Origin of the sequence: Dysgonomonas sp. Marseille-P4677 (assembly GCF_016652235.1) — a bacterium.
Classification (GTDB): domain Bacteria; phylum Bacteroidota; class Bacteroidia; order Bacteroidales; family Dysgonomonadaceae; genus Dysgonomonas.
This window is the reverse complement of the sequence record NZ_JAEPKU010000005.1, coordinates 1-57,671: the sequence shown is the minus strand read 5'-3', so window position 1 is coordinate 57,671 and position 57,671 is coordinate 1. Positions and strand designations below refer to the sequence as shown.

General features: G+C 35.5%; 46 protein-coding genes and 1 pseudogene (1 of these 47 running past the window's edge). 16 read left to right on the top strand and 31 right to left on the bottom strand.

Annotated elements, in window-relative coordinates:
* The 8 genes from JGH11_RS02415 to JGH11_RS02380 all read right to left on the bottom strand — a co-directional run.
* Positions 1-703, bottom strand: partial view of a fimbrial protein gene (locus JGH11_RS02415; RefSeq protein WP_201109972.1) — the 5' portion only. Its footprint begins 674 nt before the window's first position; the window shows 703 of its 1,377 coding nt (coding positions 1-703); its start codon is at positions 701-703; its stop codon lies beyond the left edge, outside the window.
* Between the two features lie 49 nt (positions 704-752).
* Complete coding sequence (locus JGH11_RS02410; RefSeq protein WP_201109971.1) at positions 753-1,250, bottom strand: hypothetical protein; 498 nt, start codon at positions 1,248-1,250, stop codon at positions 753-755.
* 62 nt (positions 1,251-1,312) lie between these two features.
* Positions 1,313-3,772, bottom strand: a complete 2,460-nt coding sequence (locus JGH11_RS02405; protein WP_201109970.1) for a Calx-beta domain-containing protein — start codon at positions 3,770-3,772, stop codon at positions 1,313-1,315.
* Between the two features lie 14 nt (positions 3,773-3,786).
* Positions 3,787-5,682 carry an OmpA family protein gene (locus JGH11_RS02400; RefSeq protein ID WP_201109969.1) on the bottom strand — a complete coding sequence of 632 codons (1,896 nt, stop codon included), beginning with the start codon at positions 5,680-5,682 and terminating at the stop codon, positions 3,787-3,789.
* Between the two features lie 10 nt (positions 5,683-5,692).
* A complete protein-coding gene (locus tag JGH11_RS02395; RefSeq protein ID WP_201109968.1) occupies positions 5,693-6,301 on the bottom strand; it encodes a DUF3575 domain-containing protein in 609 nt (202 codons plus the stop codon).
* A 29-nt stretch (positions 6,302-6,330) separates the two neighbouring features.
* Positions 6,331-7,344 carry a hypothetical protein gene (locus tag JGH11_RS02390; protein WP_201109967.1) on the bottom strand — a complete coding sequence of 338 codons (1,014 nt, stop codon included), beginning with the start codon at positions 7,342-7,344 and terminating at the stop codon, positions 6,331-6,333.
* Between the two features lie 161 nt (positions 7,345-7,505).
* Positions 7,506-8,732 (bottom strand): FimB/Mfa2 family fimbrial subunit, encoded by a 1,227-nt coding sequence (locus JGH11_RS02385; protein WP_201109966.1) that lies wholly within the window; start codon positions 8,730-8,732, stop codon positions 7,506-7,508.
* 390 nt (positions 8,733-9,122) lie between these two features.
* Entirely contained in the window at positions 9,123-10,004 is an 882-nt protein-coding gene (locus JGH11_RS02380; protein WP_201109965.1) for an AraC family transcriptional regulator, read from the bottom strand.
* Between the two features lie 601 nt (positions 10,005-10,605).
* Between JGH11_RS02380 and JGH11_RS02375 the strand changes: the two genes are divergently transcribed.
* Complete coding sequence (locus tag JGH11_RS02375) at positions 10,606-11,016, top strand: C-GCAxxG-C-C family protein (protein ID WP_201109964.1); 411 nt, start codon at positions 10,606-10,608, stop codon at positions 11,014-11,016.
* Between the two features lie 76 nt (positions 11,017-11,092).
* Here JGH11_RS02375 and fsa read toward each other — a convergent pair whose 3' ends face one another.
* Positions 11,093-11,749: a fructose-6-phosphate aldolase gene (gene fsa, locus JGH11_RS02370; protein WP_201109963.1), complete on the bottom strand. Its 657-nt coding sequence runs from the start codon at positions 11,747-11,749 to the stop codon at positions 11,093-11,095.
* 280 nt (positions 11,750-12,029) lie between these two features.
* Between fsa and JGH11_RS02365 the strand changes: the two genes are divergently transcribed.
* A complete protein-coding gene (locus JGH11_RS02365; protein ID WP_201109962.1) occupies positions 12,030-12,932 on the top strand; it encodes a DMT family transporter in 903 nt (300 codons plus the stop codon).
* Between the two features lie 221 nt (positions 12,933-13,153).
* Here the strand turns inward: JGH11_RS02365 and JGH11_RS02360 are convergent, their stop codons facing one another.
* From JGH11_RS02360 to JGH11_RS02350, 3 genes are all read right to left on the bottom strand, one after another.
* A complete protein-coding gene (locus JGH11_RS02360; protein ID WP_201109961.1) occupies positions 13,154-14,617 on the bottom strand; it encodes a hypothetical protein in 1,464 nt (487 codons plus the stop codon).
* A gap of 3 nt (positions 14,618-14,620) precedes the next feature.
* On the bottom strand, positions 14,621-15,091 hold the full coding sequence (locus JGH11_RS02355) for a CYTH domain-containing protein (protein ID WP_201109960.1): 471 nt from the start codon (positions 15,089-15,091) through the stop codon (positions 14,621-14,623).
* A gap of 84 nt (positions 15,092-15,175) precedes the next feature.
* Complete coding sequence (locus tag JGH11_RS02350) at positions 15,176-16,249, bottom strand: DUF4831 family protein (RefSeq protein ID WP_201109959.1); 1,074 nt, start codon at positions 16,247-16,249, stop codon at positions 15,176-15,178.
* A gap of 318 nt (positions 16,250-16,567) precedes the next feature.
* On the opposite strand from JGH11_RS02350, the gene JGH11_RS02345 reads away from it, so the two are divergent.
* Together JGH11_RS02345 and JGH11_RS02340 are read left to right on the top strand one after the other, a co-directional pair.
* Positions 16,568-16,876, top strand: a complete 309-nt coding sequence (locus tag JGH11_RS02345) for a hypothetical protein (protein ID WP_201109958.1) — start codon at positions 16,568-16,570, stop codon at positions 16,874-16,876.
* Positions 16,877-17,211: 335 nt separating this feature from the next.
* Positions 17,212-17,910, top strand: coding sequence for a hypothetical protein (locus JGH11_RS02340; protein ID WP_201109957.1), 699 nt, complete (start codon positions 17,212-17,214; stop codon positions 17,908-17,910).
* Positions 17,911-18,041: 131 nt separating this feature from the next.
* Here the strand turns inward: JGH11_RS02340 and JGH11_RS02335 are convergent, their stop codons facing one another.
* The 6 genes from JGH11_RS02335 to JGH11_RS02310 form a co-directional block, all read right to left on the bottom strand.
* Complete coding sequence (locus JGH11_RS02335; protein ID WP_006800744.1) at positions 18,042-18,263, bottom strand: DUF2795 domain-containing protein; 222 nt, start codon at positions 18,261-18,263, stop codon at positions 18,042-18,044.
* A 63-nt stretch (positions 18,264-18,326) separates the two neighbouring features.
* Positions 18,327-18,887, bottom strand: a complete 561-nt coding sequence (locus JGH11_RS02330; RefSeq protein WP_201109956.1) for a cob(I)yrinic acid a,c-diamide adenosyltransferase — start codon at positions 18,885-18,887, stop codon at positions 18,327-18,329.
* 12 nt (positions 18,888-18,899) lie between these two features.
* Positions 18,900-19,583 carry a class I SAM-dependent methyltransferase gene (locus JGH11_RS02325; protein WP_201109955.1) on the bottom strand — a complete coding sequence of 228 codons (684 nt, stop codon included), beginning with the start codon at positions 19,581-19,583 and terminating at the stop codon, positions 18,900-18,902.
* 6 nt (positions 19,584-19,589) lie between these two features.
* Positions 19,590-20,288, bottom strand: a complete 699-nt coding sequence (locus JGH11_RS02320; protein WP_201109954.1) for a porin family protein — start codon at positions 20,286-20,288, stop codon at positions 19,590-19,592.
* A complete protein-coding gene (locus JGH11_RS02315; protein WP_201109953.1) occupies positions 20,288-22,048 on the bottom strand; it encodes a LysM domain-containing protein in 1,761 nt (586 codons plus the stop codon). Before JGH11_RS02315 ends, JGH11_RS02320 begins: the two co-directional genes overlap by 1 nt.
* Before the next feature lie 82 nt (positions 22,049-22,130).
* On the bottom strand, positions 22,131-22,862 hold the full coding sequence (locus JGH11_RS02310; RefSeq protein WP_236263830.1) for a 1-acyl-sn-glycerol-3-phosphate acyltransferase: 732 nt from the start codon (positions 22,860-22,862) through the stop codon (positions 22,131-22,133).
* A 201-nt stretch (positions 22,863-23,063) separates the two neighbouring features.
* Between JGH11_RS02310 and uvrB the strand changes: the two genes are divergently transcribed.
* The 3 genes from uvrB to JGH11_RS02295 all read left to right on the top strand — a co-directional run bounded on the left by uvrB (position 23,064) and on the right by JGH11_RS02295 (position 27,631).
* Positions 23,064-25,079: an excinuclease ABC subunit UvrB gene (gene uvrB, locus JGH11_RS02305; protein WP_201109951.1), complete on the top strand. Its 2,016-nt coding sequence runs from the start codon at positions 23,064-23,066 to the stop codon at positions 25,077-25,079.
* Positions 25,080-25,461: 382 nt separating this feature from the next.
* Positions 25,462-25,845 (top strand): hypothetical protein, encoded by a 384-nt coding sequence (locus JGH11_RS02300; protein ID WP_201109950.1) that lies wholly within the window; start codon positions 25,462-25,464, stop codon positions 25,843-25,845.
* A gap of 73 nt (positions 25,846-25,918) precedes the next feature.
* The gene (locus JGH11_RS02295; RefSeq protein WP_201109949.1) at positions 25,919-27,631 is read left to right on the top strand and encodes a lipopolysaccharide assembly protein LapB; all 1,713 of its coding nucleotides are present in this window, start codon (positions 25,919-25,921) and stop codon (positions 27,629-27,631) included.
* A 109-nt stretch (positions 27,632-27,740) separates the two neighbouring features.
* Here JGH11_RS02295 and JGH11_RS02290 read toward each other — a convergent pair whose 3' ends face one another.
* Both JGH11_RS02290 and JGH11_RS02285 read right to left on the bottom strand, forming a co-directional pair.
* Positions 27,741-28,550, bottom strand: coding sequence for a DUF4249 domain-containing protein (locus JGH11_RS02290; protein WP_201109948.1), 810 nt, complete (start codon positions 28,548-28,550; stop codon positions 27,741-27,743).
* 21 nt (positions 28,551-28,571) lie between these two features.
* Complete coding sequence (locus tag JGH11_RS02285; RefSeq protein WP_201109947.1) at positions 28,572-30,920, bottom strand: TonB-dependent receptor; 2,349 nt, start codon at positions 30,918-30,920, stop codon at positions 28,572-28,574.
* Positions 30,921-31,632: 712 nt separating this feature from the next.
* On the opposite strand from JGH11_RS02285, the gene JGH11_RS02280 reads away from it, so the two are divergent.
* From JGH11_RS02280 to JGH11_RS02270, 3 genes are read left to right on the top strand one after another with little or no spacing between them, the layout of a single operon-like run.
* Positions 31,633-32,016, top strand: coding sequence for a DUF6249 domain-containing protein (locus tag JGH11_RS02280; protein WP_201109946.1), 384 nt, complete (start codon positions 31,633-31,635; stop codon positions 32,014-32,016).
* Positions 32,017-32,574: an RNA polymerase sigma factor gene (locus JGH11_RS02275; protein WP_201109945.1), complete on the top strand. Its 558-nt coding sequence runs from the start codon at positions 32,017-32,019 to the stop codon at positions 32,572-32,574.
* Between the two features lie 28 nt (positions 32,575-32,602).
* On the top strand, positions 32,603-32,965 hold the full coding sequence (locus tag JGH11_RS02270; protein ID WP_201109944.1) for a hypothetical protein: 363 nt from the start codon (positions 32,603-32,605) through the stop codon (positions 32,963-32,965).
* A 72-nt stretch (positions 32,966-33,037) separates the two neighbouring features.
* Here the strand turns inward: JGH11_RS02270 and JGH11_RS02265 are convergent, their stop codons facing one another.
* The 11 genes from JGH11_RS02265 to polA all read right to left on the bottom strand — a co-directional run bounded on the left by JGH11_RS02265 (position 33,038) and on the right by polA (position 47,576).
* Positions 33,038-33,283: a hypothetical protein gene (locus tag JGH11_RS02265; protein ID WP_201109943.1), complete on the bottom strand. Its 246-nt coding sequence runs from the start codon at positions 33,281-33,283 to the stop codon at positions 33,038-33,040.
* A gap of 445 nt (positions 33,284-33,728) precedes the next feature.
* Positions 33,729-34,508, bottom strand: coding sequence for a radical SAM protein (locus JGH11_RS02260; RefSeq protein ID WP_201109942.1), 780 nt, complete (start codon positions 34,506-34,508; stop codon positions 33,729-33,731).
* Positions 34,509-34,517: 9 nt separating this feature from the next.
* Positions 34,518-35,582, bottom strand: coding sequence for a hypothetical protein (locus tag JGH11_RS02255; RefSeq protein ID WP_201109941.1), 1,065 nt, complete (start codon positions 35,580-35,582; stop codon positions 34,518-34,520).
* Positions 35,583-35,610: 28 nt separating this feature from the next.
* The gene (locus JGH11_RS02250; RefSeq protein ID WP_201109940.1) at positions 35,611-36,054 is read right to left on the bottom strand and encodes a YqaA family protein; all 444 of its coding nucleotides are present in this window, start codon (positions 36,052-36,054) and stop codon (positions 35,611-35,613) included.
* Positions 36,047-36,259: a hypothetical protein gene (locus tag JGH11_RS02245; protein WP_201109939.1), complete on the bottom strand. Its 213-nt coding sequence runs from the start codon at positions 36,257-36,259 to the stop codon at positions 36,047-36,049. Before JGH11_RS02245 ends, JGH11_RS02250 begins: the two co-directional genes overlap by 8 nt.
* Before the next feature lie 5 nt (positions 36,260-36,264).
* Positions 36,265-37,953 carry a YfhO family protein gene (locus JGH11_RS02240; RefSeq protein ID WP_201109938.1) on the bottom strand — a complete coding sequence of 563 codons (1,689 nt, stop codon included), beginning with the start codon at positions 37,951-37,953 and terminating at the stop codon, positions 36,265-36,267.
* Positions 37,946-39,628 carry a hypothetical protein gene (locus JGH11_RS02235; RefSeq protein ID WP_201109937.1) on the bottom strand — a complete coding sequence of 561 codons (1,683 nt, stop codon included), beginning with the start codon at positions 39,626-39,628 and terminating at the stop codon, positions 37,946-37,948. Before JGH11_RS02235 ends, JGH11_RS02240 begins: the two co-directional genes overlap by 8 nt.
* Entirely contained in the window at positions 39,625-41,310 is a 1,686-nt protein-coding gene (locus JGH11_RS02230; RefSeq protein ID WP_236263829.1) for a hypothetical protein, read from the bottom strand. The genes JGH11_RS02235 and JGH11_RS02230 overlap by 4 nt, the downstream gene beginning before the upstream one ends.
* Entirely contained in the window at positions 41,307-42,992 is a 1,686-nt protein-coding gene (locus JGH11_RS02225; protein WP_201109936.1) for a hypothetical protein, read from the bottom strand. Before JGH11_RS02225 ends, JGH11_RS02230 begins: the two co-directional genes overlap by 4 nt.
* Positions 42,979-44,700: a hypothetical protein gene (locus JGH11_RS02220; protein WP_201109935.1), complete on the bottom strand. Its 1,722-nt coding sequence runs from the start codon at positions 44,698-44,700 to the stop codon at positions 42,979-42,981. Before JGH11_RS02220 ends, JGH11_RS02225 begins: the two co-directional genes overlap by 14 nt.
* Before the next feature lie 80 nt (positions 44,701-44,780).
* Entirely contained in the window at positions 44,781-47,576 is a 2,796-nt protein-coding gene (gene polA / locus JGH11_RS02215) for a DNA polymerase I (protein WP_201109934.1), read from the bottom strand.
* A gap of 301 nt (positions 47,577-47,877) precedes the next feature.
* On the opposite strand from polA, the gene JGH11_RS02210 reads away from it, so the two are divergent.
* The 6 genes and pseudogenes from JGH11_RS02210 to JGH11_RS02185 form a co-directional block, all read left to right on the top strand.
* Entirely contained in the window at positions 47,878-48,849 is a 972-nt protein-coding gene (locus JGH11_RS02210) for a polyprenyl synthetase family protein (protein WP_201109933.1), read from the top strand.
* 64 nt (positions 48,850-48,913) lie between these two features.
* A complete protein-coding gene (miaA, locus tag JGH11_RS02205; RefSeq protein ID WP_201109932.1) occupies positions 48,914-49,825 on the top strand; it encodes a tRNA (adenosine(37)-N6)-dimethylallyltransferase MiaA in 912 nt (303 codons plus the stop codon).
* A 383-nt stretch (positions 49,826-50,208) separates the two neighbouring features.
* On the top strand, positions 50,209-52,380 hold the full coding sequence (locus tag JGH11_RS02200) for a hypothetical protein (RefSeq protein WP_201109931.1): 2,172 nt from the start codon (positions 50,209-50,211) through the stop codon (positions 52,378-52,380).
* A 24-nt stretch (positions 52,381-52,404) separates the two neighbouring features.
* Complete coding sequence (locus JGH11_RS02195; RefSeq protein ID WP_201109930.1) at positions 52,405-54,909, top strand: glutaminase domain-containing protein; 2,505 nt, start codon at positions 52,405-52,407, stop codon at positions 54,907-54,909.
* Positions 54,906-57,218: a GH92 family glycosyl hydrolase gene (locus JGH11_RS02190; protein WP_201109929.1), complete on the top strand. Its 2,313-nt coding sequence runs from the start codon at positions 54,906-54,908 to the stop codon at positions 57,216-57,218. The genes JGH11_RS02195 and JGH11_RS02190 overlap by 4 nt, the downstream gene beginning before the upstream one ends.
* Before the next feature lie 102 nt (positions 57,219-57,320).
* A pseudogene (locus tag JGH11_RS02185) lies at positions 57,321-57,671 on the top strand (phosphoglycerate mutase family protein); the annotation flags it as partial.

The following is a 57,671-nucleotide window of genomic DNA, read 5'->3' as shown; positions in this document are numbered from 1 at the left end:
ATAGGAAGGGATCGGTACCAAATAAAGGATTTCCATGGCTGGGGGCAACGCCTGTAGGCCGACCTGAATTTGTAGTATATCCCAAATAATGCTGTTCATACAAATTATTAAAAGCCACATCTTTAATATAATTGCACATTGTCAGATTTGTTTTCAGATTGGAAGGATTTATACCTCCAATTGGCAATTCTTCATTCGGATCAGGAGTTACATTACCAGGATGAGGATAACGCCCTTGTGTAGATAAGCTTTCATATTTACTCAGAAATTCCTGAAGATTTTTAACAGAGCCGAAGCAACTGTCTGGCGCATTCGCTACAACATAAACATCCCGTTTACCTGCCGTTAGCTTTACTCCTTGTATTTCGTCAATCTCTATATATTCTTTGTCATAAGTTTGTCCGATTACATCTCTCGTTTTGCGAGTGACACATCCATATCCATCCAATTTTCCTTCTTCAGCCTCTCCCTGAGATTTAAAGACAATTACTTCAAGGCTATAGATTTTACTTTCAGCATCTATCTCCGGATTGCCCGAAGACTTCAACCCTCCTTCTTGAGGGGCATTAAATAATATAGAAAGGGTTGTTGCCTGCTGCCCAGTATTGTCAACTACTGGTATAGATTCCTCTCCGGAACATGAATACATAAGCATTCCCACTAATATATATATTAGCAGATTAATATGTTTCTTTATATTCATTTTTTCCATTTTAATTTCATCTTTTGTTTTGAACCAAGTTTCTGTTAATTTATTGAAAAGTATAATGAATGTTGCACCAGGCTATCCTTTCTTTCTTATTCTTCAGTAGAGATAAAGTAGACAAACCGGCATAGTTGAATGCACCCCAACATGTCTCATCATTATTTAATGAACGTCTCTTTTCTCTACCTCGAATATCCACTCCTGTCAGGCCCAGCTTTATTGTTAATTTATTTCTGTTTCCATATGCAAAAGGGATCCATTCGTCATATTCAGAAGTCAAGACTTCAATAGTTTCCTCTTTCAGTCTGTACTTATAGAAATAACCATGGGGAATAATTTTCAGCCGGGTATCATCTATAAAAAGTAATCCCATTTCTTTATATAGATTTTCTTTCTCTTCTATCTCTTCTTTCCATAAATCGGATGGTTTCACTCCATTTGTGCCACATGCCACTGCTCCTTTTCGCGAGCCTGCATATATTACAAATTCCTGAACCTGTGAATACCTGAATGATAAAATCAAAGGAATATCTATTTTTTTCATTACTTTTTCTTTTAATTCAAATTATAAATGACCCCCGGACTTCTATTATCCTTTTATCTTTACTATTCTACAATCGAAAATCCAGCTGAGGATTCGGTAGGAGATATTAATATCTCTGGTGCATTATCCGGTTTTTTCACTGAATTTATTTCTACTGCTAGTTTTTTCACACCCGCATTCTCTGTATTATGCAGGATAATACCATTTAAATTAATAGCACTACGGTTGCCATCTCCCCAGATACGCAAATCATGACGATTTGTAAATACGAAGTCTTTACCTTCTTCAGCTGTTGTTTGTGCTCCAACCGAACAAGTAATAGAGATATCTCCTCCTGTAGCATTAGTGAGCAATGCACCATCCGAAGCTCTCAATAAAGAGACTTTGAAGAATCCGGAAACAATATTATTCATTCGCCCATGATCTCCTAGTGAGCTTATAGCCACATGAGCAGCCTGATCTACAATAGTACCGGTACAGCTTAACATAGAGCTTTCGAAATTGATATTAGCATCATTGATTGCATATATTTTTCTAAAATCGACAACTACCGATTTAGGTAATTCATAACGTGTATCTTCTAATGTTTTTACATTAAATCTTCCTGAATTCGCACCTTTTCCTATCACTACTCTTGGACTAATACCCATATCAAAGTCTAGATTATCAGCTGTGCCTTTACCATAAATACCTTCAACAATGATATCAGAACCGGTAGCATTGATTAGTTCTTCTCCATTGGTTTTAAAGATACCTAACTGATATTCTACATCCTGCATTCCTTCCAGACCATCACGAGTATTTATCAGCTTCACCAATACTTCCTGATCTTCGATATCTCCTATACCGACAGATTTTACCAGATAACTCTGCTCTACATTTGCCAAAATCAGTTCGAACATTTTACGTCCTTCCATCAGATTATTAGCCTTCACAGGAACTTCTACGTCTTGTTTTATCATATGACGCCCTGTTCCATCGTTCGATGGAACGAAAGACAGGCTTCCTTTTACAGGAGTATAATTATCATTCTTATTGGCAGTTCCATCCTGAGTGTAATATTCCACTCTAACAGGAATCGGAGCACCCTGATCAGTTGTTGGATAACCCGTGAGTGTAACCGTAAATATTGCTGTTGTATAGCCATTTACAGGTTTATTGATTTTCACATCGGATACATATAATCCATGTCCTAGTTTAATCAGGCGATTTTTTACATCTTTGAAAAGTATGTCGCCGTTTGAGGTAAATAGAATTTCCTCAAAAACTTTTCTGTCATCTTCTATAGCATAACGATCGAAAAGAAGTTCTCCCGAAGCAGATAGCATACATACGCGTCCACTAGATCTGCTGGTTAAGAATATACCATTCGTAGTCATATGCACCTGATCAAAGTTTCCGTCAGTAGCTTTTTGATATATCTGGCGTCCATCTTTGGATAGACCGATTATTGTTCCACGATTTCGCTCAGAATCAAATCCTACAATAACAGACTCTCCGGAAGCAGCATCCATTTCCATTCCCGAAACAGCTCCTTTAAGTATATATTTTTGCAGGTCTGTACCATCATTACGTAATAGAGAATAATAACTTTTATCTGTCGCGTTTCCACCAACGAGAACATTCCCATTCTTTGCAATTGATAAATATTGCAATGAAGTTTCGCTTGAAGCCGGAACAATCTCTTTACTGAAAATAATATCTCCTTCCGGACGTATCTTTACAACACGTCCTCCTGCAATCTGACTATTTCCAATTAAAAATATGTGATCATCTTCAGCTGTTAACATTCTGCAAAGCTGGAACTCTGGTTCAGGCAATTTGGTAACAAATACCGGCTTGCCCTCGCTATCAAGTCTTACCACTGCTGAAACAGTCCCTTCTTCTGCTGTAAATGCTGCATGGATATATTCTCTGGAGCTACCTAGTACATCAAATCCTATACATGGACCTCCTTCATCGGATACGTATTTATAGACAACCTTACCCGAAGAATCCACTTTGACTAACATTCCGGCACGGATACCACCCGGACGAGGTTCATATCCACCAAGTATTACACTTCCATCTTTAAGTTGTTGTCCGCAAAACAATTCACTCCCAGCCTCCCCAACAGTAACGTCTTTCAATATCGCTCCTGTTTCGTCAGTAATAATAAATCGTCCATAAGAGTTTTTATCTTTTTTCTTAGATAGCCAGTTTTGAGACTGTCCTAGAATCAAGAGCTTACGATTACCTATGTGATAGGTATTGTTTACAGACTCAAAACCTTTGTCCAAGGTACGGGAGGCCTCTGCTTTCCCATCTCTTCCAATCCATGTTATGGTTGTAATTCCACCATTACTCCCTACAAGTGCAACCTCCCCATTCGTAACCGGACAGGTATATTGATATGTAATTCCTTCCCCATACGTCCTGTCATAAACAACAGGCATATATTGGGCCTGAATCTTAACTAACGGATATACCGATGACAGCACTAAAACTACCAAAGTGGCATATAATTTCCTTCTTAACTGCATTGTGATCTAAATATTTATTTTGTTATTGCTTTTATATCTACTCGCCGAGCTTCCCTATTAAGTTGTATTCTGTTTACTAACGGAAGAGATTTATAGAGTGAAGAACTGGATAGTTCCCTGCTATATCCCGGAAATAGGTCTGAAAAATCAATGTCAGCCGGAATTTGTCCCTTACCTTGTACCATCAACTTTAGCGTTATATTTTGATCTTGTAGCCAACTGCTGACTTCAAGAGCTCTTTTCTCTGATAAGGCCAAATTATATTGTTGCCCTCCAATTTCATCAGCGTAACCTTCTACTATCAATGTATCTATCTTACTTAAATCAGCAGTCTTATACCATGTATTAAGAGCTTGCAATCCCTCTTTTTCCAATTTGTAAGAATTGAAATCGAAATACAGACTTAATACATTTTCAACAAATTGACTGCCTGGCAAAACTTCTCTTAAAGGAATGTTAATCTTTCGCTCTTCGCGAATTAAATTGATAGAACCATTGCTTACAGCTTTAGATTCAGTCATTCCAAATAGCATCTGTTTTTTTCTTTCGCCACCTGTATTCCTTTCGAAATAGAAAATATCATCCTTGCTTGCCAATTTCCTATCGGAAACAATATAGCCCTTGTTCTCATCGATATGTAATAAACTAAAGTCATTATGAACAGTATTTATAGGATAATCGAAATGAACCAAGCTACCAGCTACAGCTTGTCCTTCTTCGTATGTTATGCCATATACGTCATATCCACCAAAACCAACATGACCATTGGACGAAAAAATCAGTTCATTATTAAATAGGCCCGGAGATATTTCATCTCCTTCGGTATTTACCTGAGAACCTAGATTGATAGGATCGCCCCAAGTACCTGTACGATCATTCCAATGAGCAACATATATATCGTATCCGCCAAAACCACCAGGAGCATCGGAAGCAAAAAGAAGGGATCGATCATTATTGAATATGAAAGGATGAGAATATGAACTTCCTTCTTTCTGAGGGAAAGCTTCTTTGAAAGAAGACCAACCTTTGCGTTTCTGGTCATAATCTGAGTAATATAATCGAGTTTGGAAGGTATTCAGCCCCTGAGCAGTCATGCCAATACCGTCTCCTTTTCCATAATGGATCTGAGTAACTACCATCTTGGTCATATTTTGGGAAAAGGACATAGGTCCATTTTGTAAGCTGGTAGGAATCATATCCAATAAACTCTTCTTAGTATTTCCTTCATTTTTAATGGAATATTCAGAGGATTCATCCAACGAAAAATAATTACTGCGGTGGTAAAATTTCTTACTTGGATCGTGAAACCGGCTCTTACTGCTTGCATAAAAATATTCCCCGGCCTTTACTCCAACCCAAAACTCTGAATTGGGAGTATTTGCATTATCCATTCCTTTAACTGTAAATTCGGGTGTACCTATTGGCAAAAAACCTCCTTCATAATTTAGAGCATGTAAGATATTCTGGTAACGTTGGTCGGAATGATAAGCATCACGATAAGCATATCTCCGAGCAACTCCGATAGCTTTCATTTTCTGCCCTGAAAAGCGTAGAGCATCCAAATAGTTACACACATCTGTCGAACTAAATAGTTCACTAGCCATAGCCATAGCCGATTCGTAATGTGGCGTTGCTGCCGCATAATCTAACAGTGTCAGATACAATCGCCCTACTTTTAGATGAAGAGCACCTCCATATTCGGCACTTAGCGGATAACTGAAAGCCTTTTCATAAATTGCCATAGCCTCATCAAAATCCTGACGGATAAATTTTCGGTCGGCCTGAGATTCGATTCCTTTTGCCCTTCTGTCTCCTTCCGTTTCTTTTTTTATGTCTTTGCTCTGTATGATCAATGACGAAAAAAACAGAAGGATCAGAAAAGCGCTTCGCAGTAATATGTTGTTAATCATAGCAGTCTTTTTATCTGAATATATTGTATACTAACGACACTCCTATTTTAGTAGGTCCTATATAACTTTTCGTATTCTTTTTTTCAAGAGGGAAGTCGACATATTGCCCTCCTAATTGAAATTTATCATATTGCAGATGCGCATATCCTAATCCAATATTTGCATCTATGCGGAAACGGCTCGATAAATAAAATTTATATCCGGCAGTTACACCACCCGATATACCCCAGCCTTTACGTCGATAACTGGTCTTTTCTTCGTCTTTATTCTTCAACCCGATATTGAAATTTCCAGCCATTGCATAAGGTCCCACGTAAAATCCGTCCCAAAGGTCATTTGTATAATAGTACTTAGGATTAAGATAATATCTGAAATCAAGGCTACCGACAAGTGCACGAAATACTTCTTCGTTTTTCTTAAATAGATAAGGCATCCACATGATATCGGAATTTACCGTAAGCTGACGGCCCACTGTCCACTCGACTCCGATATTCGGATTTCCAGTCAGAGTAAAAGGCACATTTGTTTTGAGTGCCTGAGCTTTTATCTCCGGACTATAATAAAATAACATCAGCAGTAGTACCGCTCCCGTAGAAATGTATTTGAAATAATGTTTCATTTAGTCTAATATATTTAATGAATATCTCTTTATACGCCCAAACCTCCGCTACCAGGTCCCGATTCTCCTTCTTGCTCAATCTGAGGATTCCACTCTTCCAGATCATCTAGTCTTAGAATCTGTATATTATTACCATCTACTTCAACCACAAGAGTCTCATTCATATGTAATACAATCGGGTCTCCTGCTTTATTTGTAATACGTGTATCCAAATTGAATAACACATTATCTGATTGTCCGATAAAACTTATTTTCAAGGCAATAGGTTCCATTTGTTCACTACCTTCGCCAGACAGGTCGGGTGAAGGGAAATAGTAGTTTTGGATTCCGAACTCAAAATCTTTATAATCGATATCGAATATTTTAGATTTTAGTTGCATCTTGTCATTTATGCTATTGCGAGAAGAACGGGTATTAACACTATCAGTTAGCGCTGATAGATACTGTTTAACCCCTATTCCCGAGGCTTCAATTCTTATTTCTTTTATATTGGCTTGTGTTAATGAGGCATCAAGTTTAGTTAAGTTTTTAAATGCGACACAAATTCTTCCCACATACTTTCGTTCAAACAGGGCCGTATCAGATACAAGCGGGCCAGGGAAGTGAATTGTAGGAGTCTTATACTCTACATAAATTGCCGATGGTTCTTTATAGCTTCCATCCGTATATTGTTGCAGGTCAAACCTGGCTTCGTTATATGTATTTAGGTTTTGAAAGTTTGTTTCCTGTACATTTGTAAAACAGTAAACGGCATAACTACCGGGATAAAGCCTGAAATTAAAATTTCCGGACATGCTTCGGGCATTCTCCGCAAAGGGATTATAAGAATATCTCTCTTTATTAAGTACATCATTATAGATAAAGATACTGAGGTCCTCTATACTATACGTTTCTGTCCTCAAATCCTTATCCGCTTTGGGGACATAGACCTCATAGTTTGTCTCATCCTCGAAATAGTCATAAGTACATGACGTAGGAATAAGCAGTAGAACTGATGTGATGGCCAACAAGTAGAAAACCTGTAGATAATATCCTTTATTCATTTTTTTTTGATAATAAGATAACTCCTGAAAATATTGCCCCGCCTTACCGGGATCTTTACCGATAATAATTATCGATATTATCCCGGTTAGATGGCAAAGCAATAATGTTTAATTAATCATTAAAGTTTCTGTTGTTTATAAAATCGTAAGTATGCAATATTTTAACCTTCAATATCTTCACGTTCTATCTGTGTATTCCAGTCTTCAGGATCGCCTACCTCGATAATTAATTCACCTTCCGGTTGAGGCTCAGGTATCTCAGAATATCCTCTTGATTTGATATTCATATTCACCTCACGTATCACGTTCGGAGAAAAAACACCCTTGATTGTACCCGACCAGTATACAGGTTGAGCAACTGTAGCAAGTGTTCCATCTGCATATTCATAACCTGCCGGAACCCAACCAGCTATAACAAGAACATATCTTCTGGAAGGATCAGCATCAGCGCTAGTAGCTATTCCATCTGCTCTTGTAGCATTCGGTAATACGCGGATATCTTGCCAAAGTGTATAGTTACCTCCTAAAATTACATTAGGATTGTAGCCAGTTGCAGGATCTGCATCATTGAAAGTAGTTATGCCTTTAGATCCGATCATAACTCTATTCGCATCAGATGGCGTATCATTTATACCACCCTCAAATGAGCCCAGCTTAAGATCAAAACCTACAGGAAGTTTTGATACTGAGACAAAATTATCAGTGTGTGCAAAATCCACATCGCTAAGGTTTGGAGCTGACTCCGGCTTATTGCTTCGATCTACGCGCAAGCGCATCAATGAAATTTCACGTTTCAGTTGCAAAGCATCTACACCAGTTAAACTAGTAGTCTGCCCTTCTGTAACCACTATACCTGAAGCATAAGCAGTAAATATTTCTGAAGCCGGAGCATATGGTACTTTACCAGGACCAAAGTTATGTCCGGAAGGAAAAGCTGATTCCTTAAGGTCAATATATATGTCCGTGTTTAATTTCTTATTCTTAACATTAAATGGAGTAAACGCAACAGGGCTTAATCCTCCGTCTAATGAAGTATATACATTATCTGGATTATTATTAATGTTTGCCACAAGTGCAACATCATAAGTCCCTTCAGGAACATTAGTCCACGTAAAGACTTTGGTCGAGGAGGTCGAAGGATCTATAATGTCAGAATAAACGACATTACCTGTAGTAGAATTATACAGAAATAACTGAATTTTTTTTACATTACTCCAGCTTGTAATAGGAATTGCTGTAGATAATGCAGCAGCTTTGGGAGAAATACCATCAAATTTAATTTGGGCATTCAATTCTCCCGTTTTGGTAACCGTCTGAACATTTTCGTCGCTACCGCAAGAAGAGAACAGCAATGCGGCAGAAGCCAGACTAAATAATACTTTTTTCATGTTTGTAATTTTAAATTTCAATATATAATTAAAGAATGTGTCCATATTTCTTTGTCCTGTTTGTGCATTTGAAAAGCATGCAGATATCCTTTCACCAGAACACAATGCTCTGATAAACAATCTATTGCTAATGCTAATTGTATGGGATAGTGTTTCAGTCGCTGTTTATAGCGAAAATCTCACATATATTTATATACTAAGCTATATTCGTCCGCAGGTATTTACATAATATTGTACTAATTGTTGTTTTTAAACAAATACTTATTACATTTAAAATAGACACAATAGTTAAAAATGTAGTTTGTCACTCTAAGAGTGATAAGCGTATTTGAATTCGATGAGACAAAATTATATAAATTTATAGATGAAGATAGTCCGAAAAACGCCTATCTATTCATGTTTTCCGCCAATTCCGTTATTTTCTCTTATATTTCCTGGAGGATTACCGAAATTAGACTTACAAAAATCATTAAAACGCGATAGGGAAGTAAATCCGAAATTGGCACTTATTTGTTTAAAGGTTAAGTCAGTCATTCTTATCTGATGGAAGATTCTTTCTGCTTTTTGATTAAGCATCCATTTGTAAGGAGAGACTCCAAATACACGCTTAAACCGTTTTTCGAAACCAGATACCGTATAGTTCATGGCTTCAGCTAATTCTCCTACCGATGCGTATTTTTGCCAGTTATCCATAATATATGATCCAAATTCACTTCCTCCTTTCAAAGAGTATCGAAAAAACTCTTTCAAGGAATCTTTTGGATAGAACCATCTGAAAATATGGAAAAGTTCTTTAATTTTAATCATGTAGAAGGACTTGCACTTAGCGCCTGCATTTACATATAGCAATAGAGTATCGATATATTTTTCCAAGGCTTCATTTATTTCTAGAATAGCAGGTTTTACTTCCGCAAGAGATGAATAGTCTGGAACACTATAATTTTTTTTCTCGAGATCCTTAAAAAGATAGTCTTCACAAAAATTCTTATGCCCCTGAATAGACATTACAAACAATGTGCTATTTTCAAATGCATTACATGAAAATTTAAAGCCGGTAGGAAGATATATTATATTCTTTTCCCCAACTTTATAATTGATAAATTGGCCATAAGAGAACGATATTTCTCCACTTAACAAAAAAATTAATTTGTTCCCTAATGGTAAGTTCTCCCACGATTCATTTTTTTCAATAGAAACTACTTCTATGACAGGATTCTTACCTTGGTCATAGTGAATGCATCTCAGGTGTTCCTCCGAGTATAAAAGTTTCATAACACACAAGTTTACAGTAAGTTTAACAATTGTTTGTAAAATCTTTTGCTTTCTGTTATTCTTTCTGCACGAGAACTTCGGTAAAATGCTTTATTACAGCACAATACGCAGAATCCCAAAATTATAGTCCCGAGTGAGGTACATAATTTGTTCGACAGTTTGTAAAATAATTAGGAATCACTATGTATCCTTTTTTCCTTTCTTGAGCTTAGCTGTCCTCCATTTCTAGAGTCCTTAACTTATTATAAAGTGTAGAATTGAGTCCATACATTTCTCACGGCATAAATATATAACATTAATGGCTATAAGTCTGCTAAATTAAATAAATATTAACATTTTAATTAAAAAATGAGAAACAGAAAAAATCGACTCTAAAAAACAAAATAAAGTTAGCTGTAACAAGAGAAGTAAATCACCCTTATTCCTGAAAGTAAGTCTATCTTGTAAATCTTTTACAATCATTATTTAATCAAATTATAAAAGATTTTATAAATCGTTAGTTATCAAAAGAAAATCGTTAAATTTACATACTGCAAAGAGAATATTAGGCATTCTTTTTAATGACTTTAATCTTAAATATTCTACTAAAATATCTCTAATTATGAATGACAGGGTGCAAAAAGCAAAGAGTTTATTTGAGCAAGGCTATAACTGTTCGCAATCTGTATTTGTTGCTTATTCCGATTTACATAACATAGATGAGAAAACGGCATTGAAACTGGCTACATCCTTCGGCGGAGGATTTGCCGGAACACGAAATATATGTGGCGCTGTTTCTGCTATGGCTATGGTAGCCGGACTGAGAACCGGAACTACAATTCCTAATGATAAAGAAGGAAAAGCTAATAATTATGCTTATGTAAATTCTTTAATTGAAAAATTCAAGAATGAATTTGGGTCTATTTTATGTAAACACCTTATCGGTTTAGAAGAATCAACGACTCCTGTTAGGATAAAAGAATGTTCCGAATATATAAGTTATTGTGCTCAATTATTAGAAAATAAAGAATAGAATTTGGAACATTATACCTAATACTTAGAGCCTAGACTATATTATATAAACTAGGCTCTAAATTTTTCTATAAATATTAACCATTCACTTTCTTATAGTCGGCAAGAAATGTTGCTAGTCCACTATCAGTAAGCGGATGCTTCAGCAAACCTTTTATAGCAGCAAGAGGGCAAGTTGCAACATCAGCTCCGACCTCAACACACTGGATTATATGTTGTGTACTACGAATCGATGCAGCTAGCACTTGAGTATCCAGATCGTAAGTTGCATACATATCCACTATTTTACCCACCAGTTCAATACCGTCGCTTGAAATATCATCGAGTCGCCCCACAAAAGGAGATACATAAGTTGCCCCTGCTTTTGCAGCAAGCAAAGCCTGTCCAACAGAAAATACTAGTGTACAATTGGTACGAATCCCTTTTTTGCTAAAATATTTAATCGCTTTAATACCATCTTCGATACATGGTACCTTTACCACTATATTTTTATGGAGAGCTGCTAACTCTTCGCCTTCGCGAATCATACCCTGATAATCAGTCGCAATAACCTCTGCACTCACATCACCATCCACAATTTTACAAATATCCACATAATGCTTGCGCTGATTCTCCACTCCTTTGATTCCTTCCTTAGCCATGAGAGAAGGATTCGTCGTTACTCCGTCTAATACACCCATATCATTCGCTTCGCGAATCTGGTCTAAATTTGCAGTGTCGATAAAAAATTTCATGATATTCTATTTTTAATAGGTTGTCATCGGTACCTCTAAGTTCCGAATATATTTTAATAAAACAAAGTAGAAATGGGGATTGTTTCTCCCTGTGAATATATTTATCTATATAAGTATATTGTACAATAGGTTCTTTGACATATTAAAAAAAGAGATAAAATTCTGTCACTTTTGTCATCTTTTAGTTAAAAAAAATCAAACGAAGTAGCCAAAATTATGATAATTCTTTAGTAGAAATTGACAATACATTTTACTTTTGTAAGCATATTCACATCACACTATGATTTCTTCAAAAAGACACTGGTATCACATAATTGCCATATTTACGGTAATAGTATGGGGAACAACTTTCGTATCTACAAAGATATTGATTGAATACGGCCTTTCTCCCGTCGAAATATTTCTATATCGCTTTGTGCTTGCATATGTAGGAATATGGTTCTTCAGTCCCCGAACTCTTTTTGCCAGAAATATAAAGGATGAGTGTCTATGTGCTGCTGCAGGACTATGTGGCGGAGCTTTATATTTTGTATTCGAAAATACTGCCTTAGGTATAACCTTAGCGTCTAATGTTTCTCTTATCGTCTGCACTTCCCCTATTTTTACAGCATTGCTTAGTTTTCTGATCTATAGGAAGGAAGCATTGAAATCACATTTGATTTTTGGGTCGCTAATCGCATTACTGGGTATGGCCTTAGTTGTGTTCAACGGAAGTTTTATTTTACAAATAAATCCTTTAGGAGATATGTTAACTGTACTGGCTGCATTATCATGGGCTTTTTATGGTATCATTCTAAAGAAGCTCAATGGCAACTATTCTACATTATTCATCACTCGTAAAGTATTCTTTTATGGCATTATAACTATGTTACCTTTTCTTTTGATGGATACTGCAACGTTTACTCCTTCCTTGCTTATAAATCCAATAATTATATCCAATCTGATATTCCTTGGCCTGATAGCATCCTTATTATGCTTTATAAGCTGGAATAGTGCAGTGAAAGAGTTAGGTGTTGTACAAACATCTAATTACATTTATTTTGTCCCTCTAGTAACCTTATTGACCTCGGCGATTGTAATAGATGAACATATAACTATAGTTGCTCTATTAGGTTCTCTCTTTATCCTATGCGGCGTTTACGTAGCTGAAAATGGGTTCAAACTAAGATTCAGACTAGGATAATCCGGCTATTAAGATTGAACATTCCCTTTTTTATATATCAGGATTCGAATTATTGTTATTATCTTTACTTAAACTTAATATTATTGTAATATAAAACATAACGATATGACAAAGAAAGTACTAGCCGTAACTTTAGTCGCTGCCGTAGCTAGTGTTGCAGTATATGCTTATGTACAAAAGAAGAAAAAAGACAGACGCAAAAACCTTTCTGTCAATTTCATCTAACTGAGTTCGCTCACATCTGCAATTCCATTGCGATTAAATAATACCCTGTATCTTCGGAAATATTCATCTTCGGAAGATTTGCATTGTATAATAAAGTATAATGGATATACTTTATTCCCTTCTATAGTGAGAAACCCCTCTTCTTCGTTCGATATATAAAGAGGAATGGATGGATTATCCATTTTTTGAGTATAGTTCAATAAGTTGAAGCGGGTTATATCATTTATACCCGAAAGACGATACTCTTTATATTTTTCTATATCCTTACGAGATAGGCTGACCCACTTACGATATAATATAATCTTTTCATCATAAACATTATTCTCAGCTTCGACCAAAGGACTCCGGGCTCGCATATTACGAACTTCTTCCGGTAGTTTGCTTTCTTCGATATAATCAAATCCCTCTTTCACCCAGCCAATTTCCTGTTTCCGAATACTTAAATTAAGTTTCATATCAAAATATTTCTTCCCAAGCTTTGAAGAAAAATAGTAGCGCATCATATCTTTTATTCGGTCTTTAAACATATAACTGAATACTAATATGATAAACAAGTCGGTAGTAAAATTGCCAAATCGTTGGGTCGCAAAAAACGAGATAACAGTAGCAAAAATCATAGCAACTCCCGCAGCTATACTATAATAAAATTGCTGAGCCAAGGCTCCGTCTTTCTTCCTTACGATTTGAAGAAACAAGTCACTCTCTACAAATTTTTTCAGAATGTTACGTTGTGTGATGACAAGGCTGTTATGATTTTCATCACCCTCATTTAACAACCTGAATCCACGTTTCTTCCGATGGTTAATTTCATCTTCAACCAATTTATGTAGCCCAGGCTTTACTTTATTAAATAAAGGCTTTGCCTTCAGTAATCTCATTATCTGAAAGGTATACTGTTCTATAATATTTCCTAGAAATTCGTCTCCAAAAAGGAAATACTCACGCTGCTGCTTCGTAATCTCCGGCTCGGTAAGTTCATCCCACATTTCTCGATATTGTAAGGCTATGTTACGTATATCTCGTATATAAGACTCGATATGCATATTAATAGCTTCATCAGTTTGAGTATTTGCAATGACCTGTACATGTCTGCGTAAAGCACTTTTCAGAATACACATCAACATTTTTATCTGATATACATAACTCTCTGTGATTGCCTCATCTGTAGGATCAATAGCCAGATTATCAATAGCTTTTTGTAAACGGGGAAAAGGCCCCCTGCCCGCCTTTAGTATTTCTTCGAGAGAGTAAACCGGGGTGATTAGGCGGATATTAGTTTTCACATCTCGATAAAAATCAGACTTCTCATATGTTGAACGATTGATATCAAGACTATTGGGCATAAACATCCATGTGTTGATCCGAAAATCATTAATATCACCCGAACTCTTATTGGTAATAAAGCCGATCTTGAATTCGAGTGAAAAATCATCATGTACCTTTACTTCTGTATCAATCATTTGCTACCTCCAATTCTTATATGGATTCTTCACAAGTGAAGCATTATAATATCTTATATCGCCTGTAACTTCGTCTCCTAACCAAGTCGGCCGATCAAACACTTCAGATTCAGAATCCAATTCTATTTCGGCAATTACTAAACCGTCATTGTCGCCACGGAATTCATCGACCTCAAAGGTTCGTTCTCCATTTCTAACATAATAGCGAACCTTATCAATAATTCCGGGTTCACAGAGCTTTATTAATTCATGGGCTTCATTAACAGGAATTTCTTTTTCCCATTCGTATCGCGACAAGCCTGACTCGTTGCTAATTCCTTTAATGGTAATATAAGCTTTATCTCCTTTTATTCGAATACGTACAGTTCGCTCAGCAATAGAAGAAAGGTAACCTTGTACAATTTCTTCATCTGCATAAGCATATTGCTTATAATTTCCTATTACCAGAAATTTACGTTCTATCTCTAAAGCCATCTTTTGATATCTAAAAAGAGAAATGTGCCAATAGGTAGAGTATAAGACTTTACCATATTGGCACATCCATCTATACTTTTTCCTTTATTGAATTATCTGCTTAATAGCTCCCATTTCAGAATAGAATATCACCTTGATCGGGAGTTTATTATTATCAAACATTTTAGGAGCCAATACATCTTGTACCCCATACTGCACCACATCACATTCCTTTTGGACATAAGTTCGCCCATTATAAGTAATTTGTAGAGCTGCTTTATTTGGAATGTTATATATAATCCCGGCAGAAAACTTTTTCTCCAAGTCCTTTTCTTCTTTTGGTGTCAACACAGGTACTTCACGCGGATCTTTGTTTTTCAAGGAAAGTGTAACCGGCTGTCCTGAAAGATCATTTGCATCAACAACACCTAATTTGGAAGAAAATCGGAAAATAATCCTGTTATCTATATCTCTTTCATCAGGGATAACGGTAAAGCTCTTATAACCTTTTTCGACCGCCTCAGTTCCTGTAAACATTGCAGATAAGGCTTTTTCCTGCTCTTCCAATTGCGACATCACCAATTGATAAGCGTTACCATCAGGCGGCATATTGTCAGCGTCACCGGTAAGTATATTGTTACGGCTTTCGCGCAAACGATAAATTTGTTTTGCAATCAGTTCTGCTTGCTTTGCAGTAGAACCAGCTCTCAATATTTCTTCGGAAAGAAAACTCCGAGGATCAGGCAATGAAGGGGAAGATACAACATCAGCTTTTACAGCCTCATCTTTTGTGAAAGTATAATCGTCATTAATAGCACAGATCAACCCATCTTTTGTGAGTGTTACAAATGGTGCTGTCGTGTTTGATCTGAACTCCACCAGATACGATTTGTCTTTATCAGGAATACCCTTGATGGTTACATCTATATTATCTAATATATACGATGTTGCATTTTCAATTATCGGATTAGATATGCTCAAATACCTTTCAGCATATTGATAGAACTCACCAACCTTACGCGTCTTCTTTGTATATTCAACTGTTACAACCAATGATGTTTTAGGGAGTGAATAAGCTACACCATAATCATTGCTTTTTACTGCACTCATTTTTACTGTATTCTGAGCACATAGTGTACTGGTAATAAATAGCAACAGCAAGCTTACGTGATATTTCATGCGTTCCTTGTTTTAAAATATTAGTATCACAAAGCTAAGTATTTTTTACGAAACTAGAAGCGTTGGTTCATAGCATAGTTTATTTCGGAAACGATGTTTATCCGTAAAATCTCACACAATAGCATACAACCCAACAAACAGACCTCTACTAATATACGCAAGTAACAGACTTTTACTCTAGATCAATATTCTCCGAATATCGGAGCAATAGGTGTCACTTTGAATCATCATAGCTTCAAGAATCTATATAGGAACAAAAAGTAAAATTAAAACGTTAATTATAAAGAAGGTGAATCTGATATAAAACAATAATAGCTTATGGATACTCAGGAATTATCAAAACGTTATATGGAAAAATATAACGAACTGACCTTAAGTTTCGAAAAACTAAAGATCAACAATCTGGTAAATAATCTTAATGAAGCCATCTCTAAATCTGATATGACTATGGTAAATCAGTTATATAATAAGGTTTTGGAATGGAACAGTAAGGTTGAACAGTTAGAAGGTGTAAAAATCGCAATTGACAGCCAGTTCCACCATCTACATTTACCTTCTCCTGCCTTATTTGCAATAACATTTGATGGAGAAGAAAAAGTATGGAAATTTAGTACTGGAGCAGATTAACATCCTAGCGTAAGACCAAAGGGATTGGGGTGAAAGATACCCCAATCCCTTTGGTCTTACTTTTCAATAAAGCTGAAGACTTTATTGTTAATACTCATCCTCGTTAAAGAATTTATTTGAAGAATTATATTATTGAATATAAATAATATATGATTTTAAGTATATCTTTTAGTGAAACTCATTATACCATAAATAGTCACCATTAATAAAATTTAGACACAAACTTACACCTTACAACATTGTTATTTTCTAGCTCGTTTATACAAAAAACTAGAAATAACCCTTTACCTTTGAACAAATAGGCATTTTAAAAACTAACATAAAAGAAGTCTATAATGAAGAAACGCTTTCTATCCATTATTCTTTTTTATCTATTAATCTCTTTTTCTTGTAAGAATAAAGAAGCCAAAGATAATATAAGTAATTCCTCAGAAACAAATAAAACTCAGGAACAAGAAACTCTTAATATGAGGGAGAATGATGAACTCCTGAAAATCAAATTTTCAGAAGTAACTGTCTCATTTCCTAAATCAATTATTCTATTAAACGAAGAAGAACCCATTATAGAGGCTTACCAAAGCGATTCTATCCATATTATAATAGAGATGGGAGAAACAATAGAAGGTCAATTAATAGAAATAATTACAGATAACCTGAACAACATGAAAATAGAGCAATGCTACGAAACAAGTATAACTGTTATGAATGAAGGTCCACATTGTGACCTTACCAATTGGAGGCATTATTTATCTAACTGGATTGAGCTTAATAAGAATACCAATAACCAATTTATCTGCTATACATATGAAGATAACGAAAAAGAGATTTTTCCTGAGATTGATATAGAAGAATTAAAGGATGCTGTTTTAGTACATTGTGGTGAAAAATGGCATGAATTAATTAAAGAAAAATCTAATCCAAAAGAATATCCATTTGGTGTAGGAATAAGTCGTTACTACCTTAAAATTACAGGCTATAATGAAAAAGAGTTTGTATCAAAAATAATAATTTTAGAAAATCCTATGGGATGCTGATACAAACTAAAAAAGTTGCATTTAAGAATTTTAGTTAAGCAAGGGTATAAAAAAGAGATTAGAGTAATTATTTGTTACCCTAATCTCTTGTGTATATGCTTTGTTTTAAAGCTTTTTACTTCTTTTCGAGCTTAATACTCATCCTCGTTAAAGAAGAAGTCTTCCTTGCTCGGATAATCCGGCCAAATATCTTCGATTGTATCAAAGATCTCATCTTCATCTTCTATTTCCTGAAGATTTTCAATTACTTCTAATGGTGCGCCTGAACGTTGAGCATAGTCTATTAACTCTTCTTTTGTTGCAGGCCATGGCGCATCTTCTAATTTTGATGCAAGTTCTAGAGTCCAGTACATAATATTTTTAGTTTAATTATTTGTCAGCTTGGTTCTATTTTCGCAAAAATAGAACTTTATTTCTTATATCAATGCTTGATTCCAAAATATTTCTTGGCCTTTCTTGTTACTTTCCTTTCTGGCAAGTAGGAAAAAGTAATCCGACAACCGATTTACAAACATAAGAATCTGATCATCAACAGGAAAACATTCTTTAACCCGATATATACACCGTTCCGCCCTACGACAAACTGTTCTGCAAATATGAGCTCTTGCTGCTGATTCACTGCCTCCGGGTAATACAAATTGCCGTAAAGCTGGGAGTGCGCTATCCATCCTATCCATTTCACTCTCCAATAACAAAATATCCTTATCGGTAATTATACTTGCTGCTTTAGGCGATATGGCTTCTGTTTCAGTAGCAAGGTATGAACCTACTGTGAACAACTTATGTTGGATGTATGAAAGAATCTCCAAATCATGTTTCTCTTCGATTTTCTCTATTAGAAATCCTACAAAGGAGTTTAATTCATCTGTAGTTCCATATGCTTCGAGCCTAACATGAGCCTTTTCTACTCGCTTTCCTCCAACCAAGGAAGTCATTCCCTTATCTCCGGTTTTTGTATATATTTGGCTTTTCTTCATTTTATAACAATTTTAAAAACTAATCTGATAATTCCACTTATAAAGCTGTTTATCAAAAAATAGAATCCCTACATTGAACAAATCTAATACAGCCGTTCGCGACTCTATATTAATTATACTTTTCCATAACGTCTGGTGATGTTTATTTGTTCGGATACCTTTCACTATTATAAATGTTTTTTCATGCGATATATTCAATAAATATTCAGAAATATCGAATGAAAAGGAGGTATAGCTACTTAGGTTTAATAAGATACAATCTACCTTTTCGGATAAATCAGGTAAATCTTTATCTGTGTATAATTTTATATTCCTATCCCAATTGTTATATAATTTCTGAGCTTGAGCACGCTTCTCTTCCGAGGGCTCTACACAGATGCAATTTATACTTGCTGATGGAGCAGTAAGACAAAGCGTGTCGACACCGGAGCCGGAGCCTATTTCCAATACTTGTCTTACTTCAAAATAATTGGCTAGCCTAAAATACAACCGGCTATATTTATCCAATTTAAAATGTCTCTGAGATTTATTCAAAACAAAGCTGATATCTTCATATGCATGATAAGGAGTTTTCTCCTCTATCACCTTTGTAACCAAGTTAAACACAAAGGGAGAATGTATTCCATGCCCCCGATGATGACGTATTTTATAAAGTAATTTTAATCCTGCTTTTGAAAGTTTGTATATACGTGGCATAATAGATCAGAATAACTTAACATAATAAGTCAATTTGGCTGAGATAACCCTATTGGCCGAACGGCTGAAATAATCCGATTTTTTATTATTGTATATATCTCCTAGCCCAAAATAATAGCGGCCTTCCAAAGCAAAACTACCTATACCTGTTTTGAATTCTAACCCTAAGCCCCCCATAATACCATAATCTATTTTCTTGTCGGCCATTCTATAATATTGATGAGTGACTTCATTTGCCGGAAGATCGCCACTACCCAGATGCTCGAACAATGCATTATTCATTTTCTCACTATCACTAATTAGAAATCCAACTTTAGGCCCAAGGTTTATTATAAATCGTACTTTATTTCCAAAATAGATATGAGTAAGGATAGGTAGCTCCAAATAATTTAATTGGTGAGAATGTTCATACTCAGGATGATCTTGGAAAAATTGCTCCCATCCCTGCTGACTATAATTTAATTCGGCAATGAATCCCAGATTCTTTTCTGATATATATTTAATGGAGATACCGCCAAAATATTGCTGGCTACTTTTAGTTCTTAAGCGTTCGGATGGAACAGGTCTTTGAAAATCGACAGAAGAGAAAGTCGGCCCAAAGCCAACCCCCACAGTCCACTCCGGTTCAAATTTTTTCTTTTGCGCATTTAGAAAAGTAACGCAAAAAGCAGCAATGAGTAATAGAAAGATCTGTTTTTTCATCATCACTTACTAATGTCTATTTTTTCGATACCAGAACCTGTTTGATAATGAATCAGATATAATCCGTCATTGATAAACCCTCCATTGTGGTTGACCTGTGCAAAATGAACTGCCGATTGTAATGTAGCCACTCTTAAATTTCCAATATTATTTTCAAAGTTACTTCCATATTTATTCAATGCACTCAGAAAGTATAATCCGGCATCATAGCCAAGATAACCGTATTTAGGAAAAGAATTAACTAAATTCTTGTTGTACCATTTTTTATAATCCGCCTCAAAGTTCTGCACCTCTTTCGCTTGTTCGTTAAGAAAGAAGATACTATAAATATATGAATTATACTTATGTAAACTGGCTGTGTGTTGGGTATAAGTCTGCCATTCTGGATATCCGAATAAAGTGATAGACTCTGCTGCAGCTGAATTTATAGCTACTAACAAACGACGAAGAGTTAATTCAGAAGAGGATGTCGGGATAAGAATATTCTTTTCGGAACTACTAAGCAGTTTCATTACGTCATCAGATAAACTTTCTGATGAAGCCGTAGTTTTAAACTGTATATTTGATCTTGTCAATTCTTTTTTTAGTTCGTTCACAAAATCAGATTTATCGTTATTTGATCCGGCTTCTGAAACAAATATGATATTATGATCCCTAAATCTAGATTTAAAGGTTGTAACTACTTCACTATATAAGCTTGAATGAGAAGTAGTCATCTGAAACATTGTGGGTATAGTATTCAAATCAGTCACGGAAGCAAAAGGTACAACATACTTAATACCCGTTCTTTTAGAAAATTTAGTCAATACATCAATCTGTTGTTTAGATACACCTCCTATAACTAAATGAAGATTTTTCATTTCATTAGTTCCCAGTAAACTTTCTAATTTCTTTGTGTTTTTTTCTGCTCCTATATCAAATGTATATATCTCAGCATTTAACCCCTTTTCTTTTACTTCTTTTACTGCTAATAGAAAACCTTCATAATATTCTATAAGTTTTTCTTTTGGAATACTACCTCCATTATCCATAAAAGGGAAAAGAACCCCAACTCTTACTGTTTCACCTTTCTTAGCATAAGGAGTCTCTGCAATCAACGGTTCTTGCTTCTTGTCATTAAGCTTCTGCCCATTGGCTGATCTAGGTATAATCAAAATCATGCCATCTTTCAGTCCTCCATCTTTTAATGATGGATTTGCCGTAAGTAAAGCTTCAACCGAAACATTATTATTTTTACCTATATTGTAAAGGGTATCCCCTTTTTTAACCTTATATTCGATATTGATATTAGCAGAAGCATTATTGCCTGCAACAACAGAGCTTGTATTAAAAGAAGGAATCCTAATTGTTTTGCCTATATTGAATGTGCTCTCATCTAATCCTACATTTGCTTTTTTTAGATCATCAACCGATATATTATACATGCGCGATACCGAAAACAAGGTTTCTTTTGCCTCAATTTGGTGATTGCTAAATCCTGTGGCTTTTCTTGCCATTTTGATCACCTGTAGTTTATCTCCGGTCTTAATCCCTTTTTCGGCTTTTGGATTCAGCCTATAAATTTCATTTACAGTAGTATTATATGTGGCAGCGATCGAATAAACAGTTTCGCCTTTGGCAACTATATGAGAAACAATCTCATTAGCCTTCTGATCTATTGACACTATTTCTCCCATATCGGAACTATCAGTAACAGCTGAAAAGCTATTCAAAGATCCGATAAACATAATAGCCGATAAAAAAACTATATTCTTAAATTTCATATTGATCAATGTTAAGTAAAGGCACAAAAGTACAAAAAATTGCCTTTGTATTAGGAACTAAACTTTTTAATTCGTTTTTTAATCATTTATATTTCTCCCATAAGCCCGAATGTACAATTTCACGACAATCATTTATAAACTCAAGCATATTTTCATCGGTAAGTCCTTCTGTTGAAATGGGTTCATGTACAATCAATTCAAGTTTACAAGGATTGATCAAATAAGTATGTATCTTCATCAGATCAAAGGGCCCGTTTACAGTTATAGGAACAATAGGCAAGCCCATCTCTTTTGCAATCACAAATGCTCCTCTCTTGAAGCGTCCCATTTCACCGGTTTTAGTCCTTGCTCCTTCAGGGAATATAACCATGGAAGAACCTTCTCCCAATTGAGCTTCCACCTTCATAATAGTTTCTTTCATAGATTTAACATTTGCCTGGTCTACAAATACATGGCCTGCTATTTCTGAGGCTTTACCTACAAAAGGAATTTTTCTTAACTCCTGTTTTTGTACCCATTTTATATTTTGGTTAAGATAACCATATATAAGGAAAATATCGAATGCACCTTGATGATTAGGTACAAATACATATGACTGATTGGGATCAAGATTTCCATGCCGAACTATTTTGATCCGACATAAAGCCAGGCGGCAGGCGAGTTTACTCCAAAGGTGCGGCGGATAATATCCCCAAAATGTACGATTGCCTATAAGGCAACCTATCATAACTGTAACAGCCGTAATTATAGTTGCCACCACAAAAATAGGTGCGAATATAAACAGTTGATACAAGAAGGTTATGATTCTTTTCATGCTCTTGATATTTCGGTTCAATATACAAAAATACATTTTTTTAATTAAGTGTGTATCCAATTTTTATTTGAAGTTATTCTAGTAATAAAAGCTCTGTCAGTAAACCTCTTCATTGGAAAAGAGTTAATAGGTGTAATTTAAAAATAGAAATACCCAATTCTTATTATCTTTGACCTACTAAAGAAAGATAGACGATAAGAAATGGATTTCAAATTAATCTCGAACTATAAGCCAACCGGAGACCAACCGGCTGCAATAGCAGCCCTTTCTGAAGGAGTAGAACAAAACATACCATCACAGACACTTCTTGGTGTAACAGGCTCGGGCAAAACTTTTACTGTAGCAAATGTTATCCAGAATGTAGGCAAGCCGACTTTAGTACTGAGCCACAACAAAACTCTCGCCGCTCAATTGTATAGCGAGTTTAAAACTTTTTTTCCTGAAAATGCAGTTGAATATTTCGTTTCTTACTACGACTATTATCAACCCGAAGCATACATACCTGCAACGAATACATATATAGAAAAGGATTTATCTATAAATGAAGAAATAGAGAAACTCCGTTTGGCAACAACAACCTCCCTCCTCTCCGGAAGACGCGATGTAATTGTAGTGTCATCAGTGTCGTGTTTATACGGCATGGGAAATCCAGAAGACTTTGAAAATTCGACAATAAAGTTGCAAACCGGTCAGAAGCTGGTTCGGGATGTATTTCTCCGCATGCTGGTAAGTGCACTTTATTCGCGAAATGAAATTGACCCTAAAGCCGGTAATTTTAGAGTAAAGGGAGATACCGTAGATGTATTCCTCGCCTATGGAGATCCTATAGTACGTGTGGTATTTTGGGGCGATGAAATAGAGAGTATTGAATGTCTCGATCCATTAAGCGGAGTAAAAATAAGCACATATAATGATTTTCGAATATATCCGGCCAACTTGTTTGTCACTACTAAAGAGCGTATGGTCAGAGCTATATCTGAAATAGATATAGATTTGGGACGACAAGTAGATTTTCTTCAATCTATAGGGAAACATCTGGAAGCAAAACGTCTTTATGAACGTGTAACCTATGATTTGGAAATGATACGTGAAGTTGGGCACTGCTCAGGTATAGAGAATTACTCCCGTTATTTCGACAATCGCAAGCCAGGAACACGTCCTTTCTGTTTACTGGATTTCTTTCCTGAAGATTTTCTAATGGTAATAGACGAGAGCCATGTAACAATTCCACAAATCAGAGCGATGTATGGAGGAGACCACTCTCGAAAGGAAAACCTTGTAGAGTACGGATTCCGCTTACCTGCCGCACTTGATAACAGACCTTTGAAATTTGAAGAATTTGAAGCTCTAGTACCTCAGACTATATATGTGAGTGCGACTCCTGCCGATTATGAACTGATAAAATCGGAGGGTATTGTTGTGGAACAATTAATACGCCCGACAGGACTACTCGATCCACCTATCGATGTACGCCCTAGCTTAAATCAGATAGACGACCTGATGGAGGAAATACAAATACGTGTGGATAAAAGAGAACGAACTCTGGTGACTACACTAACCAAACGTATGGCAGAAGAATTAACTAACTTCCTAGCTAATAATGGGGTAAAATGCGCATATATCCACTCCGATGTAGACACTCTCGATCGTGTACAGATCATGGATGATTTGCGGGCGGGAGAATTTGATGTATTAATAGGAGTAAACCTTCTACGTGAAGGACTCGACCTTCCGGAGGTTTCTCTGGTAGCGATACTTGATGCCGATAAAGAAGGATTCCTTCGCTCCCACCGTTCATTAACTCAGACTGTAGGACGTGCTGCCCGTAATGTAAATGGGAAAGTAATATTCTATGCCGACAGGATAACCGAAAGTATGGAAAAGACCATTAACGAAACAAATCGTCGTAGGGAAAAACAAATGGCCTATAATGAAGAACACGGTATTACACCTCAGCAGATACAAAAAGCATTAAGCTCCGTTTTCAGCCAAAGAAAAACTGAAGATACTGTCGTACAATCATACAATCAAGACACTTCTTTAGCTATTGCATCCGAGGAAAAGGTACAATACATGAATAAAGAAGAGCTGAAGAAAGCGATTGAAAAAACAAGAAAGCAAATGACAACTGCTGCTAAAAAATTGGAATTCTTAGAAGCTGCTCAATATCGTGATCAATTAATCAGATTGGAAGACGAATTAAAATCGAAAAAGTAAAACAAAAAAATTTCTATATTCTGCTTAATGAAGACCTACAATTTTTTGTAAAAGGCTGAAGATCATACTTAACTTCTCCCGTTTTTAATCATCATAAACGAAAAAAAATCTATATAAACTATCTCCTTTTCACATATATACATCTGTTAATTAATTATTTAAACAAACTTCAATAAAAAAAAATCTTTATGACGTTTGCTGAATGTCCTTAATATCTATAGGTTATATATCTTTAGGGTACAAACTTGAGTAATAATAGAATACAGAGTTCTTCTTCAGTACCTATTATTTGTTAAAAAACGAATCACTATAATAGTATAAAAGAACAATCTAATATACCACACGAACATTAGTATTAAGAACACTTAAATAAATTAGCATTATGATGAAAACCAGACTTTTTCTCTTTGCACTTACCCTATTATTTTCAGGAGTAATTATTGCTTCTATAGACACGAATACCTATCAGGATGAAACATATGGAGACGGACAGGGAGGTAGGCCTGTTAGGCCTAGGATTTATAGTACACCAACCTCAAAGATTGGTGTGAACCAAATTGAATTAACATTTCAAGAAGAATCAGATCATGTTAGTGTGATCGTAAAAGATGAATATGGTCTTATACATCACAAACGAAATGTAAATACAAAACAAAAAAAGAAATTATTAATAGATCTACCGATCTTGCCTAAGGGCGATTATAAAATTGAATGTGTAGACTCGAATAATAACTTGATAGATTGGAGCAGTTTTAAGATCAAATAAAATTATAGCACCTCATAGGGATTATGGCATGGCTCAATGCCATAATCCCTTCATTATTAAAACACCACGTTTAATGAGAATCGAAATTATCAAGGTGTTAACCTATATCTTTAGTATATTCTTAATGCCATTATTACAGGGATGTAAAGAAAAAAATCACTCGACTGAATTACTACAACAAGCCCGGCTGGAGGCAGAGGAAAACCCATCGGAAGCACTACGCCTATTGAATTCTATCTCTGACCCTGAGACTATGGATAAAAATAATTATATGTTATATATTGTAGTAAAAGTCCAGGCAAAATATAGAGCAAAACAAAATATTGTGTCTGATACTCTAATTTTTGAAGCACAAAAGTACTTCGATAGTAAAAATAACTCAGCCTTATCTGCTCTTGCTAACCTTTATGCAGCTAGTGTATATTATGAAAATAACTTGTCCTACAAAGATCTGGAGCATTCAAGATTATCTCTCTTTTATGCGAAAGATGCCGAGAATAATCTATTGATGGCAAAAAGTTCAAATATCATAGGCAATATTTATAATGACAAAAACATGTTAGATAGTGCTATTGTCTATTATAAGCAGGCATTAACATATTACGACAAAGTAAAGAATACCGAAGAATATAACCTTGAAGTAAGAAAGGCTTTAGGTATGGTATATAGAAAAATGGGAGATATAGAAAATGCCTACAATTCTTTCAATGATGGATATATAATATCTAAATCGCTAAACAATTCGCAATACAAAGTGACTTTCGAACATATGCTTGGAACAATATACAATGATAAAAAAGACTATATAAAAGCCGAAAAGTATTTGCATCTTGCATTAAATCAAACTTTAAATCCAAAAGAGCACAAACGAATATATCTTAGCCTATTGATGCTATATAATAATAAAAATCAACTTGACTCAGCAGATTATTATGCTAACTTACTTAAAGAATCCTTACCTGAAATCACATATCCTTATACTTTACAAGAGTCTTACAATAGCCTCTCAGATTATTACCAAAAACGAGGAGACTATAAAGAAGCCTCTTATTATGCGAGCCTACAGAAAGACATCGATTTGAAAATCAATGAAGCTAATAATTCTAAGTTATTAGTAGAAGCGGAGCAAAAATATAAAGATACGCTCAAAAAGAAAGAAGCAGAGAATTTACACGTACGCAATCAATTATTATGGGTATGTGCTATACTTGTGATCCTCCTAATATCTGCTATAGTTTATTTCAAAATAAAATATTTCCGTCAGAAAGAAGCAGAGCAACGTAAGCTATTAGAAGTCGAATTAGAGGGACAAAAAGCTGAAATGGACGCAAAAGAGAAAATATGGGAACAACAATCAAAGTCTATTGAATACTTGCATAATATATATGGAAATATTATCACAAACTGGGGCGAGATTGATAAAAAAGTACAAGCGCTAGCTAAAGAATATGGTACAACAGAAGAACCTGAACTATATTTAGAAATAAAGAATGTCATGGAAAACTTTAAGCATGATACCAATCAATATCTTATTGAATTAGCAAAAGATTACCTGCGAGAAAAGCCTTATGGAAAAGACGCTCTTTCGGTTTTGGATGATAAAAAAATATTGTTATTTATGTTGTATTATAAAGAGTATAAACGAAATGAAGTTTCAATTTTATTAGGGGTAAAGCCTCATAAGCATAATATGTTGCTGCGTAAACTAGAGCTAAAGAATAAATTAGTCAAAGTAGGAATGCCTGAAGAGGAAATATCCCAAATTCTATTTACAGAGGACAATTAGTATTATCAAAAACCATATGTCTAAATAAAGAATGGAGAAAGAAATCTCATTCTAATATTGATTTTCCTCCTCCATTTTTTCATTGTAATTAATTATTTTTTACCTGATATCATTCCTCCCACTCTGCTATGATCGACATTTCATCGACTGTACATGCACTAAAATATCCCAAAGCACCCCCTTTTATATTGGTAGTAGGATTGGCCAAAGAATTTTCGATATCCATCAATGTCTTAAAAAACAGATAAGCTCCTCTATCCAAGCTCTGGAATTCGATCAATATATCATCCCCTTGTTTAATCGGATCTACGTCTCTATCATTGGTAAATACCGGTAAAAATTGATGGATCGGGCTTCCATCCATAAATTCGGCTGATAAGGCAAGCTCGGTCATATCAGGCAATTGCTTACCATTTATGTAAACAAGGCATCGATAATACTGGTTTTCCTTGCCTTTTGGATCATTAAAATGGATCATTGGAACCGCATAATCCATTACTTTAATTTTATACATCGATAATGAATCTAACTTTACTAACGGCGGCATTGTCGATGTCGATGTATACTCTTTCCCTTCGTATACTACCGACATATTGTAGGTATGCCCTATCTCACCTTTGAGCGTTTCGGCTACATACCACCCGGAATCATCTTGTTTCAGAATTTCAGAAAGGCCGTTATTATCAGATATTTTAACGATCGCTCCTTTGAGAAAAGGGTATCCGCTATTGTTATTAAAGTCGAGAGTCTGGCTCACTCTTACACGGGCTAGCTGATCCTGCTTTACTATTCCTTCTATCTGTATGCGTGGTGGTACCGAACGAAGATACACATCAATTTCTTTTTCACATGAAGTCACGGAAAAAGCTAAAACTATTACTAAGAATATTATACTATATGTATTGATTAGATTATTCATAAAATTTTGTTAATTAATTATTTAAAATTTAAAATTCCATGAAATAGATGGAACAAATGTGAATAGAGAATACTGATAAGCCGTCGTTTTGTTCGGATCTTTTGTATTAGTACGAAACTGAATCATATAAGCATTTTCTCGTCCGTAAGCATTATAAAGTCCAAAAACCAGTTCCGAATGGAATTTCGATGTTTTCTTCAATATGCATGTCGCTCCTAAATCGAGACGATGATAGTTAGGCATTCTGTAACCATTTCGTTCAGCATAATACATTACATCTTTACCATTTATCTGATATTTGCCACTCGGATATGTTATTGCATTTCCTGTATAGAAAACCCATGCCGCCGATAATGACCATTTAGGATTTAATTCATACATCCCCACAATGGATATATCATGTGTTCTATCCTGAAATGCATTATACCATTCACCTTCGTTTATCCCGTTAATTTTCTTCTCCGATTTCGACAAGGTATATCCTATCCATCCGGTAAGTCTACCTAAACGTTTTTTCAGACTTAGTTCGACTCCATATGCACGCCCCTTGCCCGATAGTATTTCCGTCTCAATAACATCATATCCCTGTATATCGGCATTATCTTTAAAATCTATTTGATTTCTCATATCCTTATAGTAACCTTCGACGCTAAACTCAAACATATTATCGGAAAAATTACGGAAGTACCCTAGAGAAACCTGATCCGCTATCTGAGGTTTTACATTGTTAGAACTTGAGGTCCATCGGTCAAAAGGTGTTCCTTGTGCTGAATATGATAGTAGGTGCATATTCTGAACAGTTCGGGCGTAAGCCGCCTTTATAGAAGAAACATCATTCAGTTTATATGCAGCAGATAAACGAGGTTCAAGATTGAGGTATGTTTTAACAACTTTACCTGAATTATACCATATACTATCTAAGACTTCATTATTTTCGTCCAACGTATAATATTGTCCTTTGCCTAGTGCCATAAAAGCAGATATGCGCAATCCGTATACAACTTCGAGCTTATCAGATATTTTTATCTGATTAGAAGCATATATTGCATTCTCTAGGGAATAACGATGATGTAGATTCACAGAATTCTTTTGTTCCGAATCTATGTTATAATCTCCGGGTGCAAGATCATGCCTTGTAGATTGTAGTCCAAAACGCCACTGACTAGTTTTATTTTGCTGAAACAAAAACTCCTGTTTCAAGCCATAATCTTTTATCTTCGCTTTTCCTCTCAAATCCATCCCTACTTCCATACCGAAATAATAATCGTATTGATTATACGCCAAAGAGGTTTTGGATACCCACTTATTATTTATGCTCCTATTCCAGTTTACGGTTAAGAAAGTATTACCCCAATTAGTTTCAGCAGCATCTTTCAATACCATTTTATCCTTACCCAAGTAACCTGAAACAGTAAGCTGATCTTTATCCGATAATGCAAAATTGAGTTTCATATTCAGATCATAAAAGTACAAATAGGCGTTCTGAGCATCTTTAGCTCCCGACAAACGAGCTATTGCATCAGCATAAGTACGCCTTGCGCCTACCAAGAACGATGATTTCCCCTTTTGTATGGGTCCTTCAACATTTAGGTTGGAAGAGATTAATCCTAAGCCTCCATTAACATGGTATTTCTGATTGTCTCCATTACGTTGCTGAACATCGAGTATAGAAGCGAGACGCTCTCCGTATTGGGCTGGCATAGCTCCTTTATATAATGTAACATCACGTAATACTTCTGAATTGAAAGTAGAAAAGAAACCCATCAAATGAGAAGCATTGTAGAGAGAAACATTATCCAACAAGATAAGGTTCTGATCGGCACTACCACCACGAACATAAAACCCGGAACTACCTTCACCCGCACCTTGCACTCCAGGCATGAGCTGTATCGTTTTTATAATATCCTTTTCGCCCAACAAGACTGGAATTTTACTTATTTGTTGTATTTCAAGTTTTTCAACTCCTGTCTGAGGAGCAGATACATTAGCATCAGGTCTCTCAGCTGAAACAACTACTTCACTAAGCCCAATAGATGTTTGTTTGAGTTCTATATCTCTAATTATATTTTTATGAAGTGATATCTCAATCTGTCTTTTCTCGAAACCTATATAATCTACTAATAAAGTATATTCTCCCTTAGGTAGGCTAATACTATATTTCCCATTTTCGTCAGAAGAGACACCGTTCCCATTACGGTCTTTTATAATGATGGGTACACCGATTAGAGTTTCTTTGGTTTGGGAGTCAACAACGGTTCCACTTATTTTATATGTTTGTGCCACAGACGTAGCGGTAAACAAAAAAAGGCAAAATAACCATAAGAACGAAGCCCAAGCTTTTCTTGATGAGTAGTTAAAGCGTAATCTCATAAATTTGTTAGTTAATTGTTAGTTACATAAATCAGATAAATGAATAGCTCACTTATTCGAAAAATTTGCTGATAACAAGCAGTCTAAGAATCTCTCTTATCTCTTAATTAATCGCAGTAGCGCAATCATATTCTTTTTGATCCTGAATAAATATAACTGTTAATATTTAAGTATATTGTATTAAAAGACACTGTTATGTTAATATTCTTACAGAATTATTATTCTTTCTTCTATTTGTCGTAAAAAAGATCAAAACATCACAGCATCATCGAAATTAGATAATAATCTGTTACATTTCATTTTTTTTACGAAAGCCGAAGGTATGGCTATTATATCATCAAGGAAAGAAAAAAGCGACCAAATTGAGTGAAAAATCGACGAATGAGTATATATAGATGATGAGTGAAAAGAAATTTTATAGAAATACCTTCTGAAAATTTATAATGATAAATCTTATCCGGAACTAAATATTCAACTATATTTGTCTGTAATTACGCCATCGCATTAAATGGCATCGGATTGAAAACCAAAAAGGTAAATAGATACTTCTCAAAAGATATTTATTTATTCGGAATGAAGATTAATAGGATCAAAGCATATCATATTTATAATTTATTCGTTTCCTCGAAAAAAAATAAAAAATCTGTAACCAAATGTAATTTCCTGTAGTCATATATTCGGAAACAGATTATAAACAAAATAAAAAACAATTATGGATACTTTAACTGGATTAACGAGCATAGTAGCCGTGTTATCAGCAGTCGCACTGCCAATCGGACTAAGCATGTATATTGTACTACGTTCTATAAGCACAAAGCATAAGGAGCGTATGGAATTGATCAGACAAGGAATTATTCCACCTGAACAAACTAAACCAACTCCGAACAAATACAGATCACTCCGCAATGGAATTCTTTGTATAGGAATAGCTTTAGGACTAATCATCTCCCTAGTCATATCTTATATGATGAATCTAGGTGAAGACCAAGCTTTTTGGGTTGTCTCCTCGGGAATACTACTGTTCTTAGGTCTTGGTTATGTAGTATTCTATCTGCTGGTGAAAGGGAAAAAAGAATTTGATGACGACGCTGAATAAATGAATGAAAAGCAACAGATACACAGGGTACTGAAGGGAGAAACATCTGCCTTCGGCTACTTTGTAGATACCTATCAGGACATGGCCATTACTATAGCCTTTCGCATCTGTGGTAATAAACAAGATGCGGAAGACATAGTGCAAAATGCCTTTGTCAAAGCTTTTCATAATTTGCACACATTCAGATCTGACAGTAAATTTTCCACATGGTTCTATCGCATAGTATACAATACAGCTATCACTGAGTCGAGAAGTTCGGTCCATAATACAGAATTTGTCGATTACAAAGTAATAGACTCAGATAGTTCATACTCAGAAATGGACACAATAGCCATGGTCGAAGAAAATGAACGTAAAACTATGGTTAACGAAGCTCTAGATAAGATGCCTAAAGACGAGGGAGTATTGCTTACATTATACTATTTGGAAGATAATTCGGTAAAAGATATTGCATCTATAACAGGCTTAACTGATACGAATGTAAAAGTGAAACTGCATCGTGCGCGAAAGCGATTCGCCGATACGATAAATCTACTCATGAAACACGAAAGTGCATAAACTTTAAAAAATTATATATATTTGAAATATGAATAAAGACAATATAAATTCGCAAGATCAGAAATTTAAGGAACTGCTTTCAGGTACCAGAATGAAGGCCGGAGAAAACCTTAAGTTCAGAATTATGCAACAGATAGAAACAGAAAAAGCGTTGGTTGCGAAGAAGAATACGAGCACCCGCTCAATTCTGAAAAACATGTTTACTATCTTTGGGGTAATGTATATATTGATTGCGGTAGTTGGTCTTTTTATATATACCAAAGATGGGGAAAATGCTTTGAACTCGATGACATTCTATCTTCCTGTCATATTAATATCCTGTGTTTGCAGTATGTTTTGGATGATATCGGTATACGATGATCGACGAAGAAGCAAGCAAAAAAGTAAATAAGAAAGAGCCGCCCAAATACATTTGGCGGCTCTGTTACTTTTGTAATTGATTTATTCTTTTAATTACGATCGATTATTTTTTCAATTCCTTTTTTACTTCCTTTTTCACTTCACCTTTAGTCGCCTTTACATCAGCTTTAACTGCTGGTTTTGCAGCTTTAGCATCAGATTTTACTTCTTGTTTTACAGCTTTTGTATCAGCCTTTACTTCTTGTTTTGCTTTGTTTACTTCTTTTTTAGGTGTTACATTTTGAGCCATTACACTAGTAGATGCAATCAATGCGATTGCTACAATACCTGAAAGAATAATCTTTTTCATAATTTTTTTTGCGTATTAAAGTGTTAAACGTAATGTTTAAATACGAAGCAAATGTATATCAGATACGGTTTTGGAGCGAGTTAATCCGCGTTAAAAAAAATGGCGCTTTGTGTAAGTATTATTAAGGAATATTTTCTTCGTTTAAATACTTTTCCTCCGATTCTTTTTTGAAGGAAAAAAGATGATTTGGTTATAATTTTACTTAACAGATACAGCTATTAACTTCTATTAGCATTAAAATGTTAAGATGAAATATCCTATCACATAACTTATCCGACAGAACCTCACTTAATAAAAATCTGTCTAAACTCAGATAAGTAAATACAGATGGTAAAAGTATATATAACCTAGAGAACGGAAATACTCTTTCCGTCCCCTTATATCGTTTCCCTGTCTTCTGCAAAAGCAGAAGCCAATCAGGAAAGTAAATATTTTATATTTCTTCTTATCCGGATACACTCACTTTTATACCCAATTTTTCTGCTCTTATTGCTATTTTCTTCAATTCGTCCAAAGAAACCTTTTCTAAATTCTTTTCGGGAGTTTCCCTATCAATGGTATATATCATTATCTCCTTCGGATTTGTTGCTCTCACAGCTTCTAACCAAGCTGAAACTTCCCGTTCGGTCGTATTGTCCACTATCTTTCCATTATGACTTCCCTTCAAAAACATTGTTTGCATAATGAAATCTCCTTCGAAGCGTTTAAACAAAGCTATTTGCTTCTCAATACTGTATTCCGGAGAATTAGGGCGGTCTATTAACCTTACTGTATCCAAGATAGCCGAATCAAGCTTAAGGATATTATTATCTACTTTCTTTAAAGCATCAAATACCGTTTGTTTACCGGCGTGCATAGCGTTTGATAAAACACTTATTTTCGCATTCGGAAAATATATGTTCCTAAGCTCAATAGTATCGTCTATAATTCCTGCAAATTGCGGATGCATTGTCGGCTCTCCATTTCCTGCAAAAGTAATGACATCTATTGCTACTTCATCTTTTTGTAGTTGTATAAGTTTATCTTCCAGTGCAGCTTTGACATTATCCCTATCAGGCAGTTTTGTCTTGGTCCTAAAATCTTTATTATATCCGCATTCGCAATATATACAGTCGAATGAACATAATTTGCCATCGTAAGGCAAAAGATTCATACCTAGAGAACTTCCTAAACGCCTGCTATGTATAGGCCCGAAGACTATTTCGTGAAATAATATAGTTGACATCAAATATCCTTAATTAATAAATCTTTCTATAGTTTTAATGGCTTTGTCTCTATTCGATCCGAAACAACGGCCTAATTCATTATATACAATCTCCTCTGCTGCAATTTTTATTTCAGGCTGTTCAAGCTTAATTTTCAAGGCCCCCTCATATTGAAAAGAAGAGCCAATGACGGATGCTATAAGGATAAAACCTTTATCTTTTATAATATTATCTGGGATCTCTACTTCAAGATTATTTTTATTTACAAAATCTTTTATACTGCGAATAATTCCTAATTCAGCTCCATCGATTAGCGACCCATGGCCGAATGTTTCCGTATACCCTGCAAAAGATTGCACGTATGAACTGATACCGGACTCAGGTAAACAAAGAGAAATCTTATATCTAAACCCATCTCTCTCTTTATCAATATCCAAGCGTAAAGAAGACTGATCGCAAGAGCGCTCAAGTATTAGAACATCCATCCTGTTGAATATTCCATTTGGATAGTAAAATACACATTCCTGAAAATCGTCATGCATATTATCAATACATGTAATTTTCACAGCAGAATTTATATAAGCAATTCTACGAAAAACGGAGCACAAATATTCGAAATTGATGTCAGTTGTTTTAAATATACTTCTATCGGGAGTAAAATATATAATTAAGTCTTCCGTTAAATATCCTTCATCTATATTTAATGCAAACTCTCCCTTTCCTCCAGATAATATATAAATCTTTCCAGCATTATATACCTCTATATTTATAGATTCACTAAGCCCTATAATTACAGATAAAGGCTGTATATTTCTTTGATTATTTAAAGAAGGCACATCATTTAGAGCATTAAACTTTTTAATAAGAGCATCTACAGCAATATCTGAAGACGATATACGGATTGTATTCTCCGAAGTGAGTTCTATATCCACCTCTTCCAATCTCGCAGATGAAATAAGATTAAGGACAACCGATTCAATCACTGTACAAATCCCTTTTGTGGAAAGATCGCCGACATACATAGCCGGACGTAACCGAAGACTCTCCATTAGAGATATCTTTTTCTTATCGGATTCTGCAAACTGATTTTCCATACTCTGTTCTATAAATTTATACTCACTTTCAGATTACCCAACTTACACCGTACATTATCAGGACATATCTTATAAACTTACCTGCAAACATACATATATTAACTATGTAGATATTAGCACGCATATATCCCAAGGCCAGCGCAATTATATCCCCTACAACAGGCATAAAACTAAAAAATGCCATAATAGCCCCTTTTCCTTCGAGCCAATGTTGCATTCTTTCTATTTTTGCTTTATCGACCTTAAGATATTTTTCTATCCATTCTATTTTTCCTAATCGTCCCAGATAATAATTGGTCATACCTCCAAGCCAATTGCCTACAGATGCAATAATGACACAACTCCAGGCATTCATACCCATTGCAAGCAAACCTGCAAAAACAAACTCTGATCCAAAAGGAAGTATAGTAGCCGCCAGAAATGAAGCTAAAAAAAGACCTATATAGCCATATTCGACAAATCCGTCAAGCATTCATTTTATAATATATAAATAAGGCGAAAAATGGTGCTAATATACAAAGACCTATCCCGGCCTTTTTGACCCAAGATTCAGCCTTTACTCTTTCTTCTCCATATTTCACTTTTCGAACCAACGACCCAGGACTAAATATCATGAATAAGCCGAAAAGCAACATGAAAATCGCATATAAATAATCGTAATTAGAATATTGTTGCATTATTATTACTTTTTAGATGGTTTCCTTCTTTTTTGTAGAAAAATATAAATACACAATACAAATATACTCAGAATGGAAATATAGTAACTCACTTTTTGAATAATTGTGCCTTTGTAATATACTTTCACACTACCCGATTTATCAACAGGTATTTGTATTAGTCCGCGCTTGCTTTGGGTGATAGCTAGTTCTTCTTTTTCCAATTTAGCCACGTAGCCTTTATAGTAGAGCAATGGCAATTCGAGAGAATCTGAATCTTGAACTTCTATATCAATATTCAGATGGCCTCTATCCCTATGATATTCTAATACATGCACATGCCCTCCCAAGCCTATAATAGAGTCTCCCCTAAACAAAATATGATAGGCCGACTCCATTCTATCAGGAACATATTCGGCTCCGTTGAGATAGAAAAAGTTTGAAGGATTAGGCTCTTTATTGGTTTTATGAATATCTATATGCTTCTGTCTGAAATTACCATTATGCGTATACAACGTAATCCCTGAACAAAGAACAACTATAACAGCAACTATAAATCTAGATCTTTCCTTCATAAATATACGGGATAAATAGTATCCACCCGCTAACGCAAGAAAAAGAGTTACTAAGAGGTAAAGCCGCCCCGGATATTGAATAAAAGACAACAAAGTAAAAGGAAAACGCCCCCACGGAAATAACTGGGATGAAGCAAAAATATAGAATAATCCGATAAGCACACCAATATCGACACTCCTCAACATATTTGATTTTTCTTTTACAAAGAAACGCAGAAAGATCACCGCAGTCAATAATATCCCTATACCAACTATCGATATATCTTTGGGGTAGAAGAAACCACAGATCAAACCCCAAAAAACATAGAGCAATGGAATTTTAGATCTGGAGGGAAGTGTCCAATCATTTGTTTCGTAGCGATATGAATTTGCCAGCATTTGCTCCAAAAGTGGATAAATATAGACGGTTGTAATTAATAACGTAATGAAACCAGCTAGAACGAGGAAATAGATACGTCGTGGTTCTTTAATAAATGATTTATAATAAAATATAAGTATTAAGACAACTGTAATAAAAGTAAGGACAGTAGATATAACATGTGAGAATATCAATAAACTAAAGCCGATAGCTATGATATACCATTTTTTGTAATCACCTTTTATTATATGATAAAGCCCTAAGAATACTAAAGGTATAAAGGTGAATGCGAATACTTCGCCCAATGCTCCCCTATTATACACATCGAAAAGACGATAAACAGAGAATGTATATAAAATAGAAGCCAAAAACGCAACATAGGAACTTTTATAAACTATATTTACCGCCCAGTACATAAATAATCCACAGAGAATGGTCATAGTAAACAACATTACTTCATAGGCTTCGCAGGGACTAATCAGTGTTCCCAGAGCGGCAAAAGGAATAAGTATAATATCAGAATAAAATACCTTACTCAGATAGCCATAATTCAATGCGGCCATATGGTCTATATAGATAGGGAATGTCCCTTCGCGAAAAGCAGTAATAAGAGCTTCAAATCTTTTGAGATGAAAATAATAGTCATAACCCGGATGTTCGTAAGCCGGACCATAAATAAGAACCATACATATTGCAAGTAATATAAGTGTTGCAAGAAAGAGACAAAAATGGTATTTCTTATTCTCAGCAACAGTATGTATTATTTCATCTATTTTATTCATTCTTTATAGTTTTCTTTCTCCTTTTGTCAAAACATATGTATACTATCAAGGCTAAAATACTAATTATACTAATATACCAACTTACTTCTTGTAAAATTGTTCCTACATAGAAAACCGAAACCTTTCCTGATTCATGAACCGGTATCTGAACTAAACCTTTTTCACTTTCTTCAACTAAAACTTCTTTTCTATTGAGATATGCCTTATAGCCTTTGTAATAAACTAAAGGCAGTTCTATTATATCAATATCTGTTACTTTTATATCGAAAGATATAGCCTTTCCTTTTCTGAAAATATCTGATACTTTCGTACCTATATACTGTGCTCCTATACTATCACCCCTTTCGTGTATATAATTATGAGAAGGTACCTTTACGGGAAGATACTCCAATCCGCCCAGATAATACTCGTTATCAACTGAGGCAATCCCTGTAAACCAATGCGGGGCCTCACTTTTTGCAAGTGACTGCCAATATTTATAATTATTATTATTTACAAAGAAAACAGCTAAAGTAAAGAGAATAATCCCTGCGCTTGCAATAATATACTGCCTTCTGTCTTTTAGAATAACCGAAAGATAATATGCACCACCAATAGCTAGAAAGAATATGATAAACTCATACAAACGCCACGGAAACTGAATAAATCCGAGAGGCAAGCGTCCCCATGGAAAAATTCCGGAGGACATTATAAGCAGAAGGACTCCTATCAGAATACAAAAATCAGCTATTCTCATTGGCGGTTTTTTATCCTTAACAAACAGACGCAGAGATACTAATATAATTATCAAAGGCCCTGTTCCAGCCATATTTTGAGTTTTAGGATAAGCAATGCCACTAAGGAATCCCCAGCCAAGATCGGTAAAACTCAGTTTTGTTTGTCCTGTAATATTTTCCTTTATACTATAATAAAAGGTATTGGACATCATCTGTTCTAACATCGGAAATATATAACTGCCTACAATAGGTAAAGTTATAATTGCTGCTAATAACAAATAAACAATACGTCTAGGCTCTTTCAATAAAGGCCTATAGCATAATATTACAATGAGAAAAAGTGTAATAAAAGTAAGAACGGACGATAACAAATGGGTATAAATAAGTAGGCTATAACCGATTGTTAGTATATACCATTTCTTGTAATTTCCTTTTATAATATGATAAAGTCCTAGGAATGCAATAGGAAGGAAAGTAAACGAAAGAGATTCACCAAGTGCGGCTCTATTATACCAATCGAAAAGATGATAAGCTGAAAAAGTATATAAGATAGCACTAATAGATGCAACAAAGGATTCTTTAAAAATGACATTTACAGCCTTATAAGTAAAAAGTCCACATAAGAATGTCATTACGAAGATCATTGCATTATAAGCTGATATAGTTCCGATAAAGATCCCCAAAACAGCGAAAGGTAGAATGATCAGATCGGGATAAAATCCTTTTGTAAAATAACCATAACCTTCTAAGGCTTTATAATCTATATAGATAGGATAAGTCCGGTCTTGTAGAGCCTGTATCAATACATCAAAACGACGAATATTGAAAAAATAGTCATGTCCTGCATATTCTGATACCGGCCCAGACAAACAGACCATAAACAGAGATAAGACAAATAATACGACAAGAAATATATAATAATCGTATTTCCTATTTTTTATATTATCCAAACTATTCATTTTTCTATCGGATTCACTTTATTCCTCTTGAGCATAAAGATATATGCACAAAGGCTCAAAATACTAAATAAAGTAATTAACCAACTTATTTTTTGAAGAATCGTACCCTCGTAATACACCTCTACATAACCAGACTCGTTAATTGATACCTGAACCAGGCCATTATTACTTTCGGAAACAACAAGAGAATTGTTATTTAATTTTGCTGTATATCCTTTATAGTATATTAGAGGTAATTCTAGTATTTCATTTTCATTAGTATTTACACCGAATGAGACAACCTCCTTATTTCTTCCAAAGTCAGTAATACTTGTTCCCGGCTGCATTGATATTATATCATCTCCCCTTTCTGCAAGATATTCTATAGATGGAACTTTTACAGGTAAATACTCAAGGCCTATAAGGTGATAATTATTTTCAAATGTCGATTCGCGTACAATACCAAGACTACACCGCACATCGTGATACATCTTTGCATCATTAGACATCATAACAATCGTACAAATAACAAGCACTCCACCTGCCATAAATCGACGTGTATTCGACTGCAATATCAAAGACAAATAATATCCACTTGCTACGGCAAACAAAAAACTGGAAAACTCATACAGTCTCCATGGGATTTGAATAATAAATAATTTATTGAAAGGGAAAAGTTGCCATGGAAATAGATAAGAAGAAGCAAAAATATAAATAAGACCAATCAACACGCATATATCGGCACTCCTCAACCGAATCGACTTTCCATATACAAACAGTCTTAGAACAATAGCGCAGGTAAGTAGCAAACCTGTTCCGGGAATAAATTTCCGTTCGGGATAAACAATACCGCTAAACAGTCCCCAAAAGATAGAATAAGTTCCTAGTAAATTATCTTTGATCTTCATTAAAGGATTTGTCTGATAATAAAACGTATTGGAAAGTAACTGCTCTATCATCGGAAAAAGAAAACAACTCACAATAGGAATAGTAAATACCCCTGCAAGAATTAGGTATAGTATCCGCTTGGGCTCTCTGACAAATGATTTGTAATAAATGAGTAAGAATATCACAGTAGTGACAAACATCAGAAGTGTTGCAATAGCATGTGTAAAAATAAGGAGACTGAAACCAATAGTGATAATATACCATTTGCGATAATCGCCTTTCACTATTTCATAAATCCCCCAAAATACAATGGGTATAAATGTAAAAGATAAAGCTTCTCCCAATGCCCCCCGATGATATATATCGAGTAAACGATATATAGCAAATGTATAAAGTAATGCGGATATCGCTGCTGCATAAGTATTTTTGTATATTCGATTCACAGAGAGATATGTAAAGATTCCACAAAAGACAGTCATTGTAAACAACATAAACTGATAAGCAAAATCAAGATTTGTCAGATTACCTATAAAAGCAAATGGAATCAGTACAAAATCAGGATAAAAACCCTTTGTGAAATAGCCATAACCTTCAATAGCAGAATAGTCAGTATAGATAAGGAAAGGACTAACCTTAAGTCCATCCATTAAAGCCTCCAAGCGTCTGAAATGAAAATAAGAATCGTGTCCGGGGCAAAATGGAGAATATAAATAGACCATTGTTACCGAAAGAAGACCCAATAAGGTAAAGAAGAGCCAAAATTGGGCTTTCCTACTCGAAGCGATTCTATTCAAAATAGTATCTATTTGTTTCATTTATTCACAGTTTGCTTAATCTTTCTTCTTTGCATAAATATGTAGATACACAATCCAACAATGCCAATAATAGTTACAAAATAACTAATCTTTTGAATGACAGTACCCTCATAAGAAACTTCTATATGACCTGATTGTACTATTTGAAGCTGTACCAACCCATTTTCACTTTCCGATACAGGCATATCCATATTATCTAACTTTGCTGTATATCCTTTATAGTATATAAGAGGAAGTTCGGCAGTATCGGGTTTATCTATGCTTATGTCAAAACCTGTAACAGATGCTATCTTCGTGAAACTAGATATATTTGTCGATTCATTATCCACTATTATACTGTCTCCTCTTTGATGTATATATTCGATTGACGGTACTTTAGACGGAATATATTCTAAACCACCGAGATGATAATCATTATTAAAGGATGCAATCTGTGTTATAGGCCTACCGCAACGATACATCCTATACATTTTAGCATCATTAGCCATAACAAGCACAATGGTAAAGGCAATAACGCATCCACCAAAAAGCAGTCGTTTATTACTTTTCAATATTTGTGACAAATAATATCCTCCTCCTATAGCAAAGAAGAAACACGAAAATTCAAATAATCTCCATGGCATTTGTATAAAATTCAGCATACTGAATGGAAAAATAGTCCATGGGAATATGGGTGAAGAGGCTACGATATAAGCTAATCCTATAATTACACAGAGATCAATACTTCTCAGTTCGGCTGATTTGCCATATACAAATATTCTCAAAGCAATAGAACACGTTAATAATAATCCCACTCCCGGAACAAAGATTTGGGCAGGAGCAATCACTCCTGAAAACATCCCCCAAATAATCCAGTGAAACGGTAAGGCTGAATCTTCAGTTTTCGCCATAAGATTATGACTTTCATAGTAGAACGTATTCGAGACCATCTGCTCCAGCATCGGATAAAGGTAGTAGGCTGTCACAACCAGAGTAACAATACCTGCTATTATTAGATAGATGAAACGCTTCGGCTCTTTGAGCAGCGACTTGTAGTATATCAGAAGGAAGATTACCGATGTTATCAGCATAAGAACCGATGATATGAGATGTGTAAATATCATCAGGCTAAAGCCAATAGTTAACAGATACCACTTCTTATAATCTCCTTTTATAATATAGTAAAGCCCAAGAAATACAATCGGAATGAATGTAAAAGTTAGAGTTTCGCCAAGTGCTGCACGATGGTATAAATCGAGTAGCCTGTAAACGGCAAATGTATAGAGTAATGCACTAATAGAAGCAGCAAACGAATTTTTATAAATATAATTTACAGTTATATAAGTAAATACTCCGCATAGCATAGTCATAGTAAATACCATGAACTGATATGCAAATTCAATATTTGTGATATTGCCTATCAAGGCGAAAGGAATCAATGCGAAGTCAGGATAAAAAGCTTTCGAAAAGTAGCCGTATCCATCAATAGCATTATAATCGATATATATAAGCCAAGGACTTGCTTTAAGTCCGTCCATCAATGCTTGCAAACGTCTGTAATGAAAGAAGAAATCCTGCCCCGGACAAAGAGGTTGATAAAAATACATCATTATCAGCGTAAGAAACACCAATATGACAAAGAACAGCCAAAAATGGCTTTTCTTATTCGCTACTATTCTATCCAACAAGTTAAATAGTTCCATTATTTATTCGTCTTGCACCCTGAGGGATGTAAATGTATACACATAAAATCAAAAGACCAATCAATGATATATACAAGCTCGTTTTCTGTAAAGTCGTACCTCCGTAATATGCTTCTATTTCCCCCGATTCATCCGTTATAACCTCAACTAACCCAAGATCACTTTGATATACGGGAAGTTTTTCACCGTTCAAAGTTACACTATATCCGTAATAATAAAGAAGAGGAAGTTCTAAAGTATCGATTTTATTTACCAACACACTAAATAGCGTTGTATTGTATTCTCTTCTTAAATTCTCTATTTGAGTATCTTCATTTCTAAAATCAACTTTTTCTTTCCTATCTCGAATATAGGATATATCGATCAACTTGGAGGGCAAATACTCTCGTCCTATCAGATTATACCCATTCTCATAGTTTGGCTCTACCAAAGAGGCTCTTGCCTGAGTAAGAACTCCTCCATTAAGATCAAGCGATTTATAATTCTCACTCTGGATATATGTGGTTGCCATTGTAGCTACAATAAAAACAATAGAAACCACAAAGCGCTGATTATGCTTAGTAAACACTAAAGATACATAATATCCTCCTGCAACAGCAAAGAAGAAACTTACAAATTCATATAACCGCCATGGATATTGTATAAATCCTAACAAGCTAAAAGGAAAACGGCCCCATGGAAAAATACGGGATATAGCAATAATAAAACATATTCCGATTATAACTCCTATATCTACGCTACGTAATAGCTGTGATTTATTTTTAGGAACAAAGAAACGTAAAAACACAACAAGAGTGAGAATAACCCCTATTCCTGTCCAGAGTTCCCTATGAGGATAGGCAATACCACTGATAAATCCCCACAAAATATAGTCGAAACCAACTTTTCCATAACCGGCCCCTCCTCCCGGGCTCCGCGAATCAAGATAAAAAGAATTTGATGACAATTGTTCCAGCATCGGGAATGTATAGTAAGCAGTAAGAACAACTGTTACCACACCTGCCAAAACAAGGTACAAGATACGTTTAGGCTCTTTCAAGAAAGATTTATAATAGATAAATACCAAAATAATCAATGTCACAAACATCAATACCGATGCTATTGCATGAGTATAAATAAGTAAGCTATAGCCAATAGCAAGTACATACCATTTTCGGTAATCCCCTTTTATTACATAATATAATCCGAGAAAAACAATTGGTAGGAAAGTGAATGACAGAGCCTCAGCTAATGCAGCCCGCTGATATATATCATACAGTCTGTAAACGGCAAAAGTATAAAGAATAGCACTAAGTGATGCTGCATAAGAGCTTTTGTATATCACCCTTATTGTATGATACATAAATACCCCACATAAAACTGTCATGGTGAATATCATTGCATCATAAGCAAAATATATATTCGAAAAGATTGCTACAAGAGCAAAAGGTACGAGAATAATATCCGAATAAAAGCCTTTAGTAAAGTAGCCATAGCCATCAACATTACTAAAATCAACATAAAAAGAAGGATAAATTCCATGCTGTAAGGCATCTGCTAAAGTGTACAGCCTCCTGTAATGAAAAGTGAAATCATAGCCCGAATAAGAAGATGATGAGCCAAAGCACCACATCATAAATAATGCAAGAAAAACCAATACTGAGAAAAATATCCAGTATTGGCTCTTTTTGTTATGTTGCATATTATTCAGAGTATTTTCTATATTCATATCCACTCTTCAATCAATAGTTATAAAAACCAGAAAATCAGAGTACAGTTTTGTAAAATTAATAGTTTCATTCCAAAAGATCAATGTGCTTCCAGCCAATTTTTTCCTTTGCCACAATCAGCTTTTAATGGAACAATAAGCTTATAAGCGTTTTCCATTTCTTCTATAACAATCTTTCGAACTCGATCTAACTCATCTTCAAATACGTTGAAATTTAACTCATCGTGCACTTGAAGAATCATTTTAGACTTAATATTTTCACGATTAAAACGATCGAAGATATGATTCATTGCGACTTTGATAATATCGGCTGCACTACCTTGTATAGGTGCATTTATCGCATTTCGTTCGGCATAACCACGCACCGTTGCATTTCGTGAATTAATATCAGGGAGAAAGCGTTTACGCCCGAATACTGTTTCTACATAATTCTTTTCACGTGCAACAGCAATACTCTTATCCATATATTCTTTTACTTTAGGATAAGTATCGAAATAACCATCAATCAGTTCTTTTGCTTCTCCACGAGGTATAGTCAACCGTTCGGCTAAGCCAAAAACCGAAATACCATAAATAATACCAAAGTTTGCTGTTTTAGCCTTGCGACGCATATCGCTAGTAACTTCATTTATTGGTAGCTTATATATTTTGGCAGCTGTGGCAGCATGAATATCTTCTCCTTCGTTGAACGCATCAACCATATTTGGGTCTTGACTCAAATGTGCCATAATACGAAGTTCGATCTGAGAATAGTCAGCAGAGAAGAATACACATCCTTCATCAGCTATAAAAGCCTTTCGGATTTCCCGACCTTGATCTTCACGGATCGGAATATTTTGTAAGTTAGGATTGCTTGAGCTCAAACGCCCCGTCGCAGTAACTGTCTGGTTATATGACGTATGCAGTTTTCCATCTAACGGACTCACTAATAGAGGCAAAGCATCGATATAAGTACTTAATAGTTTTTTCAACCCACGATATTCCAAGATCTGCCCAACAATAGGATGGGTGTCCTTCATACTCTCCAATGTTTCCTCACTGGTTACATATTGCCCGGTCTTCGTCTTCTTGGGTTTATCCACGATTTTTAGCTTATCGAAGAGTATTTCTCCCACTTGTTTCGCCGAATTGATATTAAATTCTTGCTCAGCAGCTCTATAAATATCCGATTCTATATTTTGTAATTGTAATGTCAGTTTTTTGGAGTATTCACTTAAAGCACTCTTATCTAACTTTACACCTGTATATTCCATATCGGCAAGTACATAAATCAATGGTAATTCTATTTCATATAATAAATTACCCAAGTCCTGTTTCTGTATTGCTTTCTCGAGAATAAACTTCAACTTCAGTGTTATATCGGCATCTTCACATGCATAGTCTTTTATCTGTTCGGGACGGAGGCTACGCATATTCAACTGGTTCTTACCTCTAGATCCTATCAGCTCATCAATATGGATAGTCCTATATTTAAGATAAGTTTCGGCCATATAGTCCATATTATGCCTCAATTCAGGATTGATCAGATAATGTGCGATCATCGTATCGAAAAGTTTTCCACGAACGTGTATATTATACTTCTTTAGTACAATAATATCGTATTTTATATTTTGTCCTATCTTTTCTATTTTTTCATTTTCGAAAAAAACACGAAATTGCTCAACAATCTTTCGTGCCTCTTCAAAATCGGCCGGAACAGGGACATAATAAGCCTCTCCTTCTTTAAAAGAGAATGACATGCCTACCAGTTCACTCACATTAGGATCAAGACCTGTAGTCTCAGTATCGAAACAACAAAATTCTTGTTTACTCAACTTCGAAACAAGATCAATAATTTCCTCTTCTTTTTCTATCAAATGATATTCATGTGGAATATCCTTCAATTCTTGCAAACCGGAATAACTATTTATATCTATATTTTGATCCGACGGGGGAAGCAACTCGGCAAATAAATCTCCTTGAATAGCTTCATGGGTAGTTGTTATTCGGACAGGATTAGCAGGTGTTCCATCCTTTTTCAACACACGATTTATCAATGTTCTGAATTCAAGTTCTTCGAATAAGGCAGATAGTTTTTCCGCATCTATTTCTTTACGCTTAAATTCATCTTTATGAAATTCTACAGGGACGTCTGTTTTGATCGTTGCCAAAAATTTAGAGAAGATAATCTGCTCTTTGCATTCTTCCAACCTCAACTTCAGTGTACCTTTTATATTTTCTGTATTCTCAAGCAGATTTTCAATAGTTCCGTATTCAGCTAATAACTTTTGAGCGGTCTTAGGCCCTACTCCCGGACATCCCGGTATATTATCCGAAGCATCACCCATCAATCCGAGTAAATCAATCATTTGCTCCGGCGAGGTAAGCTCATATTTTTCCATGATCGCCTTAGCATCTAATGTATCGAAGCCTGTACCTGCAAACTTTGGTTTATACATGAATATATGATCGCTGGTCAACTGCCCGTAATCTTTATCGGGAGTCATCATATACACGTCAAATTTTTCCTTTTCTGCTTTTTTAGCTATCGTGCCAATCACATCATCGGCTTCATAGCGGGGAACCTCCAGTTCTTTAATATTGTAAGCTGCAATTATTTCCTTTATAATTGGTACAGCAGCGCGGATATCTTCAGGGGTTTCCTGCCTCTGAGCTTTATATTGCTCATAGGCATCGTGACGAAATGTTCCGCCAGGAGGATCGAACGCCACTGCAATATGCGTAGGATTTTCTTTACGGAGAAGTTCTTCCAACGTATTTACAAACCCAAATACAGCAGATGTATTCTGTCCTTTTGAATTAACTCTGGGACTTTTGATAAAAGCATAATATGAACGGTATATTAATGCATATGCGTCTAATAGAAATAGTTTCATTGTAATAATTAAAAAAATCTGTGGAAAGTTACGGAAAAAGCAGTGAACTACAAAAGAGAAAAAATGATGGGCTATATATTTTATAAAAAAGAAACTTAGTAATTATCTGTTTCTGTATATAACTTCATATATTTATACATTTAGGGTTAAAAGATATTGAATTTTCGAACACAAGAAAATAAAAGTTTATGCGTTTTCTTTAATATATGACTAAATATTATCATATCTACGTTCAAATATAGAAATAAATAATGCTAAACGCCGAATTATTTTTAAATTTGCACTTCAACTAATTTATGACATGGACAAAAAGCTTCTCATAGCTAAACCGGTAGCGGAAGAATTAAAAACATTCAATCGTTATTACAAAGAATCAGTTTTTTGTAATAATCCTAGAATACAGGAAATTATCGATTATATAATGAAGTCGGATGGAAAAAAAATACGTCCGATTTTGTTATTATTAGCAGCAAAGGCATTTGGTGAGATTAATGAAACCACTTACCAAACTGCTATCACTGTCGAGCTTCTACATACAGCATCCCTCATACATGACGATGTGGTCGATGAATCTAAAATACGAAGAGGAGAGGCATCTGTCAATGCCATATATGACAATAAGATGGCCGTATTAGCGGGAGACTTTTTCTTATCTACTGCATTAATAAAAAGTGTACTTACCGGTAATATGGAGATTATTTCAAACATATCAGATTTGGGCCGCAATCTGGCTGAAGGTGAGCTCAATCAACTTTCACTGGTTAAGGAACTTATTCTTGATGAAAAAGAATATTTTGAAGTAATAAAAAAGAAAACAGCATCTCTTATGTCGGTATGTATGCGTACGGGAGCAATGTCTGTAAATGCTTCGGAAGAGGATGTAAATAAATTTACAATATTAGGAGAACTACTTGGAATATGTTTCCAGTTGAAGGACGATATATTTGACTATTTTACAAATGCAATAGGTAAACCAACAGGGAACGACATACGTGAAGGAAAGATCACACTCCCATTACTATATGCCATTAGTAGAGCAGAAGAAGACGAGAAGAAGGAACTACTGACCATTATAAATTCGTATAACTATACTAACGAAAATATTCAAAAGTTAATAAACTATGCCAAAGAGCATGGAGGTATAGACTATGCTTATCAAAAGATTGAAGAATTTAAGGCGCAAGCAGAAGATATAATAAACACAGTACCTAATGCCGAAGTAAGAGACGCTCTAGCTATTACTGTCGATTATATTGTAGAAAGAGCATACTGACAATTGCTTCCCTTTGTACAAGCTTATTTAGCTTGTGATCAAAAATACCTGACGATTTTATAGCATGAATACATACGACCTGATAACAATCATTGGCCCTACTGCATCAGGAAAAACAACCTTGGCATGCCACCTGGCTTATGCTTTAGATACAGAGATAATCAGTGGCGATTCGAGACAAGTTTATAGATCAATGGATATAGGAACAGGCAAAGACCTCGCCGATTATACTGTAAATGGAAAACAAATTCCTTATCATCTCATTGATATTTGTGAAGCAGGAGAAAAATATAATATTTTCGAATATCAACATGATTTTCACAGGATATATACTGATCTGAAAAGTAAAGGGAAAACGCCTATTTTATGTGGTGGCTCAGGCTTATATATAGAATCTGTACTCAAAGGGTATTCCCTTGTAAACGTACCTGAGAATAAAGAATTAAGGAAAAAATATGAGGAATATAGTCTACAAGAACTTACCGCTATTCTTTCCGAATATAAAAATCTTCACAATACCACAGATGTAGATACTGCTCAAAGAGCAATTCGTGCTATCGAAATTGAAGAATATAAAAAGCAACATCCCTTAGAACAAAATGAGTTTCCTCCATTAAACAGCCTAATAATAGGAGTAAATATAGACAGGGAACTTCGCCGAGAAAAAATATCGAAACGTTTGGCTTCCAGACTTAATGAGGGTATGATAGAAGAAGTGCAAAATATATTGAATAAAGGCGTTGCACCCGAAGACCTCATCTATTACGGACTGGAATATAAATATGTAACTCTTTATCTATTAAAACAACTCTCCTATCAAGAAATGTTTTCTCAACTCGAGATTGCTATCCACCAATTTGCCAAACGCCAAATGACATGGTTTAGAGGGATGGAGAAAAGGGGAATATATATCCATTGGTTAGATGCCACTCTGACTATGGAAACAAAAATAAAAAAGATATCAGAACTCCTATAGTTGAATTTATATCTCCGCAGCTCTAAAGAGAAAACTATTAATTTTTTAATGAATGAGGTATTAGCCCAATAAACCGTCTTTATTTTAAAGTATTAATTGTTAATTAACCCGTCGGTTAAATATTTTAACCGGGTTAACAAAAAAGTGAACATATATTACTCTTTATTGATTAATAATTTTCAACTTGTCAAAATCTATTCATTAGTTTTGTATATCCTTAAAATATAAAGTAGTGCCTATTCCGAATTTTCGGAAATATTATAGCGTATCATGATAAAGCATTCTACGTTTTCATGTAATATCTTCATTTATCTCTTGGAAATAAAAGCCCGATTCATCAATATATTAGTCTGATAAAAAAGCTTATTAAAAAACAAAATAAAATGAAGAAACTTTTATTTATCTGCCTCATAGTATTTTGTATCAATACAGAAATACAGGCACAGGACGATGCTAAAACTGTTTTTCAAACCTCTCATCCGTGGAAACCGTCTTTAGACACAAGAGCTGATGGAGCAATTGTTTACGGTATCGGAGGCAACCCTTCTGATAACGTAAAAAGGATTCCATTCGAAGAAAGAGTACAATCATGGCGAGATAAGGGTTACATTGCGCAATTTATGACCGGAATAGCATGGGGTGAATATCAGGACTACTTCATGGGAAAATGGGATGGGAAAAAGAACCATTTGCGTGAAGGACAAAAAACGATGAACGGAGACACTATCTTCCACGGACATATGGTCCCATATATTGTCCCTACCTCGGATTTTATTCGCTATATGAAAGAAACCCAGATAAAACGTGCCATAGATGCAGGAATCACGACTATATATCTTGAGGAACCTGAGTTTTGGATGCGTGCCGGATATAGTGACGCATTTAAAGAAGAGTGGCAAAAATATTATGGTTTTGCATGGAGGGCACAGCACGAATCGCCCGAAAATACATATCTGGCAAATAAACTCAAGTACCACCTATACTATAATGCGTTGGAAGAAGTTTTCACCTATGCCAAAGAATATGGTAAGAACAAGGGACTAGATATCAAATGTTATGTACCTACCCATTCATTAGTAAATTACACTTCGTGGCAAATAGTAAGTCCCGAAGCAAGCCTTGCATCGCTGGATTGTATAGACGGATATATTGCTCAGGTTTGGACAGGAACTTCTCGTGAAAAAACCTATTACAACGGAACGGAAAAAGAAAGAGTTTTCGAGAACGCTTTCCTCGAATATGGATCGGTACAATCGATGACTGCACCAACCGGACGCCGTACTTATTTCCTTACAGATCCGATAGAAGACCGTGCAAAAGACTGGGAAGATTACAAAAGAAATTATCAGGCAACATTTGCGGCACAACTCCTATATCCGATGATAGACACCTACGAAGTTATGCCATGGCCCGAACGTATCTACGAAGGACTATATCGCAAAAGCCAAAACAGTGATGAAAAGGAACGTATTCCAAGACATTATTCGACACAAATGCAAATAATGATCAATAGCCTGAATGACATTAAAAAATCAGACAATAGGGTAAGCGGGTCGCACGGGATAGGCGTATTGATGGCAAACTCACTCATGTTCCAGCGTTTTCCGAATCATAAAGGATACGATGACCCACAGTTTTCTAGTTTTTACGGACAAACGTTTCCTCTGTTGAAAAAGGGGATTCCTGTAGAACTAGTCCATATAGAAAATACCCCCTATGCAAATACATTTAAAGACCTAAAAATATTAGTTGTTTCATACTCAAACATGAAACCTCTAGACGCAAAATATCACGATTATATCGCTGAGTGGGTAAAAAATGGAGGAGTACTCATATATTGTGGCGAAGATATCGACCCATACCAGTCTGTAATGGAATGGTGGAACACTAACGGCAGCAAATACAATACGCCATCCGATCATTTATTCGAAAAATTAGGTTTAACTCCAAATCCTACAGAAGGAAAATATACATATGGTAAGGGTTTTGTGCATGTACTGAAAGAAGATCCGAAACATTATGTACTAAGGAAAGACAATGACAAAAGGTACGTATCTACCGTAGAAAAAGCCTACAAAGAAGAAGCCCGAATGGGCAGTCTGAAACTAAAAAACAACCTCTATCTCGAAAGAGGAGCCTACATCATCGCCACTGTTATGGATGAAAGTGTATCAGAAGATCCTCTGGTTTTATCAGGCTTATACATCGACCTATTTGATAAAAACTTACCTATTCTGACTAAAAAAACTATTAATCCGGGCGAACAAGCCTACCTATACAACTTAAAGAGTATACCAGATAGGAAAAAAGCGAAAGTGCTTTGCGGAGCATCACGTATATATGATGAAAAACAAGATAAATCAGGCTACTCGTTTATTGCAAAAAGCCCGATTAATACGACGAATGTATCCCGTGTATTTTTACCTAAGAGGCCTATAAGTATTACGGTCAATGCAGAAACTATAGAGAATGGAGATTGGGATCAAGAATCAAAAACATACCTTCTTCATTTCGAAAATAATCCGGAAGGAGTACATATTGAATTCAAATGGTAAACTAAAATAAAACAAGCGAACAAAATGAAAAAACTATTATTCCTTAGCTTTTTGATAACAGCCTTATTTAGCTGTAAAACAGAAAAAGCACAAAATTATGAGATCATAAAAAATGATCTGAGAGCACCTGCTTATCCATTAATCACAATCGATCCTTACACATCAGGTTGGTCTACCACGGATAACCTATATGATGGATCTGTAAAACACTGGACAGGCAGCGACCTCCCTCTTATCGGAGCCATCAAAGTAGATGACAAAGTATATCGCTTTATGGGTACTGAAGAAACGCCTATGGCCACCGTTGCTCCAAACTCGGAACAAGGAGGATGGACCGGTAAATACACAAATATTAAACCGGCGGATAACTGGTTTAATAAAGATTTTAACGATGCAAGCTGGAAAACTGCTGCTGCTGCATTTGGAACTATGCCGGAAGAACCAACTGCCAAAACAGAATGGAAAACAGAATTTATCTGGGTGAGACGTATTATTAACCTAGATCAGGATTTATCAGGTAAAAAGGTATATCTGGAATATTCTCACGACGACGATGCTATTATTTACATTAATGGTATAGAAGTAGTTAATACAGGAAATGCTGCAAAGAAAAATATTCTTGTACCTCTTTCTGAAGAAGTAATAGCAACATTAAAAAAAGGTGAAAATATAATTGCAGGCTATTGTCACGACCGTGGAGGACTAGCATTACTAGACTTCGGACTTGTAATGGAAAAAGACCATAAGAAAGCATTTGAAACAGCTGCGGTACAAAAATCAGTAGATGTACAAGCAACCCAGACTCACTATACATTCGCATGTGGTGAAGTAGATCTGAGACTAACATTCACAGCTCCACTATTTATGGACGATTTGACTTTAATGTCACGCCCTGTAAACTACATTACATATGAGGTTTCATCGAACGATGGGAAATCACATGACGTAAATCTTTACTTCGAGGCTGCTCCTGCATGGGCTTTAGACAAACCTCTTCAACAATCGGTAAGCGAAGGATTTGAAGACGGAGGTCTTGTATATCTTAAAACAGGAAGCCTGGATCAGAAAATATTAGGCAAATCGGGAGATAATGTCCGCATCGATTGGGGATATTTCTATCTTGCTGCCGAGAAGACTAACACAACAACAGCAATCGGAGACGGAGAGAAATTAAGAAACGACTTCGTAACAAGCACCATCAACGGAGCTGTAGAAAAGAGAGAAAATACGGGTGATAAGCTTGCCCTATCTCGTTCTTTAGGCTCGATTAAAGGTGCAACAACAGGAAAAATTATGCTGGGTTATGATGATATTTATTCTATCCAATATTTTGGAGAAAATCTCAGACCTTACTGGAACACGAAAGGAGATCAAACTATTACAAATATTTTCCAATTAGCGAATAAAGAATATGATGCACTTATTAAGAGATGCTACGAATTTGACAAAGAACTGATGGAAACAGCTATTCAATCGGGAGGAAAAGAATATGCAGACCTATGTGTATTGGCTTATCGCCAGGCGATAACCGCGCACAAACTGGTAGAAGCGCCTAATGGAGATCTACTATTTTTATCGAAAGAAAACTTTAGTAATGGTTCTATCGGTACAGTAGATGTTACTTATCCGTCTGCACCTTTATTCTTATATTATAATCCGGAACTTGCAAAAGGGTTGATGAATCATATTTTCTATTACAGTGAAAGTGGTAAATGGACAAAATCATTTCCTGCTCACGATGTAGGAACTTATCCTCTTGCTAACGGACAAACATATGGAGGAGATATGCCCGTAGAAGAATCGGGGAACATGCTCGTCCTTACTGCTGCTGTCGCTGCAATGGAAGGCAACGCAAAATATGCAGAAAAACATTGGGATGTACTTACCACATGGACCGACTATCTGGCTGAATATGGATTAGATCCGGAGAATCAACTTTGTACCGACGATTTTGCCGGACACTTCGCTCATAATGTTAATCTTTCTGTAAAAGCTATAATGGGTGTTGCATCATATGGGTATATGGCAGGCATGTTGGGCAAAAAAGATGTTGCCGAAAAGTATACAGCAAAAGCTAAAGAAATGGCGCAGGAATGGGTGAAAATGGCTGATGACGGGGATCATTATCGTCTTACATTCGACAAGCCTGGCACATGGAGTCAGAAATACAATTTGGTTTGGGACAAATTATTAAATTTAGGTATTTTCCCAAGTGAGGTTGCACAAAAAGAAATTGCTTATTATCTTAGCAAGCAAAATAAGTATGGTTTACCTTTAGATAACCGTGAAACGTATACAAAAACAGACTGGATTATATGGACAGCCACTTTAGCCCAAGATCAAGCTACTTTCCAAAAGTTCATTAGTCCTATCCACTTGTTTATGAATGAAACTGTAGATCGTGTCCCTATGTCAGACTGGGTATTCACAGACAAACCTAATCAACGCGGATTCCAAGCAAGATCGGTAGTCGGAGGTTACTATATTAAAATGTTGGATGATAAATTAAAACAAAACAAGAAACAATGAGAAGAATAGGAATATTATTCTTAGGTCTAATTGGTTTTCTGGGTACTGTGAGTGCTCAGAAAACCGAGTTGGTAGACTATGTAAACCCTCTGGTGGGAACACAGTCTAAAATAAGCCTATCTACAGGTAACACTTATCCGGCCATCGCCATGCCATGGGGAATGAACTTCTGGATGCCTCAAACAGGCAAAATGGGTGATGGATGGGCTTATACTTACGATGCTGACAAAATACGCGGCTTCAAACAAACTCATCAGCCTAGTCCATGGATCAACGACTATGGTCAATTCGCTATTATGCCTGTAACTGAAAAAGCGGTTTTCAACCAGGACGAACGAGCCAGCTGGTTTTCACACAAAGCAGAAATAGCAAAACCTTATTACTACAAAGTCTATCTTGCCGATCATGATGTGGTAACCGAAATGGCACCTACAGAACGTGCCGTGATGTTTCGTTTCACTTTTCCTGAAAATGACAAATCGTATGTAGTAGTAGATGCTATGGATAAAGGGTCGTATGTAAAAATTATCCCTTCCGAAAATAAGATAATAGGTTATACGACTAAAAACAGCGGAGGAGTTCCTGAGAACTTCAAAAACTATTTTGTGATTGTCTTTGATAAACCATTTACTTACACTGCATCAGTAAGCGAAGGTGTCATCAGTGAAGGCGGAGTAGAAAGTAAAGCTAATCACGCAGGTGGTATTATCGGTTTCTCAACTAAAAAAGGAGAGATTGTACATGCTCGTATAGCTTCTTCATTTATTAGCCCTGAGCAAGCAGAGTTAAATCTGAAAGAACTTGGCAATAATAGTTTCGACCAGATCGCTCAGCAGGGCCGTGACCGCTGGAATGAAGTACTGGGAAGAATTGTCGTGGAAGATGAAAATATAGACAATTTACGTACGTTCTATTCTTGTTTATACCGCTCAGTACTTTTCCCTCGCAGCTTCTATGAAATAGATGCTAATAAACAAATAGTACATTACAGCCCATACAACGGTGAAGTATTGCCCGGCTATATGTTTACCGACACCGGCTTCTGGGATACTTTCCGTTGCTTGTTCCCATTCCTCAACCTGATGTATCCTGATATGAATACCAAAATGCAGGAAGGTTTGGCTAACACTTACAAAGAAAGTGGATTTTTACCGGAGTGGGCAAGCCCCGGTCACAGGGGTTGTATGGTTGGAAACAACTCTGCATCTGTTGTTGCAGATGCTTATCTGAAAGGATTGAGAGGATATGACATCGAAACTCTTTGGCAAGCTGTGGTACACGGAGCAAACAATGTACACCCTAAAGTAAGTTCGACAGGCCGTCTTGGTTGGGAATATTACAACAAATTGGGATATGTGCCTTATGATGTAAAGATCAACGAAAATGCAGCTCGAACACTTGAATATGCTTATGACGACTGGACTATCTACAAACTGGGACAAGCTCTAGGTAAACCTAAAAAAGAGATAGATATCTTCGCTAAACGCGCAATGAATTATAAAAACCTATTTGATTCGGAACATAAACTTATGCGAGGTAAAAATCAGGATGGTACATTCCAATCTCCGTTCAATCCGTTGAAATGGGGTGACGCATTTACCGAAGGCAATAGCTGGCACTATACTTGGTCTGTTTTCCACGATCCGCAAGGACTTATCGACCTAATGGGAGGTAAAGAAGGCTTTAACCAAATGATGGACTCAGTGTTTAACGTACCACCTTTATTTGATGAAAGCTACTATGGCGGAGTTATCCATGAAATACGCGAGATGCAAATCATGAATATGGGTAACTATGCACATGGGAATCAGCCGATACAGCATATGATCTATATGTATAACTATTCGGCAGAACCTTGGAAAGCTCAATATTGGGTTCGTGAAGTGATGGATAAGCTATATACACCTAATCCCGATGGTTATTGTGGTGATGAAGATAATGGACAAACTTCGGCTTGGTACGTATTCTCTGCACTAGGGTTCTATCCTGTATGTCCGGGAACAGATGAGTATATCCTTGGCTCACCATTATTCGACAAAGTGACATTAAACCTTTACAATGGTAATAAGGTAGTTATCAAATCGCAAGATAATAATAAGACGAACAGATATGTTTCTTCAATGGATGTAAACGGATTGGATTATACTAAAAATTATCTGACTCACGACACATTGATGAAGGGAGCTGATATCAACTTCAAGATGTCTTCTACTCCTAACAAAGTAAAAGGTACTATGGAGGAAGATCTCCCATACTCTTTCTCTAAAGAGTTGAAACAATCGACCGGAACAAAGAAAAAGAAGAAATAATAAAAACTATTTATATACAAAAGCCGTATAAGACTTATCTTATACGGCTTTTTTTATACATTTAGCATATAAAAATCCTTACACTTAAAAAACATATTCATTATGAGTAATTTCTTAGATATAGCAGCTATTAATCAGGAAAAAGCCAAAGTAATAATAAAAGATCTGGATATAGTAGCCAATTGGGAGTCTATCGGGGCAAAGATCAATATGGTTGGCTCTTGTAAAATGGGATTATTGATGAAACATAGGGATATTGATTTTCATATCTATTCTGATACGCTGAATATCGGGGATAGTTTTTCTGTGATCTCCAAATTATCTTTAAACTCTAAAATTAAGAGGATAGAATATACAAATCTGATAGAAACAGACGAAGCATGTTTAGAATGGCATGCATGGTATCAAAGTTCAGATAATGAATTGTGGCAAATAGATATGATACATATACTC

Excerpts from the sequence above, each read along its gene's own strand:
- JGH11_RS02190 (WP_201109929.1), top strand. The coding sequence starts at position 54,906 with ATGAGAAGAATAGGAATATTATTCTTAGGTCTAATTGGTTTTCTGGGT.
- JGH11_RS02225 (WP_201109936.1), bottom strand. The coding sequence starts at position 42,992 with ATGGAACTATTTAACTTGTTGGATAGAATAGTAGCGAATAAGAAAAGC.
- JGH11_RS02280 (WP_201109946.1), top strand. The coding sequence starts at position 31,633 with ATGGATACTTTAACTGGATTAACGAGCATAGTAGCCGTGTTATCAGCA.
- JGH11_RS02345 (WP_201109958.1), top strand. The coding sequence starts at position 16,568 with ATGGATACTCAGGAATTATCAAAACGTTATATGGAAAAATATAACGAA.
- JGH11_RS02285 (WP_201109947.1), bottom strand. The coding sequence starts at position 30,920 with ATGAGATTACGCTTTAACTACTCATCAAGAAAAGCTTGGGCTTCGTTC.
- JGH11_RS02350 (WP_201109959.1), bottom strand. The coding sequence starts at position 16,249 with ATGAAATATCACGTAAGCTTGCTGTTGCTATTTATTACCAGTACACTA.
- JGH11_RS02265 (WP_201109943.1), bottom strand. The coding sequence starts at position 33,283 with ATGAAAAAGATTATTCTTTCAGGTATTGTAGCAATCGCATTGATTGCA.
- JGH11_RS02340 (WP_201109957.1), top strand. The coding sequence starts at position 17,212 with ATGAAGAAACGCTTTCTATCCATTATTCTTTTTTATCTATTAATCTCT.
- JGH11_RS02220 (WP_201109935.1), bottom strand. The coding sequence starts at position 44,700 with ATGAATATAGAAAATACTCTGAATAATATGCAACATAACAAAAAGAGC.
- JGH11_RS02380 (WP_201109965.1), bottom strand. The coding sequence starts at position 10,004 with ATGAAACTTTTATACTCGGAGGAACACCTGAGATGCATTCACTATGAC.
- JGH11_RS02310 (WP_236263830.1), bottom strand. The coding sequence starts at position 22,862 with ATGAAAAGAATCATAACCTTCTTGTATCAACTGTTTATATTCGCACCT.
- JGH11_RS02255 (WP_201109941.1), bottom strand. The coding sequence starts at position 35,582 with ATGGAAAATCAGTTTGCAGAATCCGATAAGAAAAAGATATCTCTAATG.
- JGH11_RS02360 (WP_201109961.1), bottom strand. The coding sequence starts at position 14,617 with ATGATTGATACAGAAGTAAAGGTACATGATGATTTTTCACTCGAATTC.
- uvrB (WP_201109951.1), top strand. The coding sequence starts at position 23,064 with ATGGATTTCAAATTAATCTCGAACTATAAGCCAACCGGAGACCAACCG.
- JGH11_RS02400 (WP_201109969.1), bottom strand. The coding sequence starts at position 5,682 with ATGATTAACAACATATTACTGCGAAGCGCTTTTCTGATCCTTCTGTTT.
- JGH11_RS02250 (WP_201109940.1), bottom strand. The coding sequence starts at position 36,054 with ATGCTTGACGGATTTGTCGAATATGGCTATATAGGTCTTTTTTTAGCT.
- JGH11_RS02200 (WP_201109931.1), top strand. The coding sequence starts at position 50,209 with ATGAAGAAACTTTTATTTATCTGCCTCATAGTATTTTGTATCAATACA.
- JGH11_RS02270 (WP_201109944.1), top strand. The coding sequence starts at position 32,603 with ATGAATAAAGACAATATAAATTCGCAAGATCAGAAATTTAAGGAACTG.
- fsa (WP_201109963.1), bottom strand. The coding sequence starts at position 11,749 with ATGAAATTTTTTATCGACACTGCAAATTTAGACCAGATTCGCGAAGCG.
- JGH11_RS02385 (WP_201109966.1), bottom strand. The coding sequence starts at position 8,732 with ATGAAAAAAGTATTATTTAGTCTGGCTTCTGCCGCATTGCTGTTCTCT.
- JGH11_RS02295 (WP_201109949.1), top strand. The coding sequence starts at position 25,919 with ATGAGAATCGAAATTATCAAGGTGTTAACCTATATCTTTAGTATATTC.
- polA (WP_201109934.1), bottom strand. The coding sequence starts at position 47,576 with ATGAAACTATTTCTATTAGACGCATATGCATTAATATACCGTTCATAT.
- JGH11_RS02395 (WP_201109968.1), bottom strand. The coding sequence starts at position 6,301 with ATGAAACATTATTTCAAATACATTTCTACGGGAGCGGTACTACTGCTG.
- JGH11_RS02275 (WP_201109945.1), top strand. The coding sequence starts at position 32,017 with ATGAATGAAAAGCAACAGATACACAGGGTACTGAAGGGAGAAACATCT.
- JGH11_RS02330 (WP_201109956.1), bottom strand. The coding sequence starts at position 18,887 with ATGAAGAAAAGCCAAATATATACAAAAACCGGAGATAAGGGAATGACT.
- JGH11_RS02240 (WP_201109938.1), bottom strand. The coding sequence starts at position 37,953 with ATGAATAAAATAGATGAAATAATACATACTGTTGCTGAGAATAAGAAA.
- JGH11_RS02195 (WP_201109930.1), top strand. The coding sequence starts at position 52,405 with ATGAAAAAACTATTATTCCTTAGCTTTTTGATAACAGCCTTATTTAGC.
- JGH11_RS02405 (WP_201109970.1), bottom strand. The coding sequence starts at position 3,772 with ATGCAGTTAAGAAGGAAATTATATGCCACTTTGGTAGTTTTAGTGCTG.
- JGH11_RS02320 (WP_201109954.1), bottom strand. The coding sequence starts at position 20,288 with ATGATGAAAAAACAGATCTTTCTATTACTCATTGCTGCTTTTTGCGTT.
- JGH11_RS02235 (WP_201109937.1), bottom strand. The coding sequence starts at position 39,628 with ATGAATAGTTTGGATAATATAAAAAATAGGAAATACGATTATTATATA.
- JGH11_RS02335 (WP_006800744.1), bottom strand. The coding sequence starts at position 18,263 with ATGTACTGGACTCTAGAACTTGCATCAAAATTAGAAGATGCGCCATGG.
- JGH11_RS02325 (WP_201109955.1), bottom strand. The coding sequence starts at position 19,583 with ATGCCACGTATATACAAACTTTCAAAAGCAGGATTAAAATTACTTTAT.
- JGH11_RS02245 (WP_201109939.1), bottom strand. The coding sequence starts at position 36,259 with ATGCAACAATATTCTAATTACGATTATTTATATGCGATTTTCATGTTG.
- JGH11_RS02260 (WP_201109942.1), bottom strand. The coding sequence starts at position 34,508 with ATGTCAACTATATTATTTCACGAAATAGTCTTCGGGCCTATACATAGC.
- JGH11_RS02410 (WP_201109971.1), bottom strand. The coding sequence starts at position 1,250 with ATGAAAAAAATAGATATTCCTTTGATTTTATCATTCAGGTATTCACAG.
- JGH11_RS02375 (WP_201109964.1), top strand. The coding sequence starts at position 10,606 with ATGAATGACAGGGTGCAAAAAGCAAAGAGTTTATTTGAGCAAGGCTAT.
- JGH11_RS02210 (WP_201109933.1), top strand. The coding sequence starts at position 47,878 with ATGGACAAAAAGCTTCTCATAGCTAAACCGGTAGCGGAAGAATTAAAA.
- JGH11_RS02390 (WP_201109967.1), bottom strand. The coding sequence starts at position 7,344 with ATGAATAAAGGATATTATCTACAGGTTTTCTACTTGTTGGCCATCACA.
- JGH11_RS02300 (WP_201109950.1), top strand. The coding sequence starts at position 25,462 with ATGATGAAAACCAGACTTTTTCTCTTTGCACTTACCCTATTATTTTCA.
- JGH11_RS02355 (WP_201109960.1), bottom strand. The coding sequence starts at position 15,091 with ATGGCTTTAGAGATAGAACGTAAATTTCTGGTAATAGGAAATTATAAG.
- JGH11_RS02230 (WP_236263829.1), bottom strand. The coding sequence starts at position 41,310 with ATGAAACAAATAGATACTATTTTGAATAGAATCGCTTCGAGTAGGAAA.
- JGH11_RS02365 (WP_201109962.1), top strand. The coding sequence starts at position 12,030 with ATGATTTCTTCAAAAAGACACTGGTATCACATAATTGCCATATTTACG.
- JGH11_RS02315 (WP_201109953.1), bottom strand. The coding sequence starts at position 22,048 with ATGAAATTTAAGAATATAGTTTTTTTATCGGCTATTATGTTTATCGGA.
- JGH11_RS02290 (WP_201109948.1), bottom strand. The coding sequence starts at position 28,550 with ATGAATAATCTAATCAATACATATAGTATAATATTCTTAGTAATAGTT.
- miaA (WP_201109932.1), top strand. The coding sequence starts at position 48,914 with ATGAATACATACGACCTGATAACAATCATTGGCCCTACTGCATCAGGA.